Here is a 53,212-nt window from a genome sequence, read left to right as displayed (position 1 = left end):
TGAAAAAGCCTTCTCGCAATGACGATACTTTGAGGCGATTTATCTCCATTAATATTTCCTGTCATTTATATTAATTTATAAAATAAATTACTCTTCAGGATGACAATTACATTTATGATACAGCTTCATTACAACCTTTTATTTCCAATCAAACGGCAGATACCAATTGGCCGGATCCATTAATTTTTGCCTGGTAAGGCTTGCATTAGGGTTGCCTGCTTTTAACAGTTTTTGGTAAATCCGATCTGCTAAAAAGGCTGGGTTATTCTGTCTTCGGGCAATACGGACCAAATCAGGCCAGCGGTTACCTTCAAAAGCAAGTTCCAATGCGGCCTCATCAATTAATTTGCCTTCTAAGCCTATCATATCCGTCTGATAGCTTACATCGATCGCATTTACTACTGCCCTACCTCTAATGCCACAATTACGGTACCAGGTACCCGAAACATCGTTATTTTTTCTGGCATCGAAATAATAAGGTGAGGTTTGCGGATAAGGGGTAATCATCGTATTTAATTCAGCTACTGAAACAGGGGCCTGTGCTCCGGCAGTAATGGTACCTACATAATAGGTATTCCTGATCCCCGTGTTTAGCAATGCCCAGCCCAATTTGGTCTGTCCGTCTCTATTAGCAGCTTCCGAAAAACGCAGGTGCAATAAAGGCGCCCTGTAAATGCCCCACTTACCGCCATTATCGGTTAGTTTGGTAATTTCATCGCCCATGGCAGAAGCATTGAAGGATAATTTGCTCCTCGGATCGAAAGGAACGCCGCTAGTGGTGACCTGGCTATTCCACAAGTCTTTTATAGCCTGCGAAGGTTTTATCTGATAGCTTTTAAGTGGCGAACACAAATCAATCATTGGGTTTACAGGTTTAAAAGCGGTATTATAAGGCATGGCCCATAACCACTCAGTGCTCCATGGGTTCGATGTGGTTGGCAAGGCAAAAATAGCACGCCAACCTGCATCTAAACTATTTATCAAACTACTGGCATCTTGCCCACTTCTACTAAACAGAACGGCTAAATTGGCATAAGCTACATCACCAGAGTTATTGATTTTGTAAAAGTTAAACCTAAAGTTATCATTCGCATTGCCATTTTCGGCATTCATCAGCTTGGCATAATTTTCGGCTGCTTTAATATAATTGCCTTTCCACAGGTAAAGATCGCCCAACAGGAAAGCCTTTGATGCAAACAGTTTTTGGGTATAATTCCCATCAATGGTTACCAATAATGATGTGCCTGTTGGATAAGCATAAGCTTCTTTATAGGGCAGGCTCTCGTTAAAGGTGATTAATTTATCCAGGAGCTGATCGAATGGTGTTTTTGGGTAATTGGCCAGTTTTTTTAAATCATCTACCGTTTCTATCGCATCAGTGATATAAGGTACGCTGCCATATTGAATACCTAAATGCAGGTAAATCCAGCTCCTTAATGTGGCAATATCTGAATAGCGTTTGTTGTAATCATCAACACTCATCCGGCGATCATCGACCATCATTTTAAAGTTTTTGAGCACATCGTTACAATTCACAATCACCTGATAATATGGTCTTGGGTCTACATACTGATTGTTTTTTGTTTCGGTATGTGATGATAACTCCTGCAGATCGGCACTTGATCTGGAGGTCACATCCACTAGATCGCCACGCAGTTCGTTCTGCAGGACATACAGTTTTTCCAGGCCCAAAAATTGGCCGTAAATACCAACAACCGCCGCATCTGCATCAGATACTGTTTTAAAAGCATTTACACTATCCAATTTATCTTCGGTAGGTACATCAAGCATTTTTTTGCAAGACCACGAACCTGCCGATAAAATCCCCAACAGTAAAAGGGATGCAATTTTTTTATTTATGTTCATTTTCATGAGTATATCTTTCTTAATTATAATCCAACTCTAACACCTAGCTGAAACGATCTGAACTGCGGCTCAAGTGTAGTATCTATACCCTGGCTAAATAAGCTTCCTGAGTTACTAAATTCAGGATCATAACCTAAATAATTGGTTACTGTAAACAGGTTATTAGCCGTAGCGTAAATTTTTGCGTACTTAATGGCTTTCAGTTTTAAGGGTACATTATAAGTTACATTAACGGTTCGCAAACGTAAGTAAGAACCATCTTCAATCCAGCGGTCAGAAAAACGGGCGTTCCCTACCGGATCGCCATAAGTAGCTTTTGGTACCGATGTAACTTGTCCATCACCTCTCCACCTGTTGCCAATATTTGGCGTTTGGTTGTAATAAGTGCTTCCTGATTCTAATTGAGCCCTGGTATAATTGTAAATATCGTTACCACTAACAAAGGTGATTAAAGCATCTAAACTCCAGTTTTTGTAGGTGAAGGTGTTGTTAAAGCTTCCAAATAAATCCGGATTAGGATTACCAATAACGGTGCGGTCGGCATCATCAATGATCTTATCGCCATTGCTATCGGTAAACCTTACATCTCCCCCTGTAAATGGCACCAGTGCTCCTAAACTGTTGCGGCTAGATAAACCTGAGGCAGCGGCCTCTGCATTGGTTGCAAAAACACCATTGGTTTTATAACCGTAAAACTGATTGGCCGACTGACCAACCTGGCTGATATAAGCACCACCTGCATAACTGGTTATAACTGAATTTCCATCAGGTAAACTGGTAATTTTATTGGTTGATGTACCGATGGTTAAACCCGCATCCCATTTTAGTTTTTCATTTAAAATCCGGCCGTTTAAGGCTAAATCTAAACCATTTGTCTGCATGCCACCATTATTGTTGATAAAAGAAGCCGTACCGGTAACAACGCTCAGCAATTGATAGCTTAACATATTTTTGGTGCTGTTTCTCCAATAATCTAAACTGATGCTTAGACGTTCGCTAAAAAAGGAACCATCAATACCCGTATTAAACTTGCGAACGGTTTCCCATTGTAGATTCGGATTCGCAAAATTGCCGGTTACGATCCCCCTGATGCCCAATACATTTTGAGAGGTATAATATTTTCTGGCGGTATAATTCCCTACATCATCATTTCCAACCAAACCATAGCTCATTCTTAATTTCAAAAGGTCAACGCGGTGTAAATTGCGCATAAATTTCTCGGAAGAGATTACCCAGGCAGCACCAACAGCCGGTAAAACGGCATAACGGCTTCCATTAATCCTCAAACCATCATCGAAGTTTAAGAAACCCTGATCGGCCTTTGCACCAAAACGTGAAGAACCGTCTACAGCCATCGAAAAATTAACGAGGTATTTATCAGCGTAGCTATAATTGGCAGACAGGTAATTGTTTAGCGTACGCCATTTCCCAATATCACCACCAAATGTTCTAAAAGCTGCATTACTGTTCCCAATGCTGATCAATTCATCTGTTGCAGAGTTAAAACCCAACGCATAATCCTGTTCGCTTTCGCTCTGTGAATAGCGTGTACCAACAATTGCATGTAATTTACTATATGAACCGAAAGATTGATCGTAAGTTAAGCGCAGATCGTTAAACACATTAAAAAACCTTCCTACCTGTGTACCTAAACGACTATCGCCTACATAGTTGGAAAGTGTATCGTTGGTTACCCCTTTTCTTGGAATAAAAAGTGTTTCCTGTGTTTTATCGTAAGTTACACCACTTAGGTTAGATAGTTTAAAGTTTTTGTTGAAAGTAAAATCGAAATTGATGTTTCCATAAAACCGATAAGCCTTTTTTAAATTTTGTCCTTTCTCGATTAAAGCTCTTGGATTACTCACCTGTAAGGTATCATAATCCGCTAAATTCGGTGAAACTGCCCCAGTTGAATTTATTTCATTCCTGGCCATAAAAGGCGATTTAACCAAAGCTAAAAACAGCGGATTGGTTACAGGAGCAATTCCCTGATCTTTTAAACGCTGTTCGGTATAGGTAAACGATAAACTAGTGCTTCCCTGTAGTTTTTTAGTCAGGTTTAAATCGCTATTAAACCTTGTACTGTATTTTAAATTATCAGTACTATCAATTACCCCCCTATCTCTGGCATAAGCAGCAGACAATGCATACTTGGCAATATTATCACCACCGGTTACCTTTAAAAAATAGTTCTGATCGAAACTGCTTTTTAACACCTCCTTCTGCCAATTGGTTTCGTTATGGTATTTAAAATAATCGGGATTGGTTGGACTATCGTTCATATAAGGTTTTGCGGCAATGGCACTATTGCTTAACCCCTGACTTTTTAAAATATCGGAAAGATATAACCTATAATCAGAAGTCCCCATAACAGGTAAGTTTTTAGGTTTGAAATTAAAACCTGCGTAACCAGAAAAATCGATATTGGTAGCCAGATCGTGTGCACGGTTAGTGGTAATTAATACGACTCCATTTGCCGCTTTTACCCCATAAGTTGCTGCCGAAGCCGCATCTTTAATAATACTGATGTTTTCAATATCCCGAACATCGATAAATTGAAGCGGGTTGTTAACATGGCCTTTAATGAGCGATGTACCGTAATTATTGGCATCGAAAATCATCCCATCAACCACATATAAAGGCTGATTTGTAGCATACAAAGAATTAAACCCTCTGATGAGTACATCGGCGCCTACTCCGGGCGTTCCTGAGCGCCTGGTAACTTTAACCCCTGCGGCCCTGCCCTGAACGTAACTCATTACACTTTCAGAATTACTGGCCCAGTTACCCTGCAAACTCACATTACTGATGGCGGGTATTGCCCTTGCCTGAGAAATTGTGCCTGTTGGTGTAACTACCTCATTGTAAACAGAAGTAAATGATAACGGGTAAAGTTTAGTTCTGATCTCTTTATCTTTGTAAACCGGTAGTACCTTGGTTTGGAAACCATTACCAGAAATAATAATACTGGCCTTGTAATCAGGTACCACTACGGTAAATCTTCCTTTTTCGTCGGTAATGGCGGCGTTAAAACCAGTAACTGTAATATTAATACCCACTAAAGGCTTATTAGTATTTCCATCGAGCACAACACCCTTTATTCTTTCGCCCTTAACTGCGCGGGCCTTTACTTTTACGGTAGTGGTATCTGTTTCGGTTTTCATCGAATCTACTTCCTGTGCTTGTGCAGCTAAGCCAAACACCAGTAAGCAAAGCAATATGCCCCAAACTTTTTTTATCGTTGTAAAATTATACATAGTATTTTTTTTGAAAGCAAGATTCATAATTAAGGTAAAACTGGTTCGAAGCGGAGATAATCCAATATGAGCGTACTTACATTTACATTCGTACTGTTTGCAGCGGTTAACCTCACCTGAAAATTGCCAAACTGTGCTGGCGTATATTCTCCTAAGTAGGTTTCGTTATAGGTTAAGGGGTTTACCAGATGGGTATAAAACAAAGTATAACTTACTGTGGCAGGGTTAAAAAAGAAATAACGCTGCGTAAATGCTGCAACCTGTGGGTCGCCGGGCAAACCAGAAATGGCCCTTGCGTAAACTTTATATTTTACCACGGGTAAATTGGCTTTGGTATAAAACACACCAAATTCGGCATACTTATGGTCATAAACCTCGATATCGTTAAAGGTTTTCCCTAAATTATCGAGTTTTGTTCGGTATAAAAGCGTACGTGCAGCACTAATGGACTGTGGTTTTTCACCCTCTATTTTAAATTCGGGTATTTTATCCTTTAAACGGAAAGGCAGCGCATTTACAACATGCACCATCCCGTTACTGGCGCTGTAGGAACGGATAATATTAGCCTTATTGATCGGCACTTTTACGCCTTGTAAAGAAATCAGTGTATCTGGCAATTTTTCAATCGGGTAAACACCTTTAACGGTTAAATCTTTCACCAAAAAGTAGGAAGCATTCAAATTCGGATTTATACTTGGATAATAGGTTGAAAGTTTTGCCGATTCGGCTGTAAAAGCGGCATCCTGCAATATAAAATAAGTGTATTGCTGACTTTCGTCTCTCAGATCGGCTATATTTACCCAGTAAGTATTCCTGGATATCATTGGCGGATTGGGTGCAAAAATCGGATTACCCAATGTATTATAACCAATAACAGTAGCGTTTGCGGTATCGATAACGGTAATCGACAGGTTATTAATGTAGTTTTTTTGCAAAGCACCATCAGTACTGCTTAGCATATAATCCCAAATATTCTGTTTGGTTGGAACAGCCTGATCTATGGTATACAATACCCCATTTTTTACAAACTGGCCAGCAGCCGAAACAGTGCCTTCTTCAAATTTAGTGCTGGTAAAAACACCAAACTTATTATTAAGCAGTTTCAACCTTGTAGTATCGCCCCCTTTGTTTAATGGGAAAGTAGATAATGCAATATGGTTGGCAACAAAATCTTTTAATTTTGCCGGATCAGAAACAATTGCTGCATCTAAACTGGCTAAAGCCTGATTGGTTGGTGCCCAAACCGTATAATTTTGAGCACCCGCAAGCACCTTATCATAGCCCGTAGTTTTAACATAACCGTTAAAAATACTGAGGTTCGCCTGGGCATCTAGCTTTTGTGCAAGATCTAAACTGTTATCTACATTGGTAAGCTCGTTATGAAGTTCCAGGCTATCTTTACAGGAATATAAAACTGTACCGATACTGAGCAGGGCAACGTATATTATATATTTTCTAGTCATTACTTATATTTTTAGTTCTATGGCTCAATTAGTTATGGACGTTTATAAATCAGGCCCGACGGACTAAATCTTGGATAGTTCTGATCATCATCAATTGGAATAAAATGAATCATATCCATATTCATAATTCCACTTCCATTACCACGCAGCGTAGTAAACCTAACCCAGTGTTTATCAGTTGTTTTAATATCTACTACCCCAGCCAATTTCCCGACCATAACCGACCATAAATTATTCTGTGAGATAGGCTGTAAACCATTTACACCGTTACTTACATCTGCTGTGGTAGCCATATAGCGTTTAAAGCCGTTGGTTAACATTAACCCATCTGCAGAAGGCAAAGCAGCATTAGCAGTAGGTACACCAGAACTGCCTAATGTTTGCGCAAAATCGACCAAATTTGGTAATAACTGCTCTTGTGTTGTTCCTACATCTACTCCAACCTGTGTAAGCGGTCCGGAGCCATTGTAGGTGTAACAGATCCAAACTTTGTATTTACCTTTTACCAGCATAGGTGTTCTGATTTCCATCCAGATCGAACGTGCAGTATTACTGGTGGTCGGGTTAAATTGAATTACATCTCTGTTGGCATAACTCCTCCCATCAGATGCACCGATTGGCGTTGAGGAAACAGCATAAACAGGACCAATTGTATTTGACCGGTAAGCATCGAGCCTAATACCTGCTGTAATCAATTTTCCGTTTTGTAAAAGCTGAATGGTTTGTCCGGGCGCACGCCAGGCCGCTAATAATTTTAATTCCGGTTGATCGCCTATATCGAAGAAAACACCCGTAGGCACCCTCGGTTTAATTTTGTAAAAACCTTTCGATTCGTGTAAAACCCCATTGGATGTAGTAACATTACTGAAAGTTCTGTTTACTTCTACTCCGGGCTCAATCACACCATTAAACTCATCATCATTTAATAAGATTTTCGTTCCAACTAATTTTGTGGTTACAATTTCACTAGGCACCAAAGTAGATAACGAAGGTGAAGAAACAATATCAGGTGTATAACTTGCACCTGTAGAAATATGGTATGCCACATACATCCACAAACTATCGGTATGGCTTTTTGGATTACCCGTTTTAGACAGTTTGGCTTTTAAGGCCGCATAATTGCTAAAACCAGCAGCTTGTATTGCCGAATCGGATTCGAGAATTACCGTTTGAAAACGACGGGTAGTATCAGGAATAGCCGATTGCACATAATTCAACGAATCATAGAATCCGGTTTCTTTTAAGGCTTGCGTAAAAATACTATACCTGTTGTTCGTTTCTATACTTGCTGCCAATGTTTTGGTTGATGGTATTAAAACATGGTCGATAACGTGGATAATACCGTTACCTACCCTTACATTAGATTGGGTAATGAGTGCCTGTTTGTTGATGATAAAACTACTTACACCATCTTTAAAAGTAACACCAGTTTGCAGATACTGACCATAAAGGGTGATCTGGGTTAACTTACCGTCGGTAAATTTGCCTGTAGCAACAGTATCTGGCAAAACATGGAAACGAACAACGTCTTTCAGTTCTGCAGCTGATAATTGGTCTACCGCTGTTTTATTTAAACTTTTCAACCAATCGTTAACTGCATTATTATCAGGCGTAAACATGGTGTATTTACCATATGCGGCCAAATAACCTTTTGTACCCGATCTTTCTAAAATTTGGGTAAACAAAGAAAATTTTTCAGGATTTTTCTCCAAAAATCCGGTAATGTTTACATCATCAGTAGTACTTAATGTTAAACTTTCTCTTTTACAGGCATTAATCACGAAAATTATAAATGCGCTGAGTATAACCAAATAGGTAATGTTTCGGATGTCTAATTTCACTTTCATATCACTTATTCTATTTAGTGTAAAATGGATTTTGTACAAGATTAGGATCTGTAAATAACTCGCTCTGATAAATCGGCAGGTAATGGCTATTGGGATCTCTAAATTTGGTAATGGCCGATTGTTGAAGCGTAGGCGATACTGTTTTAGCTGCAAGATCTAACAGAATATCAATACGGCTATAGTTATTGCGCTTGGCATGGCGTAAAAGGTCGAACCATCTTTTGCCTTCAAAAGCAAATTCTCTGGCACGTTCGGCCAAAATATAATCGCACAAAGCTTCAGTTTCTGAAGGATCTACAGTAACTTTTGTAGCATTTACAGCATTACGCCTTAATCTCAGTTCATCAACCAATGCCAAAGCTTCTACACCACCTCCGGTTAAGGCCAAAGCTTCGGCTTTAATCATCATGATATCTGAATAACGATATGCCTGCCATTTTACGTAAGAAGGATTTTCCGTACCATACTTTTGAATGGTAAAAGCCGCATTATAATAAGAGCCAGGTCTGATATCATAGTTATTATCCGGATCAACGTCATCTGGAATAAAGATTTCGGTACTCAAAAACGGGGAACCTATAAAACGTCGTCTTGTATTTACCAATAAAGTATAAAATGGGTTTTCAATCGCCTGGTCAAATTCAAATATGGTTTCGATGGATGAGCCTTTAAAAAACACATTATTGTACCAGCCAGAACCTGCACCAACCAGGGCAAATCTTTGCGAGTTGATGATTTTATTACACTCGGTAATACAGTTCGGATAATCTTCCATCCACAGGTACACATCGGCCAGCAACGCATTTACGGTAAATTTGGTCACTCTACCCTTATCAAATCTTGTGCTACCATAAGTGGTAACCGCGCCCTGCTCTGCTTTTTTTAAGTCGGCAACAATCTGTTTTAAAATATCGGCCTGTTTGGTTTTCGGCAGATCCTGTAAATCGGTATCTTTTACCGTGGCTGTTAATTTTAAGGGTACATCTCTAAAAGTGCGCAACAGGTAAAAATACATGAGACTTCTTAATGTAAGCGCTTCGGCCACATAACCGTTCAATGCTGCATCGGTAAAAGTGGGATCGGTAGCTTTAACACCAGGCGCAAAATCGAGTACCGTATTGCAATAGTTAATGGTTCGGTAAAATGCTGCCCATCTTGCTGTTGTATTATCCTGGGTAATATTTACATTGATAATATCCGTTTCTTCTGTTGTAATACTAGGCCCGGCTGCAATCATATCTGCCCTAAGCTCGCCATACATAAACATGTACTCCAATAAAGATTTATCGCCAATACCCGGAGGAGGCGCCAGTAAAGAGGTATAACAACCAGAAACTGCTGCTAAAACATCTTCTTTCGTTTTCCAGAATTCCTGTCTGGTAATCCCATCTCGAGGTTGAAGATCAAGCCATTTGTTGCAGGAGCTGCTCATCACCAGCATCATCAATAAACAAGTGCTATATAAAATATTTTTCATCAGTTTTGAATTAAAAGTTAGCAGTTAAACCAAAAGTTATTGTTTTAATTGGCGGCGTGGTGGAATTATCTATCACCGTGTTCGACCCATTTAACTTAATTGGCACCTCTGGGTCCTGACCAGTATATTTAGTGAATGTTAAGATATTCTGAACGGTTAGATTGGTGGTAAGCGATTTCATACCCAACCTCTTCATAAAGGTTTTGCCAAAATCGTACTTTAACACCACCGAGCTTAATCTTAAAAATGATCCGTCTTCAATATAGCGGTCGGAACCTAAAAAGTTATAACCTGTACCGTACATGGCTCTCGGCATATCGGTAACATCCCCCTCTTTTTTCCACCTGCGCAATACCGCTGTACTTTGGTTATTAAAACCGTACATATTGGTGGTGTTAATTTTAGTACCATTGATAATATCGTATCCGGTACGGAAAGTAAAGTTAAAACCTAAACGAAGGTTTCCGTTGATGGTTAGGTTAGATCCAAATCCTCCTGTTAATTTCGGGTTACCATTACCGAGGTACACAATATCTTTATAATCGATGTTTCCATCATGGTTGATATCTTCATACATGGCATCGCCAGGCTGGAAAACATAATCGATGGATGGATAGGCAAAACGCATATAAATTTTATCGCCGTTAGGTCCAACAATCTGGTTTCCGTTCTCATCCAATGCAACTGTTGCGTTTTTATCAGGATATACACCTTTAAACTTGAAACCGTAAAACGACCCGAAAGGATTATTTTCCTGCACAAATACTTTATACACATTGTTGCTGGTTACCCTACCTTTATTTTCTCTGGGGTATAATGGCGAAACCTCGCGGATTACGTTTTCGTTGTGCGCAATATTGAAAGCAAGATCTAGTCTTATCTTTTTCTTTTTGATCACAGTAGCATTCAGGTTTACTTCCCATCCCTGGTTATCCATAGTACCCACGTTCATATCAACCCCTCCATAACCGTTATAACTCGCTACCTGTAAGCCTGGATAAAACAGATCGGTAGTACGTTTACGGTATAAATCGAAATCGATATTTAAGTTTTTAAAGAGGTTTAAGGTAATGCCGAGGTTGGATTGAGTAACAGTTTCCCACCTTAAATCGGTTAATTCCATATTGGTAGAATACACCCCTGCATTATCCAAATAACTAAAACCGTAATTCTGATAAATATTGAAATAAGAATAATCGTAACGCGGCACATTACCACTTTTACCGTAGCTGGCCCTTAAACTAAAATCATCTACATATTTATTGGCCTTTTTCATAAAAGGTTCGCCAGATATCCGCCAACGGCCAGAAACTGAAGGAAAAATACCATATCGGTTAGCAGCACCAAACCTGGAATTACCATCGCCCCTGATACTACCATTAATGATATAACGGTCTAAAAATTTATATTGAACATTCGCCAATAAACCAACTGACCTGGTTTGCCCTAAAGATGAGCTTGCAGAACCCGTGTAATTGGTGCGGCTATCAACAGATGGGTCGGATAAATATGATGATGCGGTATTGGTAGAAAACAGGTACTGCCCGGTTCTGCGGCTATCTTCGCTATCAAAGCGCAAAAAGCCAACAATATCGTGTTTATCGTTCAGTTTAGGCGTATAAGCCAAGGTCATACTGGTGTTCATGGTGAATGAATCGCCATCAGCATCTGAAGCCGTATTGACAACCGATTCGGTATAAGGGCGGCCTGTAGCAATCTGTGGAAGGAAGGTTTTTACTTTGGTATTGTTAATATTTACCATAAAACTTCCATTCAGGCGTAACACACTTGGCAAGATTTCGTACTGTAAACTAAATTTTGGTGTAATCCGTTCTCCCAATTGATGGTTGCTACCTGCTGATGCCATCGCCAAAGGGTTAAAAGTTCCGGTTACTCTTTTATTATCAAAATTATAGAAGAAAGCGCCTTGTGCGGTTGCCGCAGGACTGAAAAAATTTGAAGTTAAATTCCCATACTCATCGTACTCGTAAATGCTCTGGTTAGGCATTTTGGTATAAGCTACATCTCTAACATTCTGCGTAAAAAGTCCATTCTGGTCGATATGTGTATAAGAAATATCAGAACTGAACCTGATTTTGTTCGACACCATATAATCTAAATTCACCCTTGCCGAAACACGGTTTAAATCGGTGCCAATGGTAGTACCTGTTTGGTTAAAATAATTTACCGAAGCACGATATCTGGCTTTTTCGCCACCACCGGAAATAGATAGGTTATGATCTTGAAGGTACCCTACCCTCGTTATGGCCGATAACCAATCGGTATTGTTGCTATAATTATAGTAATTATAGGGATCGTTCGGATCATATTGAAATTGCTTTGCAAATTCTGAAGTAGAAAACTGACGGCCCGCATTATAATATTCTTCCAAAACGAGTGACGAATACTGGTTACCATCCAACATCGGAATCGGACTTGGCTGTTTAGAATACGAACCTTTAAAATTATAGGAAATAGCTGGCGGACCAATTGAACCTCTTTTAGTGGTAATAATCAATACACCGTTTGCTGCTCTCGATCCCCAAACCGCTGTAGCCGCGGCATCTTTTAGCACGCTAATTTCTTTAATATCGGATGGGGCAATATTTAATAACTGACCATAATTGTTCTCATCAGAGGTGGCAAAGTTAAAATCAGAAGGAATGGTAATGTCGTAAGGCATACCATCCAATACAATTAGGGGATCGGTAGCACCATTAATAGAAGATGTACCGCGGATACGGATCTGCATCGGCGCGCCCGGGTCGCCTGTACTGGCGGTAATATCAACCCCTGCCATGCGGCCTTGCAAGGCCTGATCAATTGATGCCGATTGGAGGTCTTCTAGTTCTTTGGCATCGATGGTAACGGTAGCCGAAGTCTGATCGCGTTTATCAATCGTCATTCCACTTCCATTGTTCGTTTTTGCCCTCGAAACAATCTGAACTTCATCCATCTGATTTTCAGAAGGTTCCAACTGAAAATTAATAATAGCCTTATCGATATTAACAGGTGCCGAAGACCTATAACCAATATATGAAACCGATATTCTGTAGGTTTTATCTGCTACTGGCAAAGAATAGTTTCCATCAATATCTGTCGAAACGCCTTTAATTACCCTTTTATCTTTATCAACAATTACAACAGATGCACCAATAATGGGCTGCTTATCTTTTTTATCAATTACCTTACCCTTTACGTAGTTAATTTGTTGTGCATAGCCTAGTGATGATACCAACAAACAGCATAGTAAAATAAAAAAACTATAATTATATCTTTTAGTCATCTCGGTTTAGAATTGATATTTTAAATAAGAATTGATTTGGTGAATCACCGTTCTGTTAGATAATACGTTGCTTCTATCGGTTGTACCGAGCAAAACATTTACAGAAGTATTGGTTACATCTCTTAGCGTGAGTGTATTGGTGGTATTGGTAAATACAGTAACCTTGGCTGCATCTCCCGAATCGTTTTTAAGCAAACTTTCAAAAGAACCTGTTTTCTGTCCGTCGCTTGCTACCGTGCTTTTAATAATATGGTATTGGATAAATTTGGCCACCTTGCTAATATCTCCGGCATCTGTTGGCGCATAATTTGGTGCTCCGTTGGCTAGTTTTGGCAATAATCCTGCGGTTACCGCAGCTTGTATAGCCGCATTTGTAGGAATAAAAACGGTGTAAGAACTTCCATCGGTAACCCCTTGAATTGCACCTGTAGCAGCCGTATAAAGCGTAACGTTATTTTTAAGGTACTGAAAGAAAGAATAATAAGGATCGGTTGTTAGCGTACCATATTTTTCGATATGCTTGCTTACCGGAAGTACCGTATACATCAGTACTTTGGCAGCATAGGCATCAGCTCCATTAACAGCTGTGGCAACCGAATCGATCTTAATACTTTTATCTGCAACTGCTGGTAAATCTTCTGTGCCAGCTGAAGAGAAAAAACCATTGTTGTACTTAATGTATTCACCACCCGAAGTTTCTAAAATACCAGCTGTTGTGGCAAAATTTGGCACTGCACGGTCGCCCAGTGGGATAATATGCGTTTGCAAGAGTCGCCTTAAAATATTGAGATCGCCCCTAATTGGAGAGGAAGGATAAAAGGGATCGTATGAAAACCCTAAACTTACCAGGGTGGCATCAGGAATGGGAATAACAATGTATTTTAAAGAGGCTGTTTTAATCGGAATAGCATAACCCAATACATCAAGCGCCTGTTTCATAATGTAATAGGTAGGATCTAAATTTACCTTCCCATACACGGTTGAAAATACATTGGCATTTTGGGCCGCGTTTACGCCATAAAACAATCCATTACTTAAAAATTGTTTATCTACCACGTTAGCAGGCGTAAGTTTCGTGGCTTCGCCCAAAAAGCTGTTAACCGTATTAAATTTGCTTGGCCATACCGTAGTTCTATATAAATGGGAATTGATAAAATCCCTGATGATATCGGACCTTAAAGAAAACAGTTCGTTCAGCTGTGCTTTATAATTTCCGGGCTGCAACCTGTTTTTTGCATAATATTTTAACAGCACCTTTGCATAGGCCTCAACCGCATCATCTGTCGGTGCAAAAATGGTGTACATACCAATCTGCGCATCGTTGGCATCTTCTTTTAGATAATTTTCGTTGTTAGGCGAAAAACCAAGTAACATGCTGTAGTTTTTAACGTAAACGTTATCGCTTTTACCCGTTAGTACCTGATAACGATGGGTAATATCAGTATTCACATTATAGGTTACATATTTATCCAAAAGGGATTTGAAGGCTCCATACTGCGCTTTAGCACCTATATACTGATCGATACTTTGAGGAGGGGTAAGCACCTTATCTACGATATGGATTACGCCATTTTCGGCCACAATATCTTGCTCGATAATTTTCCCAGGGCCAACATTTTTCCCGGTATACTCGGTATTTGGATAAAAATAATTATAATCTAAAGCACTAATACCTGCAAAAGTGACGAAGGGGCTTAGAAAATAGGGCAGATTTTTATTGTTAAAATCGGTTGGCAAATAAGTTCCGTTTCGGTTACCCGCAATTACCTTTATCGCTTTACCGTCGTTATCTACGCCATCGTAAACAAAATCGTAATAAACGGTACGTCGTCTAAAACCAACATTTTTAACGAAACCCTTTGCCGTTAAATTATCGCTTAAACGTTCTACTTTTTCTCCATCATAGGTCATAGAATAACGTACAATTGCCGAAGCCAGGGTGGCATTTATCTCGGTTAAGTTATTTTCAGACATATAGGTGGTAAAAGCCGCATCTGTTGGTGCAAAAACCGTCCACGAACCTGCTTTAGTTAAGGTTTCTTTATAGCCAGATTTATCTATACAATCTAAAAATCTGGTAAAATTCCCTTTGGCCTGAAGTTGTTGATAAATTGGATCGGCTAATGTTTCAGGACGGCCATAGAACTCATCAAATTCTTTTTTCCGGCAAGCGCTGAGAATGAATATAATCGTCAAATTGACGATTAAAAATTTTTGTAAAACTTTACTCATAGCAATTTCATTGGATAAACGGCCATTAAAATACTGGGCAATAAAAAGCTATGGATCTAAATCAATTAGAAATTAAAAATGTGAAAACTGACTTAAAAGGGTGAGTAGATTTTTACTGCATAGAATCGTATTAACGTTCGTTAATTAAATAGTTGGTTAAAAAGTTATTTGGTTAGTGAATTATTTCTTAAATATAAAAAGGAAGAACAAAATCCCCATCCTGTACTATCCTGTCTTCTTACTATAAAATATTATCATAAAAAGAGAATATCTATCTTCAGCGTAAGTAAATCGTTTTAAGTAAGCCTTAATGCCTTTAAAAAAAATTAAACAATAGCATTACTGATCAAAAAAAACATTAACAGTACAAGAAATAAGACAAAATATGAGGGCTATCCTGCAATTAGCAGTAGCTGTCGTGTTGTTTGGTTTAAAGCTATTTGCTATTCATCCATCCTTCTGGGATAGAAATTACACAGATGTTCATGGATCGGTTATCTTCGGACAACATCGCTGATTGGATTTCGATTTTTTTACCATCAGGGCTCATGGTAGGATGCGGATGGTCTGCCGCTGTTTGTTTATGCCCTGCTGAGAGCAGTTTCATTTCGTGTGTTTTCCTGTTAATGAGGTAAATACTCCTCGAAAAATCGTCGCCAACGGCCCACTTGCCATCTGGCGAACCACTTACATGCCAAAGCCCGCTACCCGTAGGCGTTTGTCCTTCGATTCTCATTTCCCTTGTTCTTAAATTTACAATGGCTAGCCCGGTAGGTTTTTCGCGGGTACCTGACGGTCCCCAGGCATTTTCTTGCCCGGGATTGGCGCCATTTACATCTGTTTGTGGTGCAGCTACAGCATTTGTGCCAGGTACAGGCCTGTGCCCCATAATGGCCATAGCCACTTCATCACGCGAAATAACAGCTTCGTGGGTAACCCATTCATAATCGGCCTCTGGGTATAATGGCCGCAATCCTGTTCCATCAGCCAATACCGTCCAGGTTCGTTGTGGCGATTTCCCACCGGTTTCCCAACAGAAAACAATTTCGCCTGCAAGCCAGGGGTTGGTTTGTATATGGCCTATCTGAAAAGGAACGGATACTACATACTTAATTTCGCCGGTATGAATATTCATCCCTGCAATACCCGAAGGGCCGGCACCCATTTTCCGCGGTCCAAAGTTTGGTTCGGGTTTAGTTCCTGCCGCAAGATGTTTAGCCGCTTCTTCTTTGCCCACCCTGAAATAAGCCCAGTTTTCATCGCCATCGAGCGCCATATCGCCACCTGCACCAATTTTTTCGGGTGTAGTTCCACAAACACGTTCATAAGCTGACACAGGTTTCATTTTACCAGATTTACTATCGGCAAATACCTTAGCCAGATTTACCTCTATAATTTTTACTACTCGTTTGCCCGTATCAATATTCCGCATGAAATATAGTTTCATCGATTTTCTGGCCACATTCAACATTCCGGTGTAGCCACCTTCGGTAACCTGAACAAGATCTCCTGTTGTCTCATTTACGGCCATTGCTTCTCCTTTAACCCTGCCCGATCGGAATATCAACCACTGTCCATCAGCAGTCCACTGGTTATGCGTCTGATAAATCTTCGAATCTCCTGCAGGCGTGCTGGTTAGAAAAGTAAGTACAGCCCCCGTAACGGGATCATTAAGCACTTTTCTTTCTGAAGGAAAACGTTTACCAATCTGTGCGTAGCCGGGCTGATGATTAAACACTAAAATGCAGGTAAAAGCGGCAATGAGAAATGAACAGGATGTATATTTCATCGTTATTTTGGTTAAAAGCAGCGTAGATTATTTATACATCTGAACTGAACTATCGTTTATTACGAAAGGATGCTCTTGTAACAAACGATAAGTTTCTGCCCCTGCCAAAAGCACCGGGCCATAACTATGTGCAGCAAAAACATTTATAGGCCTGTAGTAGTAAAACGCAGGATCGAAACCCATGCCTGTACCCACACAAGTACCTTCTATCTGACCGTTTGCATTTATCTTAGTGCTCACCGCATTCCAGGCCAACAGCGCCATAGGGCCATAGGCTTTGGCATCAAGCCAGCCTTTGTTTACTGCGCGGGCAATGCAATAATTATAAATCGCGGTAGCTGATGTTTCTAAATAAGAATCGTTACGATCTAAAAGCTGATGCCAAAAACCTGTTCCATCCTGCAAAGCTGCCAAACCTTTTACATGTGCTTTTAACATTTGTAAGATATAGGGTCTACCTGGATGGTTTACAGGCAAGGCATCCAGCAGTTCTATTTTGGTCATAAGTGCCCAACCGTTGGCCCGCGCCCAATGAAACTGCGGATGGGGATCCATATCCTGAACCCAGCCATGCATATATAATCCTTTTTCTGGGTTAAACATCCGTTCGGCAAATAGCCTGTATTGTTTTACCGCTTCGTCAAAGTATTTGGTCTCACCAGTTAATACACCCATCTGGGCCATTGCCGGCAGGCTCATGTAGAGATCATCAAGCCATAACGTATTGGGCTGTGGCCTGTTCCTGGCCAGAGTACCATCTTTTAAACGGAACTCTTTGGTCATGATGTAATTTAAATAATGATCGATAACCGGACGGAGATCGGCTTTCACTTCTCCTGTTCGCTGCGCCTTAATCATTGCAGCAGCAATAGAACCTGCATCATCCAGCGCATGTGGATCTATTACTGAACGAACAGGCGTTTCGGCCTCTTTATTTGTTTGTAAACATTTTTGATACGCAGAAACAACATTTGCCAACAAATTAACCCGCTTAAGGGTATAATCTTTAAATTTTTGATCTCCCGTGGCTGTAGCAGCCTCCAGCATACCCGTATAAGTAACACCCCATTCGTAACTCGTTAAACGGTAGTCTCCGGGTTTAAATATCGAATTGGAATCTGCTTTTTTTAAATCCGAAACCACTTTTCCAGAAACCTTATCTATCAGTTCGAAAGGGGTCGTTTTATCCAGGTAATTAAAAACGCGATCCAGCGATACTTTAACATCCGCCATTTTTGTTTCACCATAAGGTGTAACATAGGTCGGTTTTAACAGATGCAGCGGCGAGGTAACATCATTGCCTTTATGTTCTACATATTGAGCAAAAGCAGGTGCACCGGCACATAACGCAGTACAAAAGAACAGCATTTTAAATCCTGAAATTTTAATCGGATTAGCAGAAACAAACATATTGGATGGCTTAAACTATATCATTGCTCCAAACAGGAACAAAACATATAGGGGTTTATAATTGGTTAATCAAGCCAAACTATCATAATTAATAAGAATAAGCAACCTGCTCTGTCCTGCTTCTTCCGTAAAGAAATTATTACAGTATGGATGGCGTGAGTAATTAATAGGATTTACAATTTTAAGTTTGGCCTGTATTAAACAGGCTTTACAGCCACGAGCTGCATTTCTTTTTCCTTTCCGCGGAGCTTAATTGCACCCAACATCTGCGTGGTATAATGGTCTGTTAACTGAAGTTCTTCAATTAGTGCTATCGATACCAGCATCTCCTGGTTAAACTCCTTACACATATTCTGGATTCTTGAAGTGGTATTCAGTACATCTCCAGAGTAGGTGATATCTCGTTTTATAATCCCCACTTCACCTGCTATAATCTTTCCGCAATGAATACCTGCTTTAAAAGCAGGTATTAAACCATACTTTCCAATGTACTTATCCCTCAGAAGTAACAGATGCGCTTTGATATCAAAAAAACAATTGATGCATTTATTGTTTCTTAATCCTTCATCATAGCGCCAGGCAATTACCACTTCGTCGCCCACATATTGATATATTTCTCCCCTATTTTCTAAAATAGGATTGGTAATATCGATAAAGATATCTTTTAATAATTCGTGGTACTTTTTATCTCCGAGGCTTTCGGCAATGGAGGTTGATGAATTTAAGTCGAGAAACATAAAGATCCGTGATTCTTCTTTGGGTGTATTGTATTTTCCACTGATAATATCCCAGAAAATACCTTGCCCAAACTTACTGTTTATCTGCAGCAGCAACTGCGTTATGGAAACCACAAAGGCCCACACCAATCCGTTTTTTAAAAATCTTTTCGAGTCGCCCAGTTCATAGAGGCTCAGTATCTCGTTCACAATCAAAATAACGCCTAAAAACGATCCGGCTACAATTAAGAGGGTATAACCATAAGGCTTATCGTTATATTTTACATTTACAAAGAATACGAGTAAACTTCCTCCTAAAAGTGCCCCAAACAAGCCAATAACTGCATTTAGTACAATTGAAGAAATTAAGGTATAACCAGGCGCTGGCCCTAAAGAATTTCGGGTATGCAGCACAAGGTCTTCAAAAATGGCAATTACCACCCCAGCCATCATCCAGGTTAGGATAATGACCAATAATTGTTGAAGTTTCTGCTGTGTTTGGCGATTGATTTTTACTGACATCGTGATTTTTATTCAAAACTACTGATTCAATATACCTTAACTTTTCACTAAAATAGTGAATATAATCTTACATGTACCCTAATAAACAATTGAAATAGCAATTACTGCTATTACGTTAAAAACTGTTCGTTCCTGCACAACCACTGTTCGGAAATGAACATCCCTCAACGGGCAATAAGCAAAAACAACCCTTACAAAGCCATTAAAGTAACATTTGTTTTTTGGCACCCGCTTGGTTAACCACGAAACTGAATAATGCCGGTACAAACTAGTTTTAATTAGCGCACCCGCCATAAGCTTAATAAATTTTAACATTTAAACAAAAACACCATGAAAAACTCAATTAAAACGGTAATATTTATTGCATCTGCAGTAATTGCCTTAACGGCTACACTTACAAACAACTCAAGTGCTACAGAAAAAAACACAACGATACTTTACAAGGTTCAAAACTTTAGAAGGATTGTGATAAAGGGAAATGTAGAAGTAATGTTGGTACAGCGCCCCGCCATTGGAATATCTTTTGCAGATGATAATACCGGAAATGTGAAAGTTACCCAGCAGGGCGAGGTACTACGCATTACCAGCCTCGATATAGAAAAGTGTAAACTTGTTATTTATGTAAACGATATCTACCGCATTGAGGCTGATCAAAATGCTGTAGTAAAAACAGAAGCAAAACTCAGCACTAAATTTCTTCAGATCATTCTTAAGGGAAACGCCTTTGCCGACATCGACAGCAGTAGTGAAGGTTTATATACTGAAATTCTCGACAATAGTATATTAAAACTCAAAGGCAATACCAATCGCCATACGCTGGTTATGGGCAAAGCATCAAATTTGACTATCGATCGTTTTGCTGCCACTCAAACAGAGGTTAGCCAAGTGGAAACTGGGGCAGAAATTGCTGCGCTGGTTCCATCCTCAGTTCAATAAATGGTAGCGGTTTTAAAAGTGAATCATTCTGGCCAATAATTTTACTTATTACACAAACAACCGATAGAGACAGTTATTTTTTCTATTTTGCATTCAAAACAAAGTTTACCTCTAGACTAAATAACATCATTAGCAAATGAAACTCTCAGAAAACTTACAAAAACTATTGCCATATGGTTACCTGTTCCTTGTGGTGATGGGGATATTAAAAGAAAGCATTTTTTACTATCAGATTGGTGTAAACATTTTAAAGTATACCACAATTATGGATGTATTGATCAGCCCGGTGGCAACACTAACATCTAATCCGGTGGTATTAATCGTTACGACAGGTTTTATTATTCTCGCTTATGCTTACCCGACCTATCTGGCAAAGCGAAGGGATAAAAAGTGGGCACAAAATCTTTCTGGCCTAAAAAACCCTGATACACTTAGTGAAGAGGAAGTAGAAAGCCATTTTTCGAAACTTTTCACTATTGTTTTTGCCATTGGACTCCTATCACTTTTTTTGGGAATTGGACTTGGACAAGGGAAAAACTTATCAAAACACATCAGCAATAACGAACTCGCATACGACCGCAAGCTGAATTATTCGAACGGCGAATCTGAAGACATTTATTTGATCGGCACAAATAGTATTTATTATTTCTACCTATCCAAAGGGAACAGTTTAATTAAGCTTGCTCCAATTGGTGCTATAAAAAATTTAGAAATCCCATTAAAAGCTTCGATTAGCGCTAAATAGTAATCTTATTTCTGAATAAAGTGGTCAGGTGTTTTAATTAAAATACGCATAAAGAAATTATTGATTCTAAATGCCATTTGCTTAAAAATGATAAAAAAAGGGAAAAGACTTTAAGACGGCTAGGCTTCCAGGAATCCTCATTGCTGAGAAGGCTTTTTCAGCCGAAAGCCTATCCCGACCTTTGGGAAAGCAATCTTAAAACGATCGCTACCAGCGTGCGCATTAAGATTATTCATTTTTGCAGTTGTTTTTAAAGGCATTCATGAGCTCGCTTCGTTCGGTTATCTTCGTTCCTCGCAATTGTAAGGGTTTAGTAATTCTGTTACCGAATTACTAAACCCTTACAGCAATGACGATTTTTCTAATGGGGTCTGTCAATGATAGCGCAGTCGAAGGGCATTTATTTGTGATTTATCAATCTCAAGAAGTCTTCGACTCCGCTCAGACTGACGACCTCGGTGCTTATTAACTTTGCTCAATTTCCTTCAAACTGTTCATTTTCTTATAAGCTAAGAACCCTTTAATATCTTCAAAGTGTTCACGAACACGTTTATTGCCAAATTCAAACACTTTCTGCACCAATCCATCCAAGAAATCACGGTCGTGCGATACCAAAATCAAGGTGCCATCAAAATCTTTCAACGCGTCTTTAATAATATCTTTGGTTTTCATATCCAAATGATTGGTAGGCTCATCCAGGATCAATACATTTACAGGCTCCAACAACAATTTGATCATGGCCAAACGGGTTTTCTCGCCACCAGAAAGCACCTTAACCTTTTTTGTGGTATCATCGCCACTGAACATAAAGGCACCTAAGAGGTCTTTTATTTTGATTGAGCCATCGCTTAACGGAATCTGATCAATGGTTTCGAAAACTGTCAGGTTCTCATCCAGCAACGCAGCCTGATTTTGGGCAAAATAGCCGATCTTAGCATTATGTCCTACTTTTAAACTGCCTTCAAAATCGATCTCAGCCATAATGGCTTTAATCATAGTCGATTTACCTTCACCGTTTTTACCAACAAAAGCTACTTTTTCTCCTCGTTCGATCACCATCGATGCTTTTTCGAACACCACATGATCGCCATAAGTTTTGGTCAGCTCTTCTACCATGACCGGATACTGACCTGAACGTGGCGACGGTGGAAATTTTAACCGCAACGCTGAAGTATCTACTTCATCGATCTCGATCACTTCCAGTTTCTCGAGCATTTTTACACGCGATTGTACCTGTAAGGTTTTAGAATAAGTTCCCCTAAAGCGATCGATAAATTCCTGGTTATCGGCAATAAAACGTTGTTGTTCTTCGTAAGCTTTCAACTGGTGTACGCGGCGCTCGGCACGCAGTTGGAGATAATGGGTGTATTTAGCCTTATAATCGTATATCCTGCCCATCGTTACCTCAATGGTGCGATTGGTAATATTATCTACAAAGGTACGGTCGTGCGAGATTACCATCACGGCTTTTGCCGAATTGATCAGGAAATCTTCCAACCATTGAATACTTTCAATATCCATGTGGTTGGTAGGCTCATCCAGTAAAATAAGGTCGGGTTTTTTTAATAAAATTTTAGCTAACTCGATACGCATGCGCCATCCACCCGAAAACTCAGAAGTTTGGCGGGTAAAGTCTTTACGCTCGAAACCCAAACCTTTTAATACTTTCTCTACTTCTGCATCGTAATTGGTTTCTTCAATCGAATAAAATTTCTCACTCAGTTCCGATACGCGCTCGATAAGCTTCATATAGTCGTCACTTTCGTAATCGGTACGGATAGTCAGTTGCTCATTCAGCTCATCAAGCTTTTTTTGCATCTGGTTTACCTCTGCAAAAGCTTTCATGGTTTCCTCAAAAACAGTCACATTATCATGAGTGAGCAAATGTTGTGGCAAATATGCAATTACAGCTTCTTTCGGACCTGTTACGCTGCCTGAAGTAGGTTTAGCTACATCGGCAATGATTTTTAGAATGGTCGACTTGCCTGCACCATTTTTACCCATAAGGGCGATTTTATCGTTCTCGTTTATCGAAAAGGTTACATCGCTAAAAAGGGTGGTTCCGCCAAATGAAACGGAGATGTTATTTACATTAATCACGATTGGGAATATTAAATTCGCGGCAAAGATAAAGGAAAGCGGTTAAATTATCGCGAGAATTTTAAGGCATAAAAAAGGATTCAGTTTTATACTAAACCTTAAAAAATCCTGATCTATCACCATACTAAATCCTAACTAATTTATGAATGAATAACTGGATTAAGAATTCAGCTACAAACAGATTAGAATTCATGGTAAATAATCATCAATCGATAATGCCATTTTTTGGGATGATGTTCCCAGAAATTTCTTCGCCATTCAATTCCATCAAAGAAGTTTCGATCATCTGGCACATTGCATTTAGGGCAAGATCGTTCGATGCCATGCCGAAAGGCTGTTCTATCTCATCTGCAATGGCCTCAAAGGCTACAAAAGTATAGGCAATAAAGGCCACAATAAACGGGGTAAGCCATTGGAGGCTATCAACCAGGCCGAAGGGCAACAAAAAACAGTACAAATAGACAGTGCGGTGCAATAACACCCGGTAACTATAAGGAATGGGGGTAGAAATAATACGTTCGCACCCCCCAACAATCTCGGCCAGTTTATCAAGGTTTTCATCGAATCTCATCTGCTGTATAGTGTCAATTCGGCCAGCCCTGTGCACATTAGCTACCCATTCGCTCATGAGTTTCGTAATCATAACAGGTTTATACTTTGTAGAGATAATAAAATTATAGTGTGTTTCACTAAGCCGTGCCTTAAGATCCTGTTGCGGATCTGTATCCCTTAGCTGATGTTTGAGGGCATAAGTAAAAGAAACAAGAAGACCGATAAAGTGCTGCGAAAGTGACCTGTCTACCGGAGGCTCCGGAAGTGTAAGTACCTGCCGGGCTAATGAACGTGTGCAATTTAATAGGGCTCCCCAGAGTTTCCGCGCTTCCCAAAATCTATCATAACTAACATTGTTACGAAAACCGAGGAACAGTGCCAGTACAAAACCAAATAAGGTTAAAGGTGTTGGATTTAAAGGGATTTTGAAAGAAAAAATTTTACCATTGAAGAATACAACGCCAACTGACAAAACAAAAAGTAATGAGAGCCTGGGAAGCAGCTTTGGAAGAACAGAACCATGCCAAACGAACAGCATTTTGAACCAGTTTTCCTTATTTCTAATTATCATACAGCATTTTGGCTTTTAAGCATCTTTATTTATCACGTGGTGGCTCCTGTCTATTTTCTTTTACAGCTGAACCATCTGTTCAAGTTTTTTCACTCTTTCGTATATCTCAGGATCATGTTTTTTAATCCTGATCTTTACATATTTCGATGCGGGCATATTACTTTCTTTCACTACGTTGTTAATACCTACCAGCACATTTGTTTCCGGAAAATAGGTAACGGCATTTTTTTCAGGAATCTGATAGGAAACAATAATAAACAATGGTGCTATCCGCTCTATTCCATCATCATAGTTAAATAAGTCTACCCTATCTCCTGCTTGGAACCCAGCACCATCAATGTCGTTCTGGTTCATAAACACTACCCTACGTTCATTCTTTATGCCCCGGTACCGGTCATCAAGCCCATAGATGGTGGTATTAAACTGATCGTGTGTACGGGTGGTAGCCATCATATATTCCCCATCTTCCAGATTGTTTTCAGGCAGACTGGTTAGCGTAAACGGTGCTTTTTCTCCAAAGTCCTTGGTAATAAATTTCCCGTCTCTTGCGAGATTAGGCAGATAAAATCCTTCCTTACGCCTAACTTTTTCATTGTAGTTTTCAAAGCCGGGGATACATTTTTCAATATCGTCCCTTACCGCATCGTAACTTTCTGCGTAACGTTTCCAGTCGATAACCGATTTATCGCCTAAAGTTGCCATGGCCATACGGCACACAATCTGTGTTTCATTGATGAGATTGTCTGATACAGGTTTCAACATTCCCTTTGATGACTGTACTACCCCCATTGAGTTTTCTGTAGTGATAAACTGGTGCACGCCATTTACCATATCAATATCGCTCCGTGATAGTGTTGGCAATATAATGGATTCTTTTCCATGAACCAGGTGGCTACGGTTGAGTTTTGTAGATACGGAAACGATTAAATTAAGTTTTCGTACCGCATTGGCGGTATAGTTTGTATCTGGTGTTGCGGACAGAAAATTCCCTCCCAAGCAGAATAAAACTTTGAGTTTTCCTTCATGCATGGCTTTGATTGCCCTTACCACATCATACCCATGTTTACGGGGAGGATTAAAGCCATAAAAATCCTGAAGACGGTCTAGCTGGGCATCTGTAGGCTTTTCATCAATCATCATGGTCCTGTTTCCCTGAACATTACTGTGCCCACGAACAGGGCAAACTCCTGCCCCGGGCTTACCGATACTACCTTTTAACAACAGGATGTTGAGCATTTCCTTAATCATATCTACTCCATTGGGCTGTTGGGTGATTCCCATTCCCCAGCAGATAATAATTCTTTTTTTAAATGCCAGCATTTGTGCAGCATCGTAAATCAATGCTGTAGAAACACCAGATTCCTTTGCAAGTTCTGCTAACTTATAGGTTTCGAACTGCTCGATAAAAGCATCATACCCAATTGTTTTTTCGGCAATAAAATCTTGGTCGAATACCGCTCCGGGAGATTTCCTTTCAAATTCAAGCAGAAGCAGCTCAATCGCTTTTAAAAGGGCCATATCGCCATTTATTTTTACAGGCAGATAAATATCCGCAAGTTTTCCGCCATTGCCCAGCACACCACTTACCTCCTGAGGATTACGGAACCCCATTAAACCTGCTTCTGGCAAGGGATTTATGGCAATGATCTTACCACCGTTCTTTTTACATTTTTCAAGGGCACTCATCATCCTCGGCGCATTGGTCCCCGGATTTTGGCCTACGATCACAACCACGTCGGTATCGTAGAAGTCCTCAAGCTTTACGGTTCCCTTTCCAATACCAATTGTGGGGCGCAGTGCAGTACCAGATGTTTCATGGCACATATTGGAACAATCGGGCATATTGTTGGTCCCATATTCTTTTGCAAACAACTGGTAAAGAAATGACGCTTCATTACTCGTCCTTCCCGAAGTATAAAATGTTGCCTCATCTGGAGTTTCCAACGCATTCAGATGAGCTGCAATTTTCGAGAATGCATCATCCCAGGAAATGGGTTGGTAGTGGCTGCCTCCCTGTGGCAGATACATCGGCTCGGTTAACCGCCCCATTTTGCCTATGGTGAAATCATCGAGCTTTGCCAGGTCAAAAACAGAGTTTTCCTTAAAAAATGCGGCAGTAACCCTTTTGGTTGTAGCCTCTTCGGCAAGTGCCTTTGCACCATTTTCACAATATTCTCCCAATGGAGAACGTTCATCATCCGGATCCGGCCAGGCACAGCTCGGACAGTCAAAACCGCCTGCCTGGTTCATTTTAAACAATGCCTTTGTCCCTCTTAAAAGTGTTTTTTCTTCAATCAGATCTCCGAATGCAGCCAGTACTGCTGGTATGCCGGCGGCCCATGTTTTCACTGGTGTTAGTTTAAGGTCTAACAATTTATAGGGATTCTCTGCAGCAGGTTCTTTTTTATCGTTCTCCATACCTTAACTATTTAAATGGGGATTGGGGTAATTGTCGCTTTGGTCCTCTTCTACATTATCGAGGCAGGTAAAGTCCTTTTCTATCAACAAGCTAACAGGCCCGCTAAGCTCACTAAATCCTACCTTATCTGTATTGACCAGTTCTTCCACCATTTTTTTGGGCATATTCAGCACGATGCGGTTATCAATAAAATCGGCACTTAAGCTGTCATCACTTATAGTTGTTATGGCGTATTCTAATGTTTTGCTCAAGAAATGAGAACTTTCGGACAGAAACCCAGCCGTACCCAGTACCTCGACTTCGGATTTGGTTAATCTATATCTTAATGAATTGCCTTTAATTCTAATTTTCATGCGATGTCGGGATTAATATCTGATCGTTAATGGTGTATATGTTAAATCTGTCGTTTCTAAGAAAGCCAAGCAATGTAATATCGAACTCATTGGCCAATTCTACGGCGAGGGTTGATGGAGCACCAATTGCGGCAACAACCGAAATTCCAGCCATGGCAGCTTTCTGGATGAGCTCAAAGCTGGCCCTACCGCTCAAAAGCAATATAAATTGATTTAGGGGAAGCATATTCCTGCTTAACGCAGTACCGATTAGCTTGTCTAATGCATTATGACGCCCCACGTCTTCGCAGAGCAATAACAATTCGCCTTCTATGGTAAAAAGACCTGAAGCATGGATACCACCAGTTGCTGCAAAATTGCTTTGGGCCAGTCTCAATTTTTCGGGCAAGCTGTAAAACACACTGGGAGATAAATGCATCTCCTCTTGTTGAACTGAATTTGAATAGGGGCTTACTGTTCTAATGGATTGTATAGACCCCTTGCCGCAAACCCCACAGCTTGAGGTAGTATAGAAATTCCTGTCAGATTGCAAAAGATTGGGCATAAACCCTTCTATCAATTCTACACAAACAACATTTTCTTTTTGCAGTTCACAGGATATGGGTACATGGGCGATAGCTTTAACATTTGCATGTGAAGAAATTATACCCTCTGTAAACAAAAAACCAAGGGCAAGTTCCAGGTCATTTCCGGGTGTGCGCATGGTGATGGAAATATTCTGCTCAATCCGGTTCCCGGTAGGCCCATATACTATTCTAATTTCGAGTGGCTCTTCCACCGATAATATGTCCAATGAAGGCGAAGCGATAAAACCTGAAACTTTATTGACAGGTAGGTGCTTAATCGAAACTGATGGAATATCCCTCATAACAATGATTGGTAAAGTCAGAAATTAACACTAAATATAGTTATTTTGAATACAAAGCAATTGTTATTTCATGATATAGTTATTAAGCCGGCAGTGTGCACAAGCTTGTAGCTATGGTATATGTTTTACACTCATAAAGCCCTTTATTTTGTCGGGTCTTGCCATTTCGAACCAATTAAATTTAATTATATTTAACTTCAAAAGAAGGAATATTAGTCAGACTAAATGCTTAAAAAATATAACTGTGAATCAATCTCAAAACGTAACAGACTATCCGAATAACAATACCATTTTTACCGTTTGGAAATTTAAAGATGGTGCAGCTATCAGGCCTGCTTTCAAAAGACTTTGCGCACTGGTAGAGAATATGAACCGTTCCTATGCTGTTAGGGTGGTAAAAGGAAGAACGAGCTGTGTACTGGGCGTGGGCTTTTCGGCCTGGACAGAACTGGGATTACCCTTGCCTCCTCCTAAGGAACTTTGTAATTTCGAGCCAATTATCGGGGCAAAACATACCGCAGTATCCACTCCTGGAGATATCCATATCCATCTTCGGGCGCTTGACATGGCAATATGTTTTGATATGGCAAGTGACATTGCCAGCATCATGCTACCAGTTGCCGATTGCCTGGAGGAGATACATGGATTCAGGTACTGGGATGGCCGTTCGATCTTGGGTTTTGTTGATGGAACGGAAAATCCAATTGGCGATGAAAGGCCTTTTTTTGCTCTTGTTGGAGAGGAGGACACAGCATATAAAGACGGAAGTTACCTTTTTGTGCAAAAATATTTACATGAAATGAAAAACTGGCAGGCACTTTCAACGGAGGATCAGGAGAAAGTAATCGGTCGGTACAAAATGAGCGACATCGAAATGACTGATGATGTAAAACCCAGCAACTCCCATAGTGCCCTTGCCGGAATTGAGGATCAAGCAGGAAATGATCTTAAAATAATCAGAGACAATATGCCTTTCGGGCATCCTTCAAAGGGTGAAGTTGGTACCTACTTTATTGCTTATTCTAAAAATTTCAGTACCGTTAAGGAAATGTTAACAAGAATGTTTATTGGTTATCCGCCTGGCAATTCAGATCGGATACTCGATTTTAGCACCCCACACACAGGCACCTTATATTTTGCGCCAAGCCTTACGATGTTACAGGCTTATGCTGAAGAAGGCATGTAGAGAATTCTTATTTATACTCAGCACTATCAAACAAAAAAGCAGCTCTTTTCAGAACTGTTTTAAAAAATCCGGGGTCATTAGCAGTGAATTTATTGCTGATTTAAAGAGAATTGCAGAACTAGATACTAAAATGACAGCGTATGATAACCTTGTAAAATTGAGAAAAGAAGGAGAAAAATCAGTGCCAACAAATAGATTATAAGAAGAAAAAAATCAATAAAATAGCTAATATTTAATCTTAAATAAATGCTTCATATAAGCAATTCTTCAAACTCATTATCAAGCATTAATGTTAGTATAAAGTGGCTTTTATTCATTCACTTTCTGCCCTCTTTTAATTAAACGAGTGTCTGAACTCCAAAGGTGAAACATTCGTCTTTGTCTTGAAAAGTTTGCTGAACGATTGTGAATGTTCAAAGCCCAATTCATAAGCAATTTCCGAAACGGAAAGATTTGTCGTTGATAATTTTTCTTTAGCTTTTTCTATGATTGCGTTCTGGATGTATTGCTGTGTGTTTAGTCCCGTCAATGAACTCAACATATCACTCAAATAGCGCTGCGATAACTTTAATTCAGTACTGATATATCTCACGGATGGCAAACCGTCTTTCAGGTTGTTTACATCTTCTAAATAGTTGTTTAAAAGTTTGTCTAAAGAAGTTATGATATCGTGATTGATTGCTCTCCTCGTAATAAATTGTCTATTGTAAAAACGATTGCTGTAATTCAATAACAATTCTATTTGTGACACCAAAACATCCTGGCTGAAGTGGTCAATATTGTTGTCTAATTCATCGGTTATTGCAGCAAATAAACTGGCTATAATTTCTTTTTCCTTTTCTGATAAAAATAAGGCTTCTGAAACATCGTAAGAGAAAAAGCCATACTGATTTATTGTTTTTCCTAACGGATAATTTCGGATAAAATCCGGATGGAAATACAAAGCGATCCCTTCATAGCTTTCTGCTTCTTCAGGTGAAAAAACGATTTGTTTTGGCTTCAAAAATGCTAATCCCCCTTCTTCAAAATCGTAATGGCCTTGTCCGTATTTTATTTGTCCTGTGAATGTAGGCTTAAAGGAAATTTTGTAAAAATCAAGACTCACTTTTTGCCCTTTTGGAAACATCTTAATCGAAACATTATTGTAAGCAACCAATGCAATCAACGGGTGCAATGGGGCAGGAAGTCCCAATACTCGCACCAGTTGCGATATACTTTCAATGTGATTGATGTTGGATTGTTGTTTCATTTTTTGTTTACGAATTTAATCAATTTTGTTTTGACGGACGAATAACAATATCCCCGATTTCAACATCCATAGGCTGGCTTACTGCATAAATTACAGCATTTGCAATGGCTATGGGATCTATAGCAATTTGTTCCATTCCTTTTTGAACAACTGTTTTCATTTCTTCATTTTTGATGTTGTTCGCAAAATCTGTTTTCACTAATCCGGGCGAAATGCCTGTAATGCGTATGTTTCCGTCCGACTCCAGACGAAACGCTTCTGCAATAGTGCGAATCGCATTTTTAGTTCCTGCATAAACGCCCTGCATGGGCACAATCTTTATTCCTGAAGTTGAAATAATATTGACGATATGTCCTGATTGTTGTTGTTTAAAAACAGGAATCGCAGCTGCCATGCCATACAAAACGCCTTTGAGGTTAACATCGATCATTTCTTCCCAACCCTCAATATCCAAGTCATCAATGCGACTTAATTGACTGACGCCTGCGTTGTTTACAATCACATCTAATTTTCCGTATTGCTCAACTGCTTCATTTACCAAACGAACTAAATCGGCTTTATTCTTTACGTCAATTTGAGCAAAGGCAGCTTCACCACCTTTGCTTTTAATTTCGTCAACAATTTGTAGTAATTGTTCTGTTCGCCTTGCACCCAAAACAACCTTTGCACCGTTTTTTGCCAATTCTATTGCAATGGCTTTACCCATTCCACTACTTGCGCCTGTGATAGCAACTATTTTTCCTTTAATATTTTGCATTGTTATTGGTTCTTATCTGTCTATTTGTTTTGCTAAAAATTCGGGGTAGCGGTCGCCTACCAGTGTAATTCCACTTACTGTTGTGTCAATTTTGGTAAGTTCATCGGCTGTTAATATAATATTTGTACTGCCAATGTTTTCTTCTAAACGATGTAATTTTGTAGTTCCTGGGATTGGTGTTATCCAAGGCTTTTGAGCTAAGAGCCAAGCTAATGCTAATTGTCCTGTCGTAACATTTTTTTGTTTAGCAATTTCAGAAAGCGCTTCCACTAAAATCAGATTGGCCTTTATATTTTCTTCACTGAAACGTGGAATAATATTTCTACGGTCGATATCCTCTAGCTTTTTGTTTATGCTACCTGCGAGGAAGCCTTTGCCCAAAGGACTGAAGGGAACAAAACCAATTCCCAGCTCTTCTAAAGTTGGTATGATTTCATTTTCTGGCTCACGCCAAAACAAAGAGTATTCGCTTTGTAATGCTGATACAGGTTGAACAGAATGTGCTTTTCGAATAGTTTTAGCACTTGCTTCCGATAAACCGAAATATTTTACTTTGCCCTCTTGTATCAGGTCTTTTACTGTCCCGGCAACATCTTCTATCGGAACATTAGGATCAACTCTGTGCTGATAAAGCAGATCAATGTAATCTGTCTTTAATCTTTTTAAAGATGCTTCGGTTACTGCTCTAATCGTTTCGGGTCTGCTGTCTAGCCCTACCGCTGGTCTGGCATCTTTACAACCAAATTTCGTAGCAATTACAACATCTTTTCTATAATGCTGTAATGCCTCACCCACAAGTTCCTCGTTGGTGTAAGGTCCGTAAGCTTCAGCGGTATCAAAAAATGTAATACCTCTTTCAACTGCGTTGCGTAGTAACCTGATGGCCTCTTTGTTATCAAGACCTTTGCCGTCCAGAAAGTTTAAACCCATACAGCCAAAGCCCAATGCGGAAACCTCTAATCCGCTATTTCCTAATTTTCTTTTTTGCATAATTCTATTTAACTGTTTCTAAAACTGAATAAATCTCAGGTACAAAACTCCTGATTGTCGCGCTGTAAAAAGTAGCCCAATTGGTAATTGTTGTAGTCAGATTGTCAAACGTTTTTTAAAAAGCTGACCTTATGAACAAAGTTAATTGACACGCTAAACAAAACCTGCCTTTAACCAACCACTTAAATTTGTCTCATACATTTAATAAAAACAAAAATGGAAAAGAACAATTATCAAGGCGCATTACAACAACCACTGGGCTCAGGCTTTAGCAAGACCTCAACTGCAACAGAAATTATCAAAGGCATTAACCTTAAAGGAAAGATCGCAATCGTAACAGGTGGTAACACTGGCATTGGTCTGGAAACAACAAAAGTACTGGCAGCAGCAGGCGCAACCGTAATCGTACCGGCCAGGGATATCGAAAAAGCGAAAAAAAATCTCGAAGGCATCCCAAATGTGGAAATTGAGCAAATGGATCTTGCTAAGCCAGACACCATTGATGCATTCGCCAAAAAATTCCTCACTTCTGGCAAACCGCTACATTTATTAATCAATAATGCGGGAATTATGTGGGTGCCTTTACAGAGGGACAGCCGCGGGATCGAATCACAACTATCAACTAATTATCTGGGACAGTTTCAGCTAGTGGCAAGATTATGGCCAGCACTTAAAATCGCTAATGGGGCACGCGTAGTCAATGTTTCTTCTCTGGGACATCACATGGCACCCTTTGATTTCGAGGATCCCAACTTCGAGCACAGGGAATACCAGACGCTCTTAGGATATGGACAGTCAAAAACAGCAAGTAACCTATTCGCCCTTGAACTGGATAACCGTGCAAAAGCACATCAGGTAAGAGCCTACTCACTACATCCAGGATCAATCGCTGGAACTGAGTTAGCCAGAGATGCTGATATAGAGTTGTTTAAACAAATGGGCTTTTTTGATGAAAATGGAAATATGCGCCCGGAAATATTGGCCAGCCTTAAAACGATACCACAAGGTGCAGCGACTTCAGTATGGGTTGCAACCAGTCCCTTGCTTAACAGCATCGGTGGCGTTTACTGCGAGGATAACGATATCGCCGAACTGCTATCTGAAGATCACGCTGCACAAAAGAAAGCTAAACTACATCAAAGCGGCGTAACGGCCTATTCGCTAGATGAAAGCAGCGCAAAAAGACTATGGAAACTAACTGAGGATATGATAGGGTTTGAATTCAAAGTAAACTAGCTATGAAAAAGGCTGGGAAATTAGCAAAGCGGATTACTTTACTTGCAAGTGGCGAGGCATCCTTTATCACCCGTTCGGAGTATTTGATCGATGAGCACCAGTGCATTTAGTAGAAATGAGCAAAAACCAATAACATTATCACCATGGAACATATATCCAAATACCTGACCAAAGACATTAAGCTTTCCAGCTATGAGGACAAATTGTTAATCATACCTGATGTATGATGACCATATGCTGGTGTGGTTCATTTCGGGAGAAACCAGGATCATACAAGCAGAATCAGCCTTATGTTTAAAACAGGTGTTTCTTCTGGAAAGATTCCTACAAAAATATTTACCGGACAACAGTGGGATGAATGTACCATATCACTTCGTAAAGCATTTCTTTCCGTAACTATTTTTGTACGGCCAGGTTACTATTAATTTCATACGTTTTAACCAAAAGCCATCTTTTTTATCATGTTTAAAATCAGTATTCAACCATTTGATTATCCAGAAAGCAGTACATCCACCGTTCTCCCGGTTCTGATGAGATTATAACAGGATGTTTTTCTGCCCGGCAATGATGCGACATGTGTTGCATTGGTGATGAATCACAACACAAAGTAATGCCACAAGTTTGGCAGGTACGAAGATGCACCCAATCTGTACCTTGTTTTATACAGGTTGCACAAACATATTCTTTTGCAGTTTTTAATTCTTTTACAGCCTCAATATGGCTGCAGATGCTGTTGCTTTCCATAATTACAATTTTGATAAATATTGATGAACCTGAGTTACTGCCATGGCACCTTCGCCTACAGCCGATGCAACCCTTTTTACCGAATTAAACCTGACATCACCCGCGGCAAAAGAGCCAGGCACACTGGTTTCTAAATGATAAGGCGGCCGTTCCAGTTGCCAACACATCTTATATTGCTCCAGGCTAAGCAAATCGTTACCTGTATAAAGATATCCATTTCTGTCCCTGCAGATTGCAGTTTCAACAGCCCATTCGGTATTGGGTTTTCCACCTATGCAGATGAATAATTTTGAGGTGTCGTGCCATGTTTCTGTTCCGTCCTGACTGTTTACAATTTTGATGCGCTGCAGATAATCATCACCTTCCAGTGCCATTACTTCAGCATAATACAGGACATGAATATTCTTAATGGATGCTATCCGCTGAATCAGGTATTCAGATAGGGTATCTGCAAGGTTACCTTTTCGGATTACCATGAAAACGCGTTTGGCAAAGCCAGAAAAATAGGTAGCAGCCTGTCCGGCAGAGTTTCCGCCACCAACAATATAAAGGTCTTTATCCTGACAGAAAAAAGCCTCACTTGCACCGGCACCATAATAAACACCTTTATGAAAAAACCGGTCCTCCTCAGGGAGATTCAATCTGGCATACTCCACACCGGTTGCACAAATATTTGTTTTGGCGACCAGCTTTTCGCCGCTTGCAAAATCTACATGGATTCTATTGTTATAAAAAGTACCTTTAATCCCCTCTTTTAAAAGCAAAATCTCTACACCGAATTTTAGTGCTTGCTGCCTGGCTCTTTCAGCAAGGTTTGCCCCGGATATTCCTTCAGGAAAACCCAGATAATTTTCGATCAGCGAACTTGTACCAGCCTGCCCGCCTATAGCTTCACGTTCAATCAAAATCGTTTTCAAACCCTCTGATGCAGCATAAACCGCGGCACTTAGTCCGGCAGGACCAGCACCGTAAATCGAAAGATCATATTCTGCATATTTGGGTTTGGTAATCCAGCCCAGATTACAGGCAATCTGTTCTAAGCTTGGATTTACGATCACTTTGCCATCAGGAAATTCTATTACAGGCTGCTTATCTGGATTATTAAATGAGGTAATTCCCTGGCCCCAGCCCAAATCATCATGCGTAATGTCGAACCATTCGAAATCGATAACACTTCGTTTCAAAAAGTCTCTTATGGGGTAAATTTCAGGAGAATCTGCTTTACCATATAGTTTTAGCTTGTTCATGAGCAATTTCTAATCGGTTCGGGTTTTTAATTGTTTAATCACTTCATCACCGGCGCTTTCGGATGAAGTGCCGTAACCATTCACAAAAATTCCTTTTATTTTACCATCAACAGAGGATATGGCATAAACAATGGCCTCATCATCGGGATCGGATTCTCCTTCAAAACGATAATGTTTATCAATCAAAAATTGCTCGGGAGACTCCTGAAATAGGTTGTCTCCGCTACTTAACTGGCTACTTTTCAAATTGAAATCGACAATATACCCCTGTTTAACCAGGGCATTTACAACTTCGGAAAGTGAAGTCATTTCTCCGATATGTTTTAAATAATCGTTATCCATAATCATTTGTTCTTTTTAAATGACATGTTAATTTACCAAAAAACAAACCAACACACAACACACTGTAAAACAAAACATTAAAAACAAACCATTAATAAAAAACTGACGATATAAAGTGAATTTATGATAAAATCAGTCATATTTTTTTTTAAAAAATATAGACGATCAAAAGATGAGTTATTCAATGTATAAAAAAGAAAAAAAGGGCAGTTAAACTAATTTAAATGGTTATCTTTAAATAAAAAAGCCATGATTATAGACCCAAATAAGGAAGAACTTTCTGACGATAAGGAAGATGCATTAACCAGCGAGGAAGATGCGTTAAATCAAAGCACAATCATCAGTGATGAAAGGGCTGCCGAACATGATGCCGATTTGTTAGACCAGGCAGACAAGGCTTCCCGCTCATCTTTCGAATTGGATATTTAGGCCAATCGTTATGCCAGGAAAAATGGCGATATCCTTTAGAAAAGCTAGAAGATATCGCCATTTCAGTAAGCAGTTTGCAAAAAATAAGCATGAACATTATTGCTTGAAGATTTATCAATAAATGTGTTTTTTGGCCAGGCCAAGCTTTTTGATTTTCGAATTCAATGTGGTTGCCGGAACACCCAATAATTTTGCCGCGCCATGCTGACCGGAAATCCGCCCGTTACATAACGCTAATACCCTGAATATATGCTCGCGTTCATTTTCAAATATGGTTTTAACAGCCCCAGCTGAAGATATGGATTGTTTATTATTCTCCGGAATTTCGATATCCTTAATCACATTACCCTCTGCCATTACCACTTGCCTTTCGATAAGGTGCTCCAATTCTCTTACATTCCCAGGCCAGCTGTAAGCCATCATCGTGGAAATTGCCTTTTTTGAAAATCCATGAAGGTTTCGATTCGACTTTTTGGCGAATTTCGCTAAGAAAAAAGTAGCCAACACAGGTATATCCGGTTTTCGATTTCGAAGTGGTGGCAATGAAACCGGAAAAACATTTAACCTGTAATATAAATCACGCCTAAACCGCCCCGCCTCAACTTCTTCTAAAAGATTTCTGTTGGTGGCCGAGATGATGCGCACATCAGTTACAATAGTTGTTTTGCCCCCAACACGCTCTATTTCTTTTTCCTGTAAAACACGAAGCAATTTAACTTGTAAATCGAGCGGTAACTCCCCAATTTCATCCAGGAAGATTGTACCCTCATGCGCTTGTTCAAACTTCCCGATCCGTTTTTCTGTAGCACCCGTAAAGCTTCCTTTCTCATGACCAAAAAGTTCAGATTCGATTAAACTAGGTGGAATTGCGGCACAGTTGACCTTAACCATTGTTTTTTTACTTCTTGAAGAACCGTCGTGAACGGCTTTGGCGATCAGCTCTTTCCCTGTCCCGGTTTCGCCCAAAATTAAAACTGTAGTTTCTGTGGAGGAAATCCGGTTGAGCAGTCTGTAAACCTCTTTCATTTCAGGGCTACTCCCAACAATTTCGGGGTGTGCGAGGATTTCAGGTAATTCTTTAGGCTCAAAAATCAGGTATTCATCAAGCTGCGCACTTAGTTTTTCAACTTTCTTTTCTAACTGCTTAATTTTTTCATTAGCAAAGGCTGATGTTTCAGACCCGTTTATAATTTGAGCCTCGGCAGGCCTTGCAAGATCAGGGCCATCTACATTTTTTCCCTCAATTGTAGCTAACAGTCCCGCTATGAAATCGGCAATGTTACAGCAAAAAGTCAATCCTTCTGCACTTAATTCCCGCTTGTGATTATGAAGTTCGAAAGTTCCCAGTATGCGACCATTATTCTCTAAAGGAATATAACAATGAAAATGATATTCTGTAGGGTGGTTGGCGAGGCAATGGTTCTCGCCAAAATCAGCTATCCAGTCTTGCCTGGACTTAAGCACTGGAAAATCAAATCCCGAAATTTCTTTTGTAATCAGTGAAAGGCTGATCGGATCGGAAATAATTTCTGTACAGGATATTTTGCCTAAAATAGCCTCTGTGAGATATGCTCTTGTAATGTGGTCCATTTCATCGTTATAAAGAATCAATGCAGCACAATCAATAGAAAATAATGGATTTAGTTTAGAAAATACACCTTGAAATAGTTCCTTTAAACTAAAATTCTTTTCTTGCGCGCTTACAATTTCTGCCCGCTCTGCGAAATACGAATTGGTATGAGACTGAACATCATTGCCATAAACATTGGCCCCGGAGTGATAATCTGATTCCTGCTTTCTCATTTTTTATAATTGACCTTTCCCAAAATATTTATGCGGGAATTGGATGAATGAACTTTAACGCAATCGCAAAACGAACAATATCCGGATGATTATTCATCATCGCTGAGCGTTTGAGGATTGATTCGATAGGGACTTAGCTTGTTAATGTTCAAACCCGCGAATTCAAAGAACATGCCAAAGGCAGGAATATGGCGTTATTGCTTTACTGGCAATGCCATTAAGATAAATGGCTCACGATATTTCGCTAAAAGGCGATTTTGAATACGAAATAAAGTAGAAGACCCGAATGATCCAGCGATTGAATAATAATGAAGTAATTGAATGGGACATCACACGCCCCAAAACATCATCTTTCCTTATCCTTTCCAATGATGACCATCAAAAATGCAAGCGCTGCGAAAGTAATCATCTGCCAGGTTACCATTTCCCAGCCGCCCATTTTCCAACAGATTAAGCCAACAAAGGCACCGGTTGCACCACCAATAAAATAGCAGGTCATGTAAACCGTATTGATCCTGCTATTGGCTTTTGAATCGAGGCTATAAATTAGTGCTATATTAGTTACCTGGGTGGCCTGCACACCTATATCTAACAATACTACAGCAACTGAAAGCGCAATAACCGAAAAAGGAAAAACTTTTAACACCAGAATACTCGCGATAACCAAAGACAGCGTAATAATGAGCGAACGCTTTGGTTTTCCGCCAGCATCAGAAAGTTTCCCAAAGAGAGGAACCAATAAAGCACCGGCGACAGCTAATAATCCAAATAAACCTATGGTATCGGTTTGATAATTAAATGGGGCACCGCTAAGATGAAAAGTTAAAGCAATCCAAAATGAACTTAGTGTACCAAAAGTTAGCGCACCTATTAAGGCCGTTCTTCTCAAAGTTTCAAAACGTTTAAACTGCCCGAAAGTTGATTGAAGCAACTCGGCATAACTGCCAGCAAAACGGTCTTTACCTGAAGGAAAATCTGTTTGCATTAATATAGCTGATAGTGCCACCATTATTGCAGAAATACCAAAAACGTAACGCCAGCTGAGCCATTCAGTCATGAATCCACTGAATACCCTAGCCGCTAAAACGCCAACCAAAATACCCGTAAAAATGATTCCCACTATCTTTCCTCTGTTTTCGGAAACCAAACTTGCTGCCATAGGCAAAATCACCTGAGCGGAAACGGCAAATAAACCAACAGCTAAGCTCGAGGCATAAATTATAGCCAAATTTGGTGATAAAGCCATTGCAACCAAAGCTGCTACCAATGCAAGCTGCAAATAAAGAATTAATTTCTTTCGGTCCATTTTATCGCCCAGCGGCGTTAAAAAAAATAAGCCCAAACCGTATCCTGCCTGAGATAAAACCGAAATTAGTCCTGCCGATTTCTCATCTATTTTTAAAGACGAGGCAATTGCACCAAGTATAGGCTGACTGTAATAAACGTTGGCCACACATATTCCTGCCGTTACCGACATAATGAGAATCTGGGCGGTACTTAGTTTTTGTTTTTCTGACATCGTGTGTAATGTTAAAAGGTGGATATTCGGCATGTAATGTGCCCGATATCCACCAATGATTGATTATTCTTTAATGAATTTGATCAGTTCTTCATTGAACTTATCTTTTTCTTCGAGAAAGGAAGCATGGCCGCTTTTATCAAAGGTTACGAGTTTAGAACCCTCGATTCCTTTATTCATTTGTTGCGCTAATGCATAGGCAACAATGTGATCGTCTTTTGCATGCATGATTAAAGTTGGGATTTTGATTTTTGCTAAATCAGCCCTCAAATCTTCATCTCTTAAAGAAATAAGTGCTTGCTCCATTGCATAAGCTGATGATTGAAGTTCTATCGAGTATAACCACTGGCCAATACCTGGAGAGAGTGAAGTGGCATTTAAAGCAAATTTACCTCCAACCGCAGCCAATAATGCAGGGCGATCTGAATCATTAACGGCAACCCAGCTACTGATATCCTCTTTTGTGAATAATGGGTAAGGATAATCGGCAGTTTTAGTGTGACGAGGTGCGGCGGCCGAGAACAAACCAAGCTTTTTAATGTGTGCACCATTGTATTTGGCTGCATAATGTAACACGATTGCACCACCCATGGAGTGTCCGCCGATTACCGCATCCTTAATATCCATTTGATCTAAAACACTTTTGATATCATCCGCAAACTGATCATAATCATATTTACCAAATGGTTTATCAGACTGGCCAAAGCCTCTTAAAGTAATCCCAATCGCCCGATAACCGGCCTTAACCAGAGCATGGTACTGATACTCCCAGGATGAATCGCTTAATGGATAACCATGGATCAGCACCACTGCCGGACCATTGCCTAAATCAGTTACGTGCAGTTTTACATTTGGCGCAACCTCATAGTATTCTTTTCTTCCTTCGGTAGCTGTTTTTTGTGTTTCTTCTTTGTTTTCTTTCGGATGTTCTTTACACGCGCTTAAACCAATTGCCGAAACGAGTAAAGTGACCGCAATGAGTTGATTGTACTTCATCATAATTTGTTTTTGTTTTAAAATAATTTATCATGCCACTACTTTAGGGGCTATCTCTTATCTTTCAAAACAAAAGCCAACCATCAACAAATTGATTATCGAACAATTAAATAAAATAAATACATTTTAAGCTTACCTTATTTCGTTAATTTATGATTCATTTTTTTTTTGAGGCAATGGAAAGCAGGGAAAAGGTGAACCTATTAGATGCAGATCCTCGGTGCCTCAGGATGATGGATATGGAGGCATCGTGATTGCTGAGAATGAACGACGAAGCAATCTTTACCACTAGTTATCCTGCTATAAAGACTGCTTCTCCGAAAATCGGGGCATGCTATCGGCTTAAAAGCCTTCCCACAATAACGGGAGTATTCTTCTCATATCATCTATCCATTAAAAGTTCACTTAATTTTTTGGATGTTTTGGCAGCCAATCCATTAAGGCCTTAATAATATCATTAAAAAAAAGGTTATAGGTATCCTGGGTAACGAAGCCGATATGTGGCGTAGCCAATACATTGTTCAATTTTCTGAAAGGGTGATCTTCATCAAGCGGCTCCTTATCAAAAACGTCTAAAGCTGCGCCGGCAATCTTATTTTCTTCCAGGCTTTTGATCAGTGCTTCTTCATCAACAAGTGGCCCTCTTGAAGTATTGATCAGGTAGGCGGTAGGTTTCATGAGTGTCAGGTCTTCGGCACCCACTATACCTTTACTCCTATCGCTCAGCACCATATGAACGGTTAAATAATCAGACTCCTCGAATAAAGTTTTTTTGTCTACATATCTCGCACCGCCAGCTAATGCTTTTTCGGGTGTTAAGTTTTCACTCCAGGCAATGATATCCATATCAAAAACTTTTGCCACGGCAGCAACCTGTGCCCCCAAATTCCCAAGTCCTAAGATGCCAAGGGTTTTCCCTTTTAAATCATTCCCTACCATATGCTGCCAGCCACCGGCACGCAGATTGGCATTTTCTTGCGGAATGTGTTTCGCGATGGCCATTAAGAGTGCCCAGGTAAGCTCTAAAGCGCCATGACCTAAATAGCCGGTGTTGCGCACTTCAATTTGCAATTTTTCAGCTGCAGCAACATCAATGGAACGGTTTCTGGCCCCCGTAGAAACGATCAGTTTCAGATTAGGCAGTTGCATGAGTAAAGCTGCAGTTAAAGGGGTACGTTCGCGCATCACGCAAATGATTTCAAAGTGTTTCAAGCGTTCCACAATTTCATCCTCGCCATGAAGATGATCGGTAAATACTTTAATATCGGCATGTTCGGCAAGTACCGTCCAATCGGCAAATGATTTCGCTACATCCTGGTAATCATCAAGTATTGCGATTTTATATTTTGACATGTTTTATGAATTTAAATCCTTTTAATTACAAAGCTGGTGTTTCGGTAAAGTTAATTTTCTTAGATGATGCTGCCCAGAATATCCAAAGTAAAACGCAGATAAGCAAAGCATAATCGGGATAAAAAAACGAAAGGACAAAAGCGATTAAGTAGGTCGGGAATCCATACAGGTAGTTATTCCGGAGTTGCCTGATGGCAACATCACTGATTCCGGGACGCAACAGTTTTTTATCCGAGCTAGCCTGTTGCCAAAGCAGGTTGAAAGCCAGATTAATCAAAACGAACAGCCCGGTGTAAATGGTAACCGAAAGCTGCTTCGAATCTGTTAGAAAAAACCTGGCCAGTAGTGCGCTGGGAAAAGAAACAAGCGAAACCAGGAATAGAATGAGCCCATTGGCAAACATTAGTCCCGTGTTTCGTTTGTAAATCTGTTTAAAAACTTTATGGTGGTTAACCCAGATAATAAAAATGCTAAAAAAGGAAATGACAAAAGCGATATAGCCCGGCCACTGGAGCTTTAATTGCTCAAGCAGGTGAGTGTAGGTATTGCCATCTTTTACTTCCGGTATATGAAGTTCGAGCACCAGGAGTGTCACTGATATGGCGAAAACACCATCGCTAAAAGCCTCTATTCTTTCTGTTTCCTTTTCCATTTGCTCAGTTAACCGTTAAAAATCAGCTTATTTACCTGTGCTATTTCTGAATGACTGATGGTATGCCCCATGTTTTGGTAAATAATCTCGGTAACCTCTGCGCCCATACCTTCGAGTAAAACTGTTGATTCTTTTACTCTTGAAACCGGAACATGCATATCGGGATCACTGCTGCCGATAAAAATAGGCGTACCGTCGAAGTCGCCATGATAATTGCGGTGATCCAACTGTTCACCGATAAGGCCACCTGTGAAAGCCACCACACCACCATAACGGGCAGCATTGCTTGCAACAAAATCGAGGGTTAAACAGGCGCCCTGAGAAAAACCCAAAAAGTAGATCTGCTCTTTTGTAAAACCTTGTTTTCCCAGATCAACTACAATATCGTTTATTGTTTTTAGCGCATTGGAAAGCGAAGGCTCATTAGCTGTCCGTGGTGCCAAAAATGATTGCGGATACCAGGTATTATTTTCAGCCTGCGGAGCGATCAGTGCAAATTTTGAAACCTCCAGGTATTCAGCCATTGATAATATATCCTGGGCAGTGCCTCCACGGCCGTGGATCATGATCAGTGCTTTTTCTGCCTGATCAAGGCTTTTTCCAGTTTTTATAATTTCTCTCATTTTTATTCTTCTTTTATTTTGTTCCAGATATCGCCGTAAAGCTCTTCATGCCGTTTGAACTGGATGTGAACATAGGGGCACATTGGAATAACCATTAATCTGTTTGCGCGGACATAGGCCACCATTGCATCGAGTAACACTTTAGCATAACCTTTTCCTTCTTTTGCAGGATCTACTTCGGTATGGTAAACGGTTAGATCTGAATCTTTGATATCAAAAATCATTTCGCCAACTTTTCCATCTTCATCATAAATATCGAACGAACTTGGTTCGCCTTCCTGAATGTTTAATTTTACCTGTGCCATCTTTTTTAAATTAATTTTGGAAGTAATTTATCTAATTCTTCGCGTAAATGCTCGTGCTGATGCGGTAATTTTAAATGTGTTCCCAACTCATTCAAGGGTTCATCAACAGTAAAACCTGGATTTTCGGTCGCAATTTCGAAAAGAACCCCTCCTGGTTCGCGGAAATATAAAGAGTAGAAATAATCACGATCAATTTTAGGCGTAATCTGTAAGTTTTTACTTAAAATCTGCTCCCTTAATTCCATTTGAATATCCTCGTTTTTAACGCGGAATGCCACATGGTGATTGGTACCGGCAGCATTTCTGCCCCTGTGGCCAGCTGGCACTTCCAGCAGGTCTACAATAGCTGCATTTTCTACCGTATCGGTAATAAAACGATATCGGTTTTCTTCCTGTCCCAGTAAACGGTAACCAAATAAATCGGTTAATACCTTTGCAGTTCCATCGATACTTTGCAGGGTTAAGGTGGTACTGTGGAAACCTTTGGTTGCGGTATCCTTTTTGATATCAGCAGTTTCCCAGGGGGTTCTGGCATCTGTAGTTTTGGGTACAATCAAACTCAGCGATAAACCATCTGGGTCTTTAAAAGCAAGTACCTGTTCGCCGAAACGCTCGGTAATTTCTTTTGTTTTAACGTTTGCACCGCCGAATCTTTCTAACCAAAACTGGTGACTGCCCACAGGTACGGAATAGCCGATTTCTGTTGCCATTCCTACGCCTTCTGTCCCCTGCCCAATTCCCTCCCAGGGAAAAAAGGTAAGAATGGTTCCTGCAGATCCACTTTCATCGCCATAGTAAAGATGGTAAGTTCCAGGATCATCAAAGTTCACGGTCTTTTTTACCAACCTTAAACCTAGGGTTTTGGTATAAAAATCGAAGTTTTGCTGCGCATTGCCTGCAATCGCGGTAATGTGGTGCAGGCCTAAAATGTTATTATTCATATCGTTTAATTTTTATTTATTAATGGTGCTGAGCTTTCTGTAATTAATTCGTTGTGGCGTTTGAAGATGACATCAAGCACAAGGCCATCATCATTCCACATTTTTATTTCTCCGTTAAGCTGTTCGGTAAGGCCGGTCATTAAGCTCATTCCAAGTGATTCGGTATGATCAGGATAGAAACCTGCTGGCAAACCAATCCCCGTATCTGCAATTTTCAGTTCGCAACACTCCTCTCCCGTGAGCAAGAAAGAAATGTGCACTTTACCTTTTTTATCACCTGGAAAGGCATATTTAATCACGTTACTAATGGCCTCGTTCAGGATCAAACCAAGCGGAACCGCCTGTGCAACATCCAATTTAATCGCCTCTGTTTCTAAAGTGAACTGGATTTTTCTATCAGTACCAAAACATTCGATCATATATTCTACCAGTTCTTTGATGTACCACTTCATATCGATTTCAGCCAGATTATCAGACTGATACAGCTTTTGATGAATGAGCGACATGGCATGCATCCTGTTCTGGCTATTCCTGATGGCTACCAATGCATCTTCATTATCCAGATATGCAGATTGTGTATTAAGCAGGCTGATGACAATCTGCAGGTTGTTTTTTACCCGGTGGTGGATTTCGCGAAGGAGCCATTCTTTTTCGCCGAGTATTTTCCTAAGCAGTTCGTTCTGTGTATTGATTTCTTCCTGCTTTTGCTCCAGGACAAGATTGCTACGCTTTTTTAAACGATAACGGTTATAAATGAGACCTACAAACAGCGCCGCGATAATAAGCCCTGCAATAAAAAAATGCCTCACCCGCTCCTCATTCCCGATCCTAACCTGCTGCAACTGATTTTTCTGATGCAGCAATGCAATGTCTTTGTCTTTTTTCTCGGTCTGATATTCGATTTCCAATCCCGAAATCTGTTTGTTCTTTTCGTTGTTCCAGATGGAATCCGTTAACCTTTTATAGGTTTTATAATGTGCAACAGCCGACCAGGGTTTGTTCAGTGCAGAATCTACATCAAACCAAAGCCTGTGCAACTGCGAAAGCGCCAGTAAGTTTTTCTGCGCTATACTTTGCTTTTCATGTTCTTTTAAATAACCGTCAGCAGCTTGAAATTGCTTCTCACGGATCAGTTTACGGATAATACTGCGATACAGATAAATCTGGTTCGGATCATCTTTGGGCAGGTCGTGATGGAATTTAATTAAAGTTTTGAAAAAAGGTTCAGCCTTGCCATATTGTCCAATATCGTAGTAGGTGTTGAATAAAATATAAGGTATGCGCAGTTTCATCTGCGTATCAGTTGGCGGATATTTTTTAATCAGCTCTTTCAATGCAGCTATTCCATCTTCAAACCTTTTCATCCGGACATAAATGGTAGCGACATTGGCAATTATGGTTTGCATGTAACCCGGATCTTTGTAACGCTCAGCAATGTTTTTAGCCCTTAACCAATAGTCAAGTGCTTTCTGGTCGTTCCTCAGGTAATAATAGGTTAAACCTAAATGGTTGTTTATAGAACTTCTTTGCAAACTTGTATCAGCCAACTGGTCGGCAGTTTTCTCGGCCAATAGTCCATATTTTAAGGCTTCTGAAAAATTGCCGAGGCTGATATTGGTAATACACATGTTATTGTAAACTCCTTGCAACTCTTTAAAGCCAACAGTCCTGTAAACGGCAAGCGAAGTATCCATTAGTTTTATGGCATAGGCAGGCTGTCCTTTGATGTTGTAATAATCGCCCAGGTTTTTGAGCGAATTGGCTTCTTCTAATTTATCCCCAACCTGGCGGTAAAGGGCCAGTGATTTTTCGTTGTAAGCAATTTTATTATCGAGATCTGCTCCTTCATTGCCAAAAAGATTACCCATAGCCGAATATGCTTCTGCCAATTGATCTTTCAGGTTTAACCTTGAAGCGTAAGCAATGGCCTGTTCATAAATTTTTGTCCCTAAAGCCCTATCTCCCAATTCGCGGATGATATTTCCTTTGAGTACCATACTTCGGGCAATTCCTTTGGCGTATTCAATCTTGCCGGCTAAAGCAAAAGCCTGTTCTCGGAATCGCATTGCCCGGGCAAGGTCGGCTTTTAATTCGCCCGGTAAATTGAGGTAATAGGTACCTAGTTCGATCCATAAATCGACTTTACTTTCTGTTTGGCCAAGCCTGCGGAGTTTAATTTCTGCTGTTTCAACTTCCCTGAGGGTCCTGATGCCCTGCCCTTTTGCAAGGGCAGGACTGATCAGCATGAAAGTAATGAACAAGAATCTGAATTCCGGCCTGCAAAAATTAGCTGTTCTATTTTTGGTTGGCATCTTTAAAGTTTAACATCATTTTTAACCGGTTTGGTGCTGTAATAGCAGATTACCATGGCAACGCCGGGCAGCACAATACCCACCAGCCCAAACAGTTGTCCGATCCAGGCACCGAGGATACAACCGATTAAAAACCCGCCCAAAGTGATTAATCCCTTATTTATCCCTGAAAGAAAGTCAGCGTTTTTGAAACCTGAATTACAAAACGACCTAATATCGAGCGCAAACTGGGTTACATTGCCCGTCATCATGGTTGTTGGTCCATAGGTTTCTTTGGCAAAAAGTTTCCCAAAGGCATTCTGCAGCCCCATGGCAAAAACCACGATCATGGTAACCAGGTACATTGGCCATGTAATTTCTCCATTATCGATATAGCCGAGTGAATAGGCTATTGCCCCGCCCAACAAAAGGATAATCCCTTCGCATAAAAGCAGAAAATGCCTGTTCGAAAATCTCGCCGATATCCAGCCACCAGCCATAACAGAGAGCATAAATATTGGGAAAGTCAACAGCTTGATCCAAGCATCACCATCAGTGCCTTTAATTATTTGATAGGCAAATACAATAAAGTTTCCTGTAACGTGAGCCGAGAAAATCTTATCGGCAGCAACAAAAGTGATACTATCGCAATAGCCCGCTATAATGGTTAATACAAGGGTTACAAACCAGATATTGTTCTGTTTTTCTTCCATTTTGTTTTTGATTTATGATAAGTGTGCCCTTAACATCCAGGCCATGGTTTCGTGTGTTTCCATTAAACCTGTAATGTAATCGCTTGTTCCGGCATCTTTAAGCGCCCCTGCATAATTATCAATGTTTTCCCTTAAATGGATCAAGATACTTTCGTGATCAGCAAGCAGTATTTTGATGTAGGTTGGTGCATCGTTCTTGCCACGGTCATCTTCGCTTAAGTGGGTCAATTCCAGAAACTGTTTAAGCGACGCCGGGGCATAATGGCCAAGTTTGCGGATCCGTTCTGCAACTTCATCAACAATACTTTCCAATTGGGTATACTGCTCTTCGAAGAATTTGTGTTTGTTGTAAAAATCTGGCCCTTCTACGTTCCAGTGCGCTTTTCTTGTTTTTGTATATAAAACGTATTCATCTGCAAGAATTTTGCTTAATGAATGTGCAACCTCGGCGAGGTTTTCTGCGCTGATTCCAATTTTAGCTTCCATGATTTTGATGTTTATCTGTTAATTAAAAAATGTGTTGATTAAGTAATGATCTATTGAAATGGTTCCAGGCCCAATTAGCCATAAAAAAAGCATGGCAAGTGTGTACATATATGGTACATCACGCACCTCTATCGGATCTTTACGGTGTACCACAAAGTAACCGATTGCTGTTACCCCTATTGATGGCAATAGGAAAAGCCTGGTTCCGAACCCTATTGCAACCAGAAATGGCACAACGGTATCAGAAAAAGTGGCAACCAGGGCATTTAGTTTATCTGGCAACCCCAAGGGATTTGGCACATGTTCTTTCTCTCCGTTTTGTACACGGAATTTTTTCATGCCATGTACCCTGAAAAGCTCGAGCATGAGCAGCAGCCTAAAAATAAGTACGGCCCAGTTATTAAAGTCTGATCCCAAATCAGAGTAAAGCAGGTATTTAATGATATTTTCCATGGTTTAAAAAGCAAAGCATGAGCAGCCCAGAGCGCCCCAAAATGCGGTGTAATTGTTTACAGGGAGGTTGCTGGTCCTTACTGCATCGTGATTATGGTTATGTACATTACAGCTACCCACGCAGGAATGCACCATGGCTAAAACTGAACCGGCTCCGTTTGCCCCTTTTGTTTTTCCTTGCTGATCTGTTTTATGCGTCAATGGAGAATAATATCCATTATAGTTTTTGGTTGGCGACCAGTCTGGTAGAATCGGGATTTTTGGTGGCGAAAACGAAGAGAAATCACCTTTTGCATACACAATTTTGCCGTCAACAATGGTTAAATCAGATTCGATACTTTTGATCTGTTCGTCGGCAACTTCGAAATAATCATGGTTAAGTACAGCTAAATCTGCCAGCATGCCTACTTCGATATCGCCCTTCTTTTGCTGTTCGTTCGAAAACCAGGCACTACCTCTGGTATATAGTTCTAAAGCGGTTTCTCTTGATAAAACGGTTTCCTCACTGTAGATTTTTAAGCCACCCACTGTTTTACCGGCAGTTAACCAGAACATGGAAACCCATGGGTTGTAACTGCTTACGCGTGTGGCATCAGAGCCTCCGCCAACAGGTACTTCCATTTCGAGCATTTTTTTAACCGGTGGTGTTTGGAGTGCAGCTTTTGCACCATAACGTTCGGTAAAATATTCGCCCTGATAAGCCATTCTGCTCTGGATCGCTATGCCACCGCCCAATGCTTTTACACGTTCAATATTCCGTTCGTCGATGGTTTCGGCATGGTCGAATATCCAGGGCAGGCCAGCAAAAGGAATATCTTTATTAACCTTTTCAAATACATTTAAAAACCGTCCGATGCTTTCATTATAAGTGGCGTGAAGCCTGAAAGGCCATCTTTTTTCGACCAGCAAACGCACCACACGTTCCAGTTCAGGTTCCATATTATCAGAGAGATCTGGCCGTGGCTGAAGAAAATCTTCAAAATCAGCTGCAGAGAAAACCAGCATCTCACCTGCTCCGTTGTGGCGGTACATATCATCTCCCTGGTAAAGTTTTACGGTATTGGTCCAGTTGTCAAAATCCTCAAACTCCTGTTTGGGGCGTTGGGTAAACAAGTTGTAGGCAATGCGAACGGTTAGTTGTTTTTGCTCATTTAATTCGCTTACGACTTTATAATCGTCAGGGAAATTCTGAAATCCTCCACCGGCATCAATTACACTGGTAATCCCGAAACGGTTCAGTTCGGTCATAAAATGACGGGTAGAATTTACCTGATGTTCGTAAGAAAGTTTCGGGCCTTTAGCCAGCGTAGAATATAAAATCATGGCATTTGGGCTGGCGATAATCAGTCCGGTAGGCTCACCATTGGCATCTCTCTGGATTTCTCCGCCCGGAGGCGCAGGCGTATCTTTGGTGTACCCAACGGCTTTAAGCGCAGCACGGTTCATAAAAGCACGGTCGTATAGATGCAAAATAAACACGGGCGTTTCTGGCGCAATGGTATTTATTTCTTCCAGCGTTGGCATCCTCCTTTCAGCAAACTGAAACTCAGACCAGCCTCCAACTACACGCACCCATTGTGGTGATGGGGTAATATCTACCTGCTCTTTAAGCATCCGTAAGGCATCGGCAAGCGATGGAACACCATCCCAGCGTAATTCCAGATTGAAATTTAACCCACCACGGATTAAATGGATATGGGAGTCGTTAATCCCTGGAACAACCCTTTTTTTGCCCAGATCAATCAGCCTTGTTGCAGAACCCGAAAAATTCATAATGTCGCTATCACGACCAACGGCGATAAACTTGCCATCTTTAATGGCAACGGCTGTTATTTCTTCCTTTTGCTTGGCAATGGTATGAACCTTACCATTGAATAAAATGATATCTGCAGTCATGGTGTCTTTTTTTTAGATTTGAGATCTTAATTTTTAATGGCAGCAATTGCTTCCTGAATGCCTTCTCCAGCTGTTGTAAAAAATGCCGGTCCAGCCAAAAGGATCACTTTCGCCACTGGTTTAAAGGTTGCCATATTCTTTTCTTTTAACCAGGTTTGGGTTCTGTAAGCCTCGAAAATGCCTTTTACAACGTTGCCAGCAACTAATGCCGTTGGCGAGTCGATTCCTGCATCTTTTAAATCACTTGCAAAAGAAAAATTGTTTACCCCCAGCTTAAGTGCTTCTCTCATGGCGATGCCGCCTACTCCGGTCATTAGTTCTGGTGTAAATTTATTCCGATCGCCAAGACCGATTAAAAGCAGACGTTTGCCACCTATGGTACCCTTTGGTGGAGAAATTAAAATGGTTTCGTTAGCGTGACCAAGAAATTTCCCGCTTTTGCGGATTTCGGTGATCAAACCTTTCATATCCTGATCTAAGTGTACCAAACCATTTAATGCTGGCGGAAGTGCAGGTGGCGAATTAAAAATATCTCCCTCTGTATACTCGAAAACACAGGCAATCTGTAAATCGCTAACCTGCGCCGATGGTCCCTGAACAACACCTTCGATGGCAACTCCATCAACTGTACCCCAAACTTTAGCCGTTCCTATTGCGGTGGTGTTTTGTGCAAATGCTGTTCCTGTAAGAAATACAGAAAATATGATGATGGCCACCCTGAAGTTTTGGATAGCAGCTATTGATTTTTTAGTGAAGTTATTTTTCATTTTCTTATTGTTTAAAATTTGTATGATACCTGAGCATTAAAAAACTTTGAATTCTCCCAGAGTGGTACGATATCCTTTATAAAATCACCCACTCTGAAATATTGCCCCCCACAACTGAATGAAAGGTTATTATTGAATTTATAATCTGCACTGAGCAGATAAGTGGTACCGATAAAACGATGGTTAGAAAGTGAACCTGCGGTATTAAAATTTCCGCTGGGGCGATAAATCCCGTCGTTTGTAGAATACCTCCAGTTGAAAACAATATCAGCCTGAAAGCTTAATTTATCGGTTGGACTAAGGGTTAAGTAAGGGTGCAGATCAATCAAATTCGAAGGTCCGATGAGGGGATTAAATCCAAAATAGCCTCCTTTGGGATATAAGGGGTTAAAGGTTTGGAGTTTTCCATCGCCAGCTTTCCTATCGCCCGAGATATAATCGTTCCTCAGGTTTAAAGAAGGCTTAAGCCTGGTATCTTCAAAAGTATACCCCAATTCAATAGCCATCGTCCATGCATCTATATTGCCACTTCCAAAGTTGCCAAACTGATAGGCAGCTTCTACATTATAGATAAAACCGCCACCACTTTTCCAATATCGCGTAGCCAAAGTATGCCTGATTTCTTTTTCAACGCCTTCCTCAAATTCTGCATTGTCACGCCTGATGCCTAAATAATAAAAATCGAAGTTTCCCCCTTGTTGGATATTGAGATTCGAATAAGCGCCCCAAAGGTTTGCCTGATGGCTAGGACGATTATCGAATACCCCGAAATTCACTTCATCAGCCGCTAAAACAAATGCGTCCAGTGAAAACCGAGGTGCTGCATACATCAGTTTTGCCCCGGTAAAATACTGCCGTACGGTGGTCCCCTCTCTTACAGAAATTAACCGCCCGGAGCCATAATTAATTTCCTGCCTGCCCAACCTAAGCGCTAATTTATTCGGTGAATCTTTAAGTATCCTATATTCTGCAAACAGATTTTGTACCACAAGCCGGTCTTCATCAACCGGAGAGGGACCGTACTTACTGCCATTTTCCAGGGCACTGTTTAGCTGGGCAAAAATCCGCAGTCTTTCTCCAACATTTAAATCAGCATAAAGCGAGTAGCGCTGTAAAAAAGAATAATTGAAACCCTGATCTTTGATCCAGTCTTCATTGATTTTTCCTCCATATTCCTCCCTGATTTCGCCACCAAAACTGAGGTAAACTTTTTTATCGGCAGAAAGCGGCAGGAACTTTAACGTATTGCTGATGTTCCTGGCCGAATCTTTCAAATGGCTATAATCCTCATCGTAGCGCATTAGCTTAATGCCTTGGGCGAAAGCCACTGTTGTTGATAAGCAAAAACAGATAGCAACAACGAATGCCAAATGGGGATAATCAGTTCTCATTTTATGTAAATGAGGATTAGTGTTTTACCATTTTGTGTGCATACTGGATACCAAGGCCATAACCTGCACCGTATTTTTTCATTAGTGTGGTTACAGGCTCATAGGTTCCGGTTCTGGCCCAATCTCTTTGAAGTTCAAGGATGTACTGCACAGCAGTTACCGGTTTTACACCTGCATGCACCATCCGTTGAATGGCCCGTTCGTGTGCTTCATTGCTTACATCACCACAGGCATCAGTGATCACGAAAACATCAAAACCTTCTGACAAGGCTGATAAAGCCGGACCAACGATACAAACACCCGTCCAAAGACCAGCCAATACAAGTTTCTTTTTTCCTGTTGCAGTGATTGCTCTGTAAGCCGGTTCATCTTCCCATGTATTCATCGAAGTCCTATCGATATAATTTGAAGTAGCCTGGGGATAAAATTCTTCA

42 protein-coding genes (1 of these 42 only partly in view) are annotated in these 53,212 nt (G+C 40.3%); 5 read left to right on the top strand and 37 right to left on the bottom strand.

All coding sequences use genetic code 11. The annotated features are described in order from the left end of the window. Window positions 1-138 precede the first annotated feature (138 nt). The 10 genes from AC07VK_RS22435 to AC07VK_RS22390 form a co-directional block, all read right to left on the bottom strand. On the bottom strand, window positions 139-1,866 hold the full coding sequence (locus AC07VK_RS22435) for a RagB/SusD family nutrient uptake outer membrane protein (RefSeq protein WP_494939831.1): 1,728 nt from the start codon (window positions 1,864-1,866) through the stop codon (window positions 139-141). A 23-nt stretch (window positions 1,867-1,889) separates the two neighbouring features. Next, window positions 1,890-5,123, bottom strand: a complete 3,234-nt coding sequence (locus AC07VK_RS22430) for a SusC/RagA family TonB-linked outer membrane protein (RefSeq protein ID WP_492959625.1) — start codon at window positions 5,121-5,123, stop codon at window positions 1,890-1,892. 29 nt (window positions 5,124-5,152) lie between these two features. Continuing rightward, the gene (locus AC07VK_RS22425) at window positions 5,153-6,586 is read right to left on the bottom strand and encodes a fasciclin domain-containing protein (protein WP_492959626.1); all 1,434 of its coding nucleotides are present in this window, start codon (window positions 6,584-6,586) and stop codon (window positions 5,153-5,155) included. 32 nt (window positions 6,587-6,618) lie between these two features. Continuing rightward, the gene (locus AC07VK_RS22420) at window positions 6,619-8,433 is read right to left on the bottom strand and encodes a fasciclin domain-containing protein (protein WP_492955072.1); all 1,815 of its coding nucleotides are present in this window, start codon (window positions 8,431-8,433) and stop codon (window positions 6,619-6,621) included. A gap of 10 nt (window positions 8,434-8,443) precedes the next feature. Beyond that, the gene (locus AC07VK_RS22415) at window positions 8,444-9,910 is read right to left on the bottom strand and encodes a RagB/SusD family nutrient uptake outer membrane protein (protein WP_492955071.1); all 1,467 of its coding nucleotides are present in this window, start codon (window positions 9,908-9,910) and stop codon (window positions 8,444-8,446) included. Between the two features lie 10 nt (window positions 9,911-9,920). Further along, a complete protein-coding gene (locus tag AC07VK_RS22410; protein ID WP_492959628.1) occupies window positions 9,921-13,196 on the bottom strand; it encodes a SusC/RagA family TonB-linked outer membrane protein in 3,276 nt (1,091 codons plus the stop codon). A gap of 6 nt (window positions 13,197-13,202) precedes the next feature. Then, window positions 13,203-15,392 carry a fasciclin domain-containing protein gene (locus AC07VK_RS22405; RefSeq protein WP_494939830.1) on the bottom strand — a complete coding sequence of 730 codons (2,190 nt, stop codon included), beginning with the start codon at window positions 15,390-15,392 and terminating at the stop codon, window positions 13,203-13,205. A 472-nt stretch (window positions 15,393-15,864) separates the two neighbouring features. Further along, entirely contained in the window at window positions 15,865-17,217 is a 1,353-nt protein-coding gene (locus tag AC07VK_RS22400; protein ID WP_492959632.1) for a hypothetical protein, read from the bottom strand. Between the two features lie 27 nt (window positions 17,218-17,244). Then, entirely contained in the window at window positions 17,245-18,627 is a 1,383-nt protein-coding gene (locus AC07VK_RS22395; protein WP_492959634.1) for a glycoside hydrolase family 88/105 protein, read from the bottom strand. Between the two features lie 197 nt (window positions 18,628-18,824). Further along, window positions 18,825-19,865, bottom strand: coding sequence for an adenylate/guanylate cyclase domain-containing protein (locus tag AC07VK_RS22390; RefSeq protein WP_492959636.1), 1,041 nt, complete (start codon window positions 19,863-19,865; stop codon window positions 18,825-18,827). Between the two features lie 330 nt (window positions 19,866-20,195). Here AC07VK_RS22390 and AC07VK_RS22385 point away from each other — a divergent pair, with 330 nt between their 5' ends. Together AC07VK_RS22385 and AC07VK_RS22380 are read left to right on the top strand one after the other, a co-directional pair. Then, window positions 20,196-20,801 (top strand): GIN domain-containing protein, encoded by a 606-nt coding sequence (locus AC07VK_RS22385; RefSeq protein ID WP_492959637.1) that lies wholly within the window; start codon window positions 20,196-20,198, stop codon window positions 20,799-20,801. A gap of 136 nt (window positions 20,802-20,937) precedes the next feature. Further along, window positions 20,938-21,546 (top strand): hypothetical protein, encoded by a 609-nt coding sequence (locus AC07VK_RS22380; RefSeq protein ID WP_492959639.1) that lies wholly within the window; start codon window positions 20,938-20,940, stop codon window positions 21,544-21,546. Between the two features lie 465 nt (window positions 21,547-22,011). Here the strand turns inward: AC07VK_RS22380 and AC07VK_RS22375 are convergent, their stop codons facing one another. The 5 genes from AC07VK_RS22375 to fdhD form a co-directional block, all read right to left on the bottom strand. Further along, a complete protein-coding gene (locus AC07VK_RS22375; protein ID WP_492959641.1) occupies window positions 22,012-23,646 on the bottom strand; it encodes an ABC-F family ATP-binding cassette domain-containing protein in 1,635 nt (544 codons plus the stop codon). A gap of 205 nt (window positions 23,647-23,851) precedes the next feature. Then, window positions 23,852-24,769, bottom strand: coding sequence for a bestrophin family protein (locus tag AC07VK_RS22370; protein WP_492959643.1), 918 nt, complete (start codon window positions 24,767-24,769; stop codon window positions 23,852-23,854). Between the two features lie 60 nt (window positions 24,770-24,829). Beyond that, entirely contained in the window at window positions 24,830-27,187 is a 2,358-nt protein-coding gene (locus AC07VK_RS22365) for an FdhF/YdeP family oxidoreductase (protein ID WP_492959645.1), read from the bottom strand. A gap of 3 nt (window positions 27,188-27,190) precedes the next feature. Next, window positions 27,191-27,541, bottom strand: coding sequence for a DUF7009 family protein (locus AC07VK_RS22360; protein ID WP_492959647.1), 351 nt, complete (start codon window positions 27,539-27,541; stop codon window positions 27,191-27,193). Beyond that, a complete protein-coding gene (fdhD, locus tag AC07VK_RS22355) occupies window positions 27,531-28,409 on the bottom strand; it encodes a formate dehydrogenase accessory sulfurtransferase FdhD (protein ID WP_492959649.1) in 879 nt (292 codons plus the stop codon). The genes AC07VK_RS22360 and fdhD overlap by 11 nt, the downstream gene beginning before the upstream one ends. A gap of 244 nt (window positions 28,410-28,653) precedes the next feature. On the opposite strand from fdhD, the gene AC07VK_RS22350 reads away from it, so the two are divergent. Further along, window positions 28,654-29,595: a Dyp-type peroxidase gene (locus tag AC07VK_RS22350; protein ID WP_492955058.1), complete on the top strand. Its 942-nt coding sequence runs from the start codon at window positions 28,654-28,656 to the stop codon at window positions 29,593-29,595. A 334-nt stretch (window positions 29,596-29,929) separates the two neighbouring features. Here the strand turns inward: AC07VK_RS22350 and AC07VK_RS22345 are convergent, their stop codons facing one another. From AC07VK_RS22345 to AC07VK_RS22335, 3 genes are read right to left on the bottom strand one after another with little or no spacing between them, the layout of a single operon-like run. Continuing rightward, a complete protein-coding gene (locus tag AC07VK_RS22345; protein WP_492959651.1) occupies window positions 29,930-30,844 on the bottom strand; it encodes a helix-turn-helix domain-containing protein in 915 nt (304 codons plus the stop codon). A 19-nt stretch (window positions 30,845-30,863) separates the two neighbouring features. Further along, complete coding sequence (locus tag AC07VK_RS22340) at window positions 30,864-31,601, bottom strand: SDR family oxidoreductase (protein WP_492959653.1); 738 nt, start codon at window positions 31,599-31,601, stop codon at window positions 30,864-30,866. A gap of 12 nt (window positions 31,602-31,613) precedes the next feature. Then, complete coding sequence (locus AC07VK_RS22335; RefSeq protein ID WP_492959655.1) at window positions 31,614-32,591, bottom strand: aldo/keto reductase; 978 nt, start codon at window positions 32,589-32,591, stop codon at window positions 31,614-31,616. A gap of 216 nt (window positions 32,592-32,807) precedes the next feature. Here AC07VK_RS22335 and AC07VK_RS22330 point away from each other — a divergent pair, with 216 nt between their 5' ends. Beyond that, window positions 32,808-33,827, top strand: coding sequence for an SDR family NAD(P)-dependent oxidoreductase (locus AC07VK_RS22330; RefSeq protein ID WP_492955054.1), 1,020 nt, complete (start codon window positions 32,808-32,810; stop codon window positions 33,825-33,827). Window positions 33,828-34,298: 471 nt separating this feature from the next. On the opposite strand, the gene AC07VK_RS22325 is transcribed toward AC07VK_RS22330, so the two are convergent. The 3 genes from AC07VK_RS22325 to AC07VK_RS22315 are packed head-to-tail and all read right to left on the bottom strand — an operon-like array spanning window position 34,299 to window position 36,160. Beyond that, on the bottom strand, window positions 34,299-34,571 hold the full coding sequence (locus tag AC07VK_RS22325) for a UBP-type zinc finger domain-containing protein (protein WP_492959659.1): 273 nt from the start codon (window positions 34,569-34,571) through the stop codon (window positions 34,299-34,301). A 2-nt stretch (window positions 34,572-34,573) separates the two neighbouring features. Continuing rightward, the gene (locus AC07VK_RS22320; protein WP_492959661.1) at window positions 34,574-35,818 is read right to left on the bottom strand and encodes an NAD(P)/FAD-dependent oxidoreductase; all 1,245 of its coding nucleotides are present in this window, start codon (window positions 35,816-35,818) and stop codon (window positions 34,574-34,576) included. 9 nt (window positions 35,819-35,827) lie between these two features. Next, window positions 35,828-36,160, bottom strand: a complete 333-nt coding sequence (locus AC07VK_RS22315; RefSeq protein ID WP_492959663.1) for a phosphoribosylpyrophosphate synthetase — start codon at window positions 36,158-36,160, stop codon at window positions 35,828-35,830. Between the two features lie 249 nt (window positions 36,161-36,409). Between AC07VK_RS22315 and AC07VK_RS22310 the strand changes: the two genes are divergently transcribed. Continuing rightward, the gene (locus AC07VK_RS22310) at window positions 36,410-36,589 is read left to right on the top strand and encodes a hypothetical protein (protein WP_169501870.1); all 180 of its coding nucleotides are present in this window, start codon (window positions 36,410-36,412) and stop codon (window positions 36,587-36,589) included. Between the two features lie 114 nt (window positions 36,590-36,703). On the opposite strand, the gene AC07VK_RS22305 is transcribed toward AC07VK_RS22310, so the two are convergent. The 16 genes from AC07VK_RS22305 to AC07VK_RS22230 all read right to left on the bottom strand — a co-directional run. Beyond that, window positions 36,704-38,392: a sigma-54 interaction domain-containing protein gene (locus AC07VK_RS22305; protein ID WP_492959665.1), complete on the bottom strand. Its 1,689-nt coding sequence runs from the start codon at window positions 38,390-38,392 to the stop codon at window positions 36,704-36,706. 346 nt (window positions 38,393-38,738) lie between these two features. After that, window positions 38,739-39,911 carry an MFS transporter gene (locus tag AC07VK_RS22300; RefSeq protein ID WP_492959666.1) on the bottom strand — a complete coding sequence of 391 codons (1,173 nt, stop codon included), beginning with the start codon at window positions 39,909-39,911 and terminating at the stop codon, window positions 38,739-38,741. A gap of 63 nt (window positions 39,912-39,974) precedes the next feature. Beyond that, complete coding sequence (locus AC07VK_RS22295) at window positions 39,975-40,910, bottom strand: alpha/beta fold hydrolase (protein ID WP_492959668.1); 936 nt, start codon at window positions 40,908-40,910, stop codon at window positions 39,975-39,977. A 402-nt stretch (window positions 40,911-41,312) separates the two neighbouring features. After that, window positions 41,313-42,260 (bottom strand): D-2-hydroxyacid dehydrogenase family protein, encoded by a 948-nt coding sequence (locus AC07VK_RS22290; RefSeq protein ID WP_492955047.1) that lies wholly within the window; start codon window positions 42,258-42,260, stop codon window positions 41,313-41,315. Window positions 42,261-42,285: 25 nt separating this feature from the next. Beyond that, complete coding sequence (locus AC07VK_RS22285; protein WP_492955046.1) at window positions 42,286-42,912, bottom strand: TMEM175 family protein; 627 nt, start codon at window positions 42,910-42,912, stop codon at window positions 42,286-42,288. An 8-nt stretch (window positions 42,913-42,920) separates the two neighbouring features. Beyond that, the gene (locus AC07VK_RS22280; RefSeq protein WP_492959670.1) at window positions 42,921-43,535 is read right to left on the bottom strand and encodes an alpha/beta hydrolase; all 615 of its coding nucleotides are present in this window, start codon (window positions 43,533-43,535) and stop codon (window positions 42,921-42,923) included. A 2-nt stretch (window positions 43,536-43,537) separates the two neighbouring features. Beyond that, window positions 43,538-43,840 (bottom strand): GNAT family N-acetyltransferase, encoded by a 303-nt coding sequence (locus AC07VK_RS22275; RefSeq protein WP_492959672.1) that lies wholly within the window; start codon window positions 43,838-43,840, stop codon window positions 43,538-43,540. 5 nt (window positions 43,841-43,845) lie between these two features. Continuing rightward, window positions 43,846-44,781: a ring-cleaving dioxygenase gene (locus AC07VK_RS22270; RefSeq protein WP_492959674.1), complete on the bottom strand. Its 936-nt coding sequence runs from the start codon at window positions 44,779-44,781 to the stop codon at window positions 43,846-43,848. Between the two features lie 5 nt (window positions 44,782-44,786). Beyond that, a complete protein-coding gene (locus AC07VK_RS22265; protein ID WP_492959676.1) occupies window positions 44,787-47,093 on the bottom strand; it encodes a histidine kinase dimerization/phosphoacceptor domain -containing protein in 2,307 nt (768 codons plus the stop codon). A 2-nt stretch (window positions 47,094-47,095) separates the two neighbouring features. After that, window positions 47,096-47,785 carry a YoaK family protein gene (locus AC07VK_RS22260; protein WP_492959678.1) on the bottom strand — a complete coding sequence of 230 codons (690 nt, stop codon included), beginning with the start codon at window positions 47,783-47,785 and terminating at the stop codon, window positions 47,096-47,098. Window positions 47,786-47,797: 12 nt separating this feature from the next. After that, window positions 47,798-48,271: a Dps family protein gene (locus AC07VK_RS22255; RefSeq protein WP_492955040.1), complete on the bottom strand. Its 474-nt coding sequence runs from the start codon at window positions 48,269-48,271 to the stop codon at window positions 47,798-47,800. Window positions 48,272-48,289: 18 nt separating this feature from the next. Then, window positions 48,290-48,724, bottom strand: a complete 435-nt coding sequence (locus tag AC07VK_RS22250) for a DoxX family protein (RefSeq protein WP_492959680.1) — start codon at window positions 48,722-48,724, stop codon at window positions 48,290-48,292. 3 nt (window positions 48,725-48,727) lie between these two features. After that, window positions 48,728-50,620: an amidohydrolase gene (locus AC07VK_RS22245; protein ID WP_492959682.1), complete on the bottom strand. Its 1,893-nt coding sequence runs from the start codon at window positions 50,618-50,620 to the stop codon at window positions 48,728-48,730. 26 nt (window positions 50,621-50,646) lie between these two features. Then, window positions 50,647-51,387, bottom strand: coding sequence for a M17 family peptidase N-terminal domain-containing protein (locus AC07VK_RS22240; protein WP_492959684.1), 741 nt, complete (start codon window positions 51,385-51,387; stop codon window positions 50,647-50,649). A gap of 11 nt (window positions 51,388-51,398) precedes the next feature. Continuing rightward, window positions 51,399-52,778, bottom strand: a complete 1,380-nt coding sequence (locus tag AC07VK_RS22235) for an alginate export family protein (RefSeq protein ID WP_492959686.1) — start codon at window positions 52,776-52,778, stop codon at window positions 51,399-51,401. 16 nt (window positions 52,779-52,794) lie between these two features. Then, window positions 52,795-53,212, bottom strand: the 3' portion of a protein-coding gene (locus AC07VK_RS22230; RefSeq protein ID WP_492959688.1) for a hydrolase. It continues 215 nt past the right edge of the window; 418 of the gene's 633 nt are visible here — the last part of the coding sequence; its start codon lies beyond the right edge, outside the window; it ends in the stop codon at window positions 52,795-52,797.

Source organism: Pedobacter sp. GW821-FHT01D05 (assembly GCF_059422505.1).
This window is presented reverse-complemented; position numbering and strand designations above follow the sequence as displayed.

What these genes read in the sequence shown, in the direction of transcription:
- AC07VK_RS22435 (WP_494939831.1), bottom strand. Translation starts at nt 1,866, where the DNA reads ATGAACATAAATAAAAAAATTGCATCCCTTTTACTGTTGGGGATTTTA.
- AC07VK_RS22430 (WP_492959625.1), bottom strand. Translation starts at nt 5,123, where the DNA reads ATGTATAATTTTACAACGATAAAAAAAGTTTGGGGCATATTGCTTTGC.
- AC07VK_RS22425 (WP_492959626.1), bottom strand. Translation starts at nt 6,586, where the DNA reads ATGACTAGAAAATATATAATATACGTTGCCCTGCTCAGTATCGGTACA.
- AC07VK_RS22420 (WP_492955072.1), bottom strand. Translation starts at nt 8,433, where the DNA reads ATGAAAGTGAAATTAGACATCCGAAACATTACCTATTTGGTTATACTC.
- AC07VK_RS22415 (WP_492955071.1), bottom strand. Translation starts at nt 9,910, where the DNA reads ATGAAAAATATTTTATATAGCACTTGTTTATTGATGATGCTGGTGATG.
- AC07VK_RS22410 (WP_492959628.1), bottom strand. Translation starts at nt 13,196, where the DNA reads ATGACTAAAAGATATAATTATAGTTTTTTTATTTTACTATGCTGTTTG.
- AC07VK_RS22400 (WP_492959632.1), bottom strand. Translation starts at nt 17,217, where the DNA reads ATGAAATATACATCCTGTTCATTTCTCATTGCCGCTTTTACCTGCATT.
- AC07VK_RS22395 (WP_492959634.1), bottom strand. Translation starts at nt 18,627, where the DNA reads ATGTTTGTTTCTGCTAATCCGATTAAAATTTCAGGATTTAAAATGCTG.
- AC07VK_RS22390 (WP_492959636.1), bottom strand. Translation starts at nt 19,865, where the DNA reads ATGTCAGTAAAAATCAATCGCCAAACACAGCAGAAACTTCAACAATTA.
- AC07VK_RS22385 (WP_492959637.1), top strand. Translation starts at nt 20,196, where the DNA reads ATGAAAAACTCAATTAAAACGGTAATATTTATTGCATCTGCAGTAATT.
- AC07VK_RS22380 (WP_492959639.1), top strand. Translation starts at nt 20,938, where the DNA reads ATGAAACTCTCAGAAAACTTACAAAAACTATTGCCATATGGTTACCTG.
- AC07VK_RS22370 (WP_492959643.1), bottom strand. Translation starts at nt 24,769, where the DNA reads ATGATAATTAGAAATAAGGAAAACTGGTTCAAAATGCTGTTCGTTTGG.
- AC07VK_RS22365 (WP_492959645.1), bottom strand. Translation starts at nt 27,187, where the DNA reads ATGGAGAACGATAAAAAAGAACCTGCTGCAGAGAATCCCTATAAATTG.
- AC07VK_RS22360 (WP_492959647.1), bottom strand. Translation starts at nt 27,541, where the DNA reads ATGAAAATTAGAATTAAAGGCAATTCATTAAGATATAGATTAACCAAA.
- fdhD (WP_492959649.1), bottom strand. Translation starts at nt 28,409, where the DNA reads ATGAGGGATATTCCATCAGTTTCGATTAAGCACCTACCTGTCAATAAA.
- AC07VK_RS22345 (WP_492959651.1), bottom strand. Translation starts at nt 30,844, where the DNA reads ATGAAACAACAATCCAACATCAATCACATTGAAAGTATATCGCAACTG.
- AC07VK_RS22340 (WP_492959653.1), bottom strand. Translation starts at nt 31,601, where the DNA reads ATGCAAAATATTAAAGGAAAAATAGTTGCTATCACAGGCGCAAGTAGT.
- AC07VK_RS22335 (WP_492959655.1), bottom strand. Translation starts at nt 32,591, where the DNA reads ATGCAAAAAAGAAAATTAGGAAATAGCGGATTAGAGGTTTCCGCATTG.
- AC07VK_RS22330 (WP_492955054.1), top strand. Translation starts at nt 32,808, where the DNA reads ATGGAAAAGAACAATTATCAAGGCGCATTACAACAACCACTGGGCTCA.
- AC07VK_RS22325 (WP_492959659.1), bottom strand. Translation starts at nt 34,571, where the DNA reads ATGGAAAGCAACAGCATCTGCAGCCATATTGAGGCTGTAAAAGAATTA.
- AC07VK_RS22320 (WP_492959661.1), bottom strand. Translation starts at nt 35,818, where the DNA reads ATGAACAAGCTAAAACTATATGGTAAAGCAGATTCTCCTGAAATTTAC.
- AC07VK_RS22315 (WP_492959663.1), bottom strand. Translation starts at nt 36,160, where the DNA reads ATGGATAACGATTATTTAAAACATATCGGAGAAATGACTTCACTTTCC.
- AC07VK_RS22310 (WP_169501870.1), top strand. Translation starts at nt 36,410, where the DNA reads ATGATTATAGACCCAAATAAGGAAGAACTTTCTGACGATAAGGAAGAT.
- AC07VK_RS22305 (WP_492959665.1), bottom strand. Translation starts at nt 38,392, where the DNA reads ATGAGAAAGCAGGAATCAGATTATCACTCCGGGGCCAATGTTTATGGC.
- AC07VK_RS22300 (WP_492959666.1), bottom strand. Translation starts at nt 39,911, where the DNA reads ATGTCAGAAAAACAAAAACTAAGTACCGCCCAGATTCTCATTATGTCG.
- AC07VK_RS22295 (WP_492959668.1), bottom strand. Translation starts at nt 40,910, where the DNA reads ATGATGAAGTACAATCAACTCATTGCGGTCACTTTACTCGTTTCGGCA.
- AC07VK_RS22290 (WP_492955047.1), bottom strand. Translation starts at nt 42,260, where the DNA reads ATGTCAAAATATAAAATCGCAATACTTGATGATTACCAGGATGTAGCG.
- AC07VK_RS22285 (WP_492955046.1), bottom strand. Translation starts at nt 42,912, where the DNA reads ATGGAAAAGGAAACAGAAAGAATAGAGGCTTTTAGCGATGGTGTTTTC.
- AC07VK_RS22280 (WP_492959670.1), bottom strand. Translation starts at nt 43,535, where the DNA reads ATGAGAGAAATTATAAAAACTGGAAAAAGCCTTGATCAGGCAGAAAAA.
- AC07VK_RS22275 (WP_492959672.1), bottom strand. Translation starts at nt 43,840, where the DNA reads ATGGCACAGGTAAAATTAAACATTCAGGAAGGCGAACCAAGTTCGTTC.
- AC07VK_RS22270 (WP_492959674.1), bottom strand. Translation starts at nt 44,781, where the DNA reads ATGAATAATAACATTTTAGGCCTGCACCACATTACCGCGATTGCAGGC.
- AC07VK_RS22265 (WP_492959676.1), bottom strand. Translation starts at nt 47,093, where the DNA reads ATGCCAACCAAAAATAGAACAGCTAATTTTTGCAGGCCGGAATTCAGA.
- AC07VK_RS22260 (WP_492959678.1), bottom strand. Translation starts at nt 47,785, where the DNA reads ATGGAAGAAAAACAGAACAATATCTGGTTTGTAACCCTTGTATTAACC.
- AC07VK_RS22255 (WP_492955040.1), bottom strand. Translation starts at nt 48,271, where the DNA reads ATGGAAGCTAAAATTGGAATCAGCGCAGAAAACCTCGCCGAGGTTGCA.
- AC07VK_RS22250 (WP_492959680.1), bottom strand. Translation starts at nt 48,724, where the DNA reads ATGGAAAATATCATTAAATACCTGCTTTACTCTGATTTGGGATCAGAC.
- AC07VK_RS22245 (WP_492959682.1), bottom strand. Translation starts at nt 50,620, where the DNA reads ATGACTGCAGATATCATTTTATTCAATGGTAAGGTTCATACCATTGCC.
- AC07VK_RS22240 (WP_492959684.1), bottom strand. Translation starts at nt 51,387, where the DNA reads ATGAAAAATAACTTCACTAAAAAATCAATAGCTGCTATCCAAAACTTC.
- AC07VK_RS22235 (WP_492959686.1), bottom strand. Translation starts at nt 52,778, where the DNA reads ATGAGAACTGATTATCCCCATTTGGCATTCGTTGTTGCTATCTGTTTT.